Origin of the sequence: Streptomyces sp., from assembly GCF_019510245.1 — a bacterium.
In the GTDB taxonomy this organism is placed as follows: domain Bacteria; phylum Actinomycetota; class Actinomycetes; order Streptomycetales; family Streptomycetaceae; genus Streptomyces.
Genome location: NZ_JAEKKT010000208.1, coordinates 1 through 56,657 on the forward strand (window position 1 = coordinate 1; position 56,657 = coordinate 56,657).

The 56,657-nt window shown below is 71.4% G+C and carries 53 protein-coding genes, 2 pseudogenes and 2 riboswitches; of the genes and pseudogenes, 35 read left to right on the forward strand and 20 right to left on the reverse strand.

The annotated features are described in order from the left end of the window. The 3 genes from JF597_RS41805 to JF597_RS41815 all read left to right on the forward strand — a co-directional run. Positions 1-800 (forward strand): cbb3-type cytochrome c oxidase subunit I (locus JF597_RS41805; RefSeq protein WP_294009071.1); only part of this gene is annotated, 800 nt, incomplete at its 5' end. Then, positions 797-1,195, forward strand: coding sequence for a cytochrome c oxidase subunit 4 (locus JF597_RS41810; RefSeq protein ID WP_093503960.1), 399 nt, complete (start codon positions 797-799; stop codon positions 1,193-1,195). The genes JF597_RS41805 and JF597_RS41810, both read left to right, overlap by 4 nt. A 152-nt stretch (positions 1,196-1,347) precedes the next feature. After that, positions 1,348-2,610, forward strand: coding sequence for an Ig-like domain-containing protein (locus JF597_RS41815; RefSeq protein ID WP_294009074.1), 1,263 nt, complete (start codon positions 1,348-1,350; stop codon positions 2,608-2,610). Between the two features lie 98 nt (positions 2,611-2,708). On the opposite strand, the gene JF597_RS41820 is transcribed toward JF597_RS41815, so the two are convergent. Further along, a complete protein-coding gene (locus JF597_RS41820; RefSeq protein WP_294009076.1) occupies positions 2,709-3,110 on the reverse strand; it encodes a hypothetical protein in 402 nt (133 codons plus the stop codon). A gap of 178 nt (positions 3,111-3,288) precedes the next feature. Between JF597_RS41820 and JF597_RS41825 the strand changes: the two genes are divergently transcribed. The 6 genes from JF597_RS41825 to JF597_RS41850 all read left to right on the forward strand — a co-directional run bounded on the left by JF597_RS41825 (position 3,289) and on the right by JF597_RS41850 (position 10,489). Next, entirely contained in the window at positions 3,289-3,909 is a 621-nt protein-coding gene (locus tag JF597_RS41825; RefSeq protein WP_294009078.1) for a heme-copper oxidase subunit III, read from the forward strand. 77 nt (positions 3,910-3,986) lie between these two features. Beyond that, positions 3,987-4,799, forward strand: coding sequence for a c-type cytochrome (locus JF597_RS41830; protein ID WP_294009080.1), 813 nt, complete (start codon positions 3,987-3,989; stop codon positions 4,797-4,799). Then, positions 4,796-5,854 (forward strand): Rieske 2Fe-2S domain-containing protein, encoded by a 1,059-nt coding sequence (locus tag JF597_RS41835; protein ID WP_294009082.1) that lies wholly within the window; start codon positions 4,796-4,798, stop codon positions 5,852-5,854. The genes JF597_RS41830 and JF597_RS41835 overlap by 4 nt, the downstream gene beginning before the upstream one ends. Beyond that, the gene (locus JF597_RS41840) at positions 5,851-7,488 is read left to right on the forward strand and encodes a cytochrome bc complex cytochrome b subunit (protein ID WP_294009084.1); all 1,638 of its coding nucleotides are present in this window, start codon (positions 5,851-5,853) and stop codon (positions 7,486-7,488) included. Before JF597_RS41835 ends, JF597_RS41840 begins: the two co-directional genes overlap by 4 nt. Positions 7,489-7,621: 133 nt before the next feature. Continuing rightward, positions 7,622-8,686 (forward strand): anthranilate phosphoribosyltransferase, encoded by a 1,065-nt coding sequence (gene trpD, locus JF597_RS41845; protein WP_294009086.1) that lies wholly within the window; start codon positions 7,622-7,624, stop codon positions 8,684-8,686. A gap of 163 nt (positions 8,687-8,849) precedes the next feature. Continuing rightward, a riboswitch (SAM riboswitch) is annotated at positions 8,850-8,966 on the forward strand. 161 nt (positions 8,967-9,127) lie between these two features. Continuing rightward, positions 9,128-10,489: an aminotransferase class V-fold PLP-dependent enzyme gene (locus tag JF597_RS41850; protein ID WP_294009088.1), complete on the forward strand. Its 1,362-nt coding sequence runs from the start codon at positions 9,128-9,130 to the stop codon at positions 10,487-10,489. A gap of 161 nt (positions 10,490-10,650) precedes the next feature. Here JF597_RS41850 and JF597_RS41855 read toward each other — a convergent pair whose 3' ends face one another. Next, complete coding sequence (locus JF597_RS41855; RefSeq protein ID WP_020137395.1) at positions 10,651-10,932, reverse strand: Lrp/AsnC ligand binding domain-containing protein; 282 nt, start codon at positions 10,930-10,932, stop codon at positions 10,651-10,653. After that, complete coding sequence (locus JF597_RS41860; protein WP_294009209.1) at positions 10,929-11,723, reverse strand: rhomboid family intramembrane serine protease; 795 nt, start codon at positions 11,721-11,723, stop codon at positions 10,929-10,931. Before JF597_RS41860 ends, JF597_RS41855 begins: the two co-directional genes overlap by 4 nt. A 153-nt stretch (positions 11,724-11,876) precedes the next feature. Here JF597_RS41860 and JF597_RS41865 point away from each other — a divergent pair, with 153 nt between their 5' ends. The 5 genes and pseudogenes from JF597_RS41865 (at position 11,877) to JF597_RS41885 (ending at position 17,203) form a co-directional block, all read left to right on the forward strand. Further along, positions 11,877-12,116 carry a hypothetical protein gene (locus JF597_RS41865; RefSeq protein ID WP_009309707.1) on the forward strand — a complete coding sequence of 80 codons (240 nt, stop codon included), beginning with the start codon at positions 11,877-11,879 and terminating at the stop codon, positions 12,114-12,116. A 40-nt stretch (positions 12,117-12,156) separates the two neighbouring features. Further along, the gene (locus JF597_RS41870; RefSeq protein ID WP_294009098.1) at positions 12,157-13,500 is read left to right on the forward strand and encodes an NYN domain-containing protein; all 1,344 of its coding nucleotides are present in this window, start codon (positions 12,157-12,159) and stop codon (positions 13,498-13,500) included. 210 nt (positions 13,501-13,710) lie between these two features. Beyond that, a pseudogene (locus JF597_RS41875) lies at positions 13,711-14,671 on the forward strand (NlpC/P60 family protein). Between the two features lie 285 nt (positions 14,672-14,956). After that, positions 14,957-15,976 carry a C40 family peptidase gene (locus tag JF597_RS41880; RefSeq protein ID WP_294009100.1) on the forward strand — a complete coding sequence of 340 codons (1,020 nt, stop codon included), beginning with the start codon at positions 14,957-14,959 and terminating at the stop codon, positions 15,974-15,976. 66 nt (positions 15,977-16,042) lie between these two features. After that, positions 16,043-17,203, forward strand: coding sequence for a hypothetical protein (locus tag JF597_RS41885; RefSeq protein WP_294009102.1), 1,161 nt, complete (start codon positions 16,043-16,045; stop codon positions 17,201-17,203). 17 nt (positions 17,204-17,220) lie between these two features. Here the strand turns inward: JF597_RS41885 and JF597_RS41890 are convergent, their stop codons facing one another. After that, the gene (locus JF597_RS41890) at positions 17,221-18,456 is read right to left on the reverse strand and encodes a glycosyltransferase family 87 protein (protein ID WP_294009104.1); all 1,236 of its coding nucleotides are present in this window, start codon (positions 18,454-18,456) and stop codon (positions 17,221-17,223) included. Positions 18,457-18,570: 114 nt separating this feature from the next. Here JF597_RS41890 and JF597_RS41895 point away from each other — a divergent pair, with 114 nt between their 5' ends. Together JF597_RS41895 and JF597_RS41900 are read left to right on the forward strand one after the other, a co-directional pair. After that, positions 18,571-19,713, forward strand: a complete 1,143-nt coding sequence (locus JF597_RS41895; protein WP_294009106.1) for a glycosyltransferase family 4 protein — start codon at positions 18,571-18,573, stop codon at positions 19,711-19,713. 128 nt (positions 19,714-19,841) lie between these two features. Further along, complete coding sequence (locus JF597_RS41900) at positions 19,842-21,476, forward strand: GMC oxidoreductase (protein WP_294009108.1); 1,635 nt, start codon at positions 19,842-19,844, stop codon at positions 21,474-21,476. A 28-nt stretch (positions 21,477-21,504) separates the two neighbouring features. On the opposite strand, the gene JF597_RS41905 is transcribed toward JF597_RS41900, so the two are convergent. Continuing rightward, entirely contained in the window at positions 21,505-23,301 is a 1,797-nt protein-coding gene (locus JF597_RS41905; protein WP_294009110.1) for a long-chain fatty acid--CoA ligase, read from the reverse strand. Positions 23,302-23,617: 316 nt separating this feature from the next. Here JF597_RS41905 and JF597_RS41910 point away from each other — a divergent pair, with 316 nt between their 5' ends. The 6 genes and pseudogenes from JF597_RS41910 to JF597_RS41935 all read left to right on the forward strand — a co-directional run bounded on the left by JF597_RS41910 (position 23,618) and on the right by JF597_RS41935 (position 28,671). Next, positions 23,618-24,415, forward strand: coding sequence for a metallophosphoesterase (locus JF597_RS41910; protein ID WP_294009112.1), 798 nt, complete (start codon positions 23,618-23,620; stop codon positions 24,413-24,415). A 140-nt stretch (positions 24,416-24,555) separates the two neighbouring features. Then, positions 24,556-24,999: an SRPBCC family protein gene (locus JF597_RS41915; RefSeq protein WP_093503999.1), complete on the forward strand. Its 444-nt coding sequence runs from the start codon at positions 24,556-24,558 to the stop codon at positions 24,997-24,999. Positions 25,000-25,202: 203 nt separating this feature from the next. Beyond that, complete coding sequence (locus tag JF597_RS41920) at positions 25,203-26,357, forward strand: ArsA-related P-loop ATPase (protein ID WP_294009115.1); 1,155 nt, start codon at positions 25,203-25,205, stop codon at positions 26,355-26,357. Between the two features lie 63 nt (positions 26,358-26,420). After that, a complete protein-coding gene (locus tag JF597_RS41925; protein ID WP_294009118.1) occupies positions 26,421-26,882 on the forward strand; it encodes a DUF5304 domain-containing protein in 462 nt (153 codons plus the stop codon). A 55-nt stretch (positions 26,883-26,937) separates the two neighbouring features. Beyond that, positions 26,938-27,746, forward strand: a pseudogene (locus tag JF597_RS41930) (ROK family glucokinase). 175 nt (positions 27,747-27,921) lie between these two features. Continuing rightward, positions 27,922-28,671 carry an endonuclease/exonuclease/phosphatase family protein gene (locus tag JF597_RS41935; RefSeq protein ID WP_294009120.1) on the forward strand — a complete coding sequence of 250 codons (750 nt, stop codon included), beginning with the start codon at positions 27,922-27,924 and terminating at the stop codon, positions 28,669-28,671. 176 nt (positions 28,672-28,847) lie between these two features. On the opposite strand, the gene JF597_RS41940 is transcribed toward JF597_RS41935, so the two are convergent. After that, a complete protein-coding gene (locus tag JF597_RS41940) occupies positions 28,848-29,438 on the reverse strand; it encodes a hypothetical protein (protein ID WP_294009122.1) in 591 nt (196 codons plus the stop codon). Beyond that, a complete protein-coding gene (locus tag JF597_RS41945; RefSeq protein ID WP_294009124.1) occupies positions 29,431-30,210 on the reverse strand; it encodes an alpha/beta fold hydrolase in 780 nt (259 codons plus the stop codon). Before JF597_RS41945 ends, JF597_RS41940 begins: the two co-directional genes overlap by 8 nt. A 173-nt stretch (positions 30,211-30,383) precedes the next feature. On the opposite strand from JF597_RS41945, the gene JF597_RS41950 reads away from it, so the two are divergent. From JF597_RS41950 to JF597_RS41965, 4 genes are all read left to right on the forward strand, one after another. After that, positions 30,384-31,121 carry a lysophospholipid acyltransferase family protein gene (locus JF597_RS41950; RefSeq protein ID WP_294009126.1) on the forward strand — a complete coding sequence of 246 codons (738 nt, stop codon included), beginning with the start codon at positions 30,384-30,386 and terminating at the stop codon, positions 31,119-31,121. A 63-nt stretch (positions 31,122-31,184) separates the two neighbouring features. Next, the gene (locus JF597_RS41955) at positions 31,185-32,399 is read left to right on the forward strand and encodes a DUF5931 domain-containing protein (RefSeq protein WP_294009128.1); all 1,215 of its coding nucleotides are present in this window, start codon (positions 31,185-31,187) and stop codon (positions 32,397-32,399) included. Beyond that, entirely contained in the window at positions 32,396-33,058 is a 663-nt protein-coding gene (locus tag JF597_RS41960) for a response regulator transcription factor (protein ID WP_294009130.1), read from the forward strand. The genes JF597_RS41955 and JF597_RS41960 overlap by 4 nt, the downstream gene beginning before the upstream one ends. Before the next feature lie 144 nt (positions 33,059-33,202). Further along, positions 33,203-34,231 (forward strand): 6-phosphofructokinase, encoded by a 1,029-nt coding sequence (locus JF597_RS41965; RefSeq protein ID WP_294009132.1) that lies wholly within the window; start codon positions 33,203-33,205, stop codon positions 34,229-34,231. A 186-nt stretch (positions 34,232-34,417) separates the two neighbouring features. Here the strand turns inward: JF597_RS41965 and JF597_RS41970 are convergent, their stop codons facing one another. After that, positions 34,418-36,283 (reverse strand): anthranilate synthase family protein, encoded by a 1,866-nt coding sequence (locus tag JF597_RS41970; RefSeq protein ID WP_294009134.1) that lies wholly within the window; start codon positions 36,281-36,283, stop codon positions 34,418-34,420. A gap of 110 nt (positions 36,284-36,393) precedes the next feature. After that, positions 36,394-36,450, reverse strand: a complete 57-nt coding sequence (locus tag JF597_RS55790; protein WP_071659820.1) for a trp operon leader peptide — start codon at positions 36,448-36,450, stop codon at positions 36,394-36,396. A gap of 106 nt (positions 36,451-36,556) precedes the next feature. Here JF597_RS55790 and JF597_RS41975 point away from each other — a divergent pair, with 106 nt between their 5' ends. Both JF597_RS41975 and JF597_RS41980 read left to right on the forward strand, forming a co-directional pair. Next, positions 36,557-37,909, forward strand: coding sequence for a class II 3-deoxy-7-phosphoheptulonate synthase (locus tag JF597_RS41975; protein WP_294009136.1), 1,353 nt, complete (start codon positions 36,557-36,559; stop codon positions 37,907-37,909). Between the two features lie 148 nt (positions 37,910-38,057). Next, positions 38,058-38,282, forward strand: a complete 225-nt coding sequence (locus JF597_RS41980) for a bacterioferritin-associated ferredoxin (RefSeq protein ID WP_294009138.1) — start codon at positions 38,058-38,060, stop codon at positions 38,280-38,282. 2 nt (positions 38,283-38,284) lie between these two features. Here JF597_RS41980 and bfr read toward each other — a convergent pair whose 3' ends face one another. Further along, positions 38,285-38,767, reverse strand: coding sequence for a bacterioferritin (bfr, locus tag JF597_RS41985; RefSeq protein WP_294009140.1), 483 nt, complete (start codon positions 38,765-38,767; stop codon positions 38,285-38,287). Between the two features lie 182 nt (positions 38,768-38,949). Here bfr and JF597_RS41990 point away from each other — a divergent pair, with 182 nt between their 5' ends. Next, positions 38,950-39,582 (forward strand): sulfite oxidase-like oxidoreductase, encoded by a 633-nt coding sequence (locus tag JF597_RS41990; protein WP_294009142.1) that lies wholly within the window; start codon positions 38,950-38,952, stop codon positions 39,580-39,582. 20 nt (positions 39,583-39,602) lie between these two features. Here JF597_RS41990 and JF597_RS41995 read toward each other — a convergent pair whose 3' ends face one another. The 5 genes from JF597_RS41995 to thiO form a co-directional block, all read right to left on the reverse strand. Further along, positions 39,603-40,481, reverse strand: a complete 879-nt coding sequence (locus tag JF597_RS41995; protein WP_294009144.1) for a deoxyribonuclease IV — start codon at positions 40,479-40,481, stop codon at positions 39,603-39,605. 34 nt (positions 40,482-40,515) lie between these two features. Beyond that, a complete protein-coding gene (pknB, locus tag JF597_RS42000; RefSeq protein ID WP_294009146.1) occupies positions 40,516-42,474 on the reverse strand; it encodes a Stk1 family PASTA domain-containing Ser/Thr kinase in 1,959 nt (652 codons plus the stop codon). 275 nt (positions 42,475-42,749) lie between these two features. Then, positions 42,750-43,544, reverse strand: coding sequence for a thiazole synthase (locus tag JF597_RS42005; RefSeq protein WP_294009148.1), 795 nt, complete (start codon positions 43,542-43,544; stop codon positions 42,750-42,752). 5 nt (positions 43,545-43,549) lie between these two features. After that, the gene (thiS, locus tag JF597_RS42010; protein WP_294009150.1) at positions 43,550-43,762 is read right to left on the reverse strand and encodes a sulfur carrier protein ThiS; all 213 of its coding nucleotides are present in this window, start codon (positions 43,760-43,762) and stop codon (positions 43,550-43,552) included. Then, positions 43,759-44,928, reverse strand: coding sequence for a glycine oxidase ThiO (gene thiO, locus JF597_RS42015; protein ID WP_294009152.1), 1,170 nt, complete (start codon positions 44,926-44,928; stop codon positions 43,759-43,761). The genes thiS and thiO overlap by 4 nt, the downstream gene beginning before the upstream one ends. Continuing rightward, positions 44,926-45,037, reverse strand: a riboswitch (TPP riboswitch). It overlaps the preceding gene by 3 nt. A gap of 176 nt (positions 45,038-45,213) precedes the next feature. Here thiO and JF597_RS42020 point away from each other — a divergent pair. The 5 genes from JF597_RS42020 to JF597_RS42040 all read left to right on the forward strand — a co-directional run bounded on the left by JF597_RS42020 (position 45,214) and on the right by JF597_RS42040 (position 49,750). Next, positions 45,214-46,446 (forward strand): NAD(P)/FAD-dependent oxidoreductase, encoded by a 1,233-nt coding sequence (locus JF597_RS42020; protein WP_294009154.1) that lies wholly within the window; start codon positions 45,214-45,216, stop codon positions 46,444-46,446. 122 nt (positions 46,447-46,568) lie between these two features. Beyond that, entirely contained in the window at positions 46,569-46,934 is a 366-nt protein-coding gene (locus JF597_RS42025; RefSeq protein ID WP_294009156.1) for an Rv2175c family DNA-binding protein, read from the forward strand. Positions 46,935-46,967: 33 nt separating this feature from the next. Beyond that, positions 46,968-47,615: a thiamine phosphate synthase gene (thiE, locus tag JF597_RS42030; protein ID WP_294009158.1), complete on the forward strand. Its 648-nt coding sequence runs from the start codon at positions 46,968-46,970 to the stop codon at positions 47,613-47,615. A gap of 141 nt (positions 47,616-47,756) precedes the next feature. Continuing rightward, positions 47,757-48,680 (forward strand): methylenetetrahydrofolate reductase [NAD(P)H], encoded by a 924-nt coding sequence (metF, locus tag JF597_RS42035; protein WP_294009160.1) that lies wholly within the window; start codon positions 47,757-47,759, stop codon positions 48,678-48,680. A 56-nt stretch (positions 48,681-48,736) separates the two neighbouring features. Continuing rightward, a complete protein-coding gene (locus JF597_RS42040; RefSeq protein WP_294009162.1) occupies positions 48,737-49,750 on the forward strand; it encodes a hypothetical protein in 1,014 nt (337 codons plus the stop codon). A gap of 21 nt (positions 49,751-49,771) precedes the next feature. Here the strand turns inward: JF597_RS42040 and JF597_RS42045 are convergent, their stop codons facing one another. The 5 genes from JF597_RS42045 to JF597_RS42065 form a co-directional block, all read right to left on the reverse strand. Then, entirely contained in the window at positions 49,772-51,280 is a 1,509-nt protein-coding gene (locus tag JF597_RS42045; protein WP_294009164.1) for an NAD(P)/FAD-dependent oxidoreductase, read from the reverse strand. 47 nt (positions 51,281-51,327) lie between these two features. Then, positions 51,328-51,942 (reverse strand): DUF4126 domain-containing protein, encoded by a 615-nt coding sequence (locus JF597_RS42050; RefSeq protein WP_294009166.1) that lies wholly within the window; start codon positions 51,940-51,942, stop codon positions 51,328-51,330. A gap of 384 nt (positions 51,943-52,326) precedes the next feature. Next, complete coding sequence (locus JF597_RS42055; RefSeq protein ID WP_294009168.1) at positions 52,327-52,953, reverse strand: TetR/AcrR family transcriptional regulator; 627 nt, start codon at positions 52,951-52,953, stop codon at positions 52,327-52,329. 61 nt (positions 52,954-53,014) lie between these two features. Continuing rightward, a complete protein-coding gene (locus tag JF597_RS42060; RefSeq protein ID WP_294009170.1) occupies positions 53,015-55,099 on the reverse strand; it encodes a YhgE/Pip domain-containing protein in 2,085 nt (694 codons plus the stop codon). Then, positions 55,071-55,868 carry an ATP-binding cassette domain-containing protein gene (locus tag JF597_RS42065; RefSeq protein ID WP_294009171.1) on the reverse strand — a complete coding sequence of 266 codons (798 nt, stop codon included), beginning with the start codon at positions 55,866-55,868 and terminating at the stop codon, positions 55,071-55,073. The genes JF597_RS42060 and JF597_RS42065 overlap by 29 nt, the downstream gene beginning before the upstream one ends. Before the next feature lie 147 nt (positions 55,869-56,015). Between JF597_RS42065 and JF597_RS42070 the strand changes: the two genes are divergently transcribed. Further along, positions 56,016-56,570: an SAV_6107 family HEPN domain-containing protein gene (locus JF597_RS42070; RefSeq protein WP_294009173.1), complete on the forward strand. Its 555-nt coding sequence runs from the start codon at positions 56,016-56,018 to the stop codon at positions 56,568-56,570. Positions 56,571-56,657: the final 87 nt, after the last annotated feature.

A 56,657-nucleotide genomic window follows, 5' to 3' on the forward strand; every position in this document is an offset into this window, starting at 1 on the left:
TGACGGTGTGGGCCCACCACATGTACGTCACCGGTGGTGTGCTGCTGCCGTTCTTCTCCTTCATGACCTTCCTGATCGCGGTCCCGACCGGTGTGAAGTTCTTCAACTGGATCGGCACCATGTGGAAGGGCTCGCTGTCCTTCGAGACACCGATGCTCTGGGCCACCGGCTTCCTGATCACCTTCACCTTCGGTGGTCTGACCGGTGTCATCCTGGCCTCGCCGCCGATGGACTTCCACGTCTCCGACTCGTACTTCGTCGTCGCCCACTTCCACTACGTGGTCTTCGGTACGGTCGTCTTCGCGATGTTCTCCGGCTTCCACTTCTGGTGGCCGAAGATGACCGGCAAGATGCTGGACGAGCGGCTCGGCAAGATCACCTTCTGGACGCTGTTCATCGGCTTCCACGGCACCTTCCTGGTCCAGCACTGGCTGGGCGCCGAGGGCATGCCGCGCCGGTACGCCGACTACCTGGCGGCCGACGGCTTCACCACCCTGAACACGATCTCGACGATCAGCTCCTTCCTGCTCGGCCTGTCGATCCTGCCGTTCCTCTACAACGTGTGGAAGACGGCCAAGTACGGCAAGCCGGTCGGCGTCGACGACCCGTGGGGCTACGGCCGTTCGCTGGAGTGGGCGACCTCCTGCCCGCCGCCGCGGCACAACTTCGTCACCCTGCCGCGGATCCGCAGCGAATCGCCGGCGTTCGACCTGCACCACCCTGAGATCGCCGCCCTGGAGCAGCTGGAGCACGGCCACGCCGCCGCCGCTGTCGCGGGCAGCAAGGAGGCCGGCAAGTGAAGATCCAGGGCCGCATGTTCGTGTGGCTGAGTGTCTTCGTCCTCGTCATCGCGATCGTCTATGGCGTGTGGTCGAAGGAACCGGCCGGCACCACGGCACTCTTCCTGGCCTTCGGCCTGTGCATCATGATCGGCTTCTACCTGGGCTTCACCGCCTCGCGCGTCGACGCGGGTGCCCAGGACAACAAGGAGGCCGACGTCGCGGACGAGGCCGGCGAGATCGGCTTCTTCAGCCCGCACAGCTGGCAGCCGCTCGCCCTGGGCGTCGGCGGCGCGCTGGCCTTCCTCGGTGTCGCCGTCGGCTGGTGGCTGCTGTACTTCTCGGCACCCATCATCATGATCGGCCTCTTCGGCTGGGTGTTCGAGTACTACCGCGGTGAGAACCGCACCCAGTAGGCGCGTGCAGAGCACGGCAGGAGCCCGGACTTTCCGTCAGGAGGGTCCGGGCTCCTGCCGTTCCCGGCCCGTTCGCGCCTTCGGCGCAGCGGCCGTCCCCCGTCCGGACCAGCCGCATCGCCGGTCCGGAAAACATCTCATAGCGTGACAATATGAGTCACTCTCCGTGCGTCCGTACCGTCGTCAGCTGCACCCTGCTGGTGATCGCCCTCGGCGCGGGCGTCACCGCCTGCGGTTCGGACGGCAATCCCCTCGCGGACAAGCCGTACGACGCGGCGGACCAGATCTCCTTCAACACGCCCACCGGCGCGGGGAAGCGGGCCGACCCCGACAAGCCCCTGGAGGTCGTCGCCAAGAGCGACGAGGACCGCATCACGGACGTCACGGCCCAGGACGCCACAGGTCGCTTCGTGGCGGGCGAACTCGACGCCGACGGCCGCCGCTGGCACAGCACCTCCCCGCTGGCCGCCAACGCCCACTACACGGTCCAGGTGAGCACCGAGGACGAGAATGGCGCGCCCGGCCGCAAGACCCTCACCTTCGACACCAACACGCCCGCCACCCGGCAGCGGCTGAAGGTCACCTTCGGCCCCAAGGCCGGCGAGTACGGCGTGGGCCAGCCGGTCACCGCCCAACTCGACCAGGCAATCAAGGACAAGGCCCAGCGCGCCATCGTCGAGCGCGCCCTCAGGGTCGACTCCGTCCCGGCCGTGGAGGGCTCCTGGTACTGGGTGAGCGACAAGGAACTCCACTACCGGCCCAAGGACTACTGGCCCGCCCACGCCACCATTCAGGCGCACAGCAACCTGGACGGCATCCGGATCAGCGACCGCCTGTGGGGCGGCCCGGCCGCTCCGCTCAAGATCACCACGGGCGCCAAGCTCCTCGCCGTCACGGACGCGGCAGCCCACCAGCTGACGGTCTACAAGGACGACAAGGAGATCAACCAGATCCCCGTCACCACCGGCAAACCGGGCTTCGAGACCCGCAACGGCGTCAAGGTCGTCCTGGAGAAGCAGTACTTCGTACGGATGCGCGGCAGCACGGTCGGCATCGCGGAGGGCACGTCGGACTCCTACGACCTGCCGGTCTACTACGCCACCCGGGTCACCTGGTCGGGCGAGTACGTGCACGCCGCACCCTGGTCGGTGGGCTCACAGGGTTACGAGAACGTCAGCCACGGCTGCACCGGCATGAGCACCTCGAACGCCGAGTGGTTCTTCGACACCTTCCACCCCGGTGACCTGGTGAAGGTCGTCAACTCCAACGGCAAGGAGATGGAGAACTTCGGCAACGGCTTCGGCGACTGGAACCTCGCCTGGAAGGACTGGCGCAAGGGCAGCGCCCTCACCAACGGCACCCCGGACGGCCCCAAGCCACAGGACGCGGCGAGAGTGCAGCCGGCAGCCCTTTGAAACGCCCCCAGCGGCAAGAGACCCGTCAGGGGCGCGGGGAACTGCGCGACAAGCCACACACGGCCTGCACGCGCGCACTCGGCCCGCGCCCCGCCCTCCTAGGCGCTCTGCAGCCTCTTCTGCCGCAACAGCGAAGCCAGCGCGCCCGCGAACTCCACCGGCTCCACCGGCAGCGTCACGGCCGCGTCCGCCCGGCTCCACGTGGCCAGCCACGCATCCTGCGGCCGCCCGATGAGCAGCAGCACCGGCGGGCAGTTGAACACCTCGTCCTTGATCTGCCGGCACATCCCCATGCCCCCCATCGGCACGGCCTCGCCGTCCAGGACGCACACGTCGATCCCGCCCTTGTCCAGCTCGGCGAGGACCGCCGCAGGCGTGGCGCACTCCACGAACTCGACGAACGGCACATCGGGAGCCGGCCGCCGGCCGGCGGCGAGCCGCACCTGCTCGCGGGTGTTGGAGTCGTCGCTGTAGACCAGCACCGTGGCGGTCGGCTGCATTGTTCCTCCGAGACGTCGGCGTCGTACGGACAGGACCGATGCGCCGGATGCTACTCCCCTGAACACCTCGTCAACACCTGTTGGAACACCGCTTCGATGGGCCATCCGGGCACTACACAGGGGGCGAACACTCCGAACGGCACCCCCCGGAGTGAGCGCGAGATAAGCGACCGACATAATGTCGGTCGTGGCGACAGCAACGACAGTAGATACCGGGCACGCGCACCCGTCGGTCAACCGGCCGAACCTCACCAGCGTCGGAACCATCATCTGGCTGAGTTCCGAGCTGATGTTCTTCGCGGCCCTCTTCGCGATGTACTTCACCCTGCGATCGGTGACAGGTCCGGATCACTGGAAGGAGATGGCGAGCCATCTCAACATTCCGTTCTCCGCGACCAACACCACGATCCTGGTGCTTTCCTCCCTCACCTGCCAGCTCGGCGTGTTCGCCGCCGAGCGCGGGGACGTGAAGAAGCTCCGGGGCTGGTTCATCCTCACCTTCATCATGGGTGCGATCTTCATCGGCGGTCAGATCTACGAGTACACGGAGCTGGTGAAGAAGGACGGGATCTCGCTGTCCTCCGACCCGTACGGCTCGGTGTTCTACCTGACCACCGGCTTCCACGGCATGCACGTGACGGGCGGCCTCATCGCCTTCCTGTTCGTCCTGGGGCGCACCTACGCGGCGAAGAGGTTCACGCACGAGCAGGCGACCGCGGCCATCGTCGTGTCCTACTACTGGCACTTCGTCGACGTCGTCTGGATCGGCCTGTTCGCCACGATCTACCTGATCAAGTAGCCGGGCCGGCACCACGCGCCGTAGAAGCGCACTTTCCAGAAGCATCGACGCAGAAGATCCTGACACCGGGGTAATCCGTGAAAAAGCTCTCCGCACGACGACGCCATCCGCTGGCGGCAGTCGTCGTCCTACTCCTCGCGCTGGCATGCACAGGGGGGCTGTACGCCGCGTTCGCACCCGCGGGCAAGGCGCAGGCCGATGAAACATCCCAGTCCCTGACCATCGAGGAGGGCAAGAAGCTCTACTCGGTCGGTTGCGCCAGCTGCCACGGCACCGGCGGTCAGGGTTCGTCCGACGGCCCCAGCCTGGTGGGCGTGGGCGCCGCGGCCGTCGACTTCCAGGTCGGCACCGGCCGTATGCCGGCCGCCACCTCGCAGGGCCCGCAGGTCGTCAAGAAGAAGAACATCTACACCCAGGCCCAGATCGACCAGCTCGCGGCGTACATCGCCTCGCTGGGCGCCGGTCCCGAGGTTCCGACCAAGGAGCAGTACGGCCCGGACGGTGCCGACATCGCCAAGGGTGGCGAGCTCTTCCGCACCAACTGCGCGCAGTGCCACAACTTCGTGGGCGCGGGAGGTGCGCTGACCAAGGGCAAGTTCGCCCCGAGCCTTGAGGGCGTCGACCCGAAGCACATCTACGAGGCCATGCAGACGGGCCCGCAGAACATGCCGTCCTTCCCCGACACCACGCTGACGGAGAAGAACAAGAAGGACATCATCGCGTACCTGAACGCGGTCAACAGCAGCAACACGGAGAACCCCGGCGGTCTCAACCTGGGCGGCCTCGGGCCGGTCAGCGAGGGTCTGTTCGCCTGGATCTTCGGTCTCGGTGCACTGATCGCGGTCGCCGTCTGGGTCGCCGCTCGGACCGCAAAGGCCAAGAAGTCATGAGTAGCCAAGACATTCCAGAAGAGAACCTGCCCGCTGAGCAGGACCACGCGCACACCGCCGTGAGTGTGGCGGACGAGAAGGACCCGTTCTCGGACCCGGGTCTGCCGCCGCACGAGCACCGGATCCAGGACATCGACGAGCGGGCCGCCAAGCGGTCCGAGCGCGTCGTGGCCATGCTGTTCACGGTGTCGATGCTGGCCACCGTCGGCTTCATCGCCTCCTATGTGACGATCCCCAAAGACAAGTCGATCTTCGTCTTCCCGATCGGTCACATCAGCGCCCTGAACTTCGCCCTGGGCCTGACCCTCGGCGCGGCGCTGTTCTGCATCGGCGCGGGCGCGGTCCACTGGGCCCGCACCCTGATGTCCGACGTGGAGGTCGCCGACGAGCGGCACGCCATCTCGGCCCCGCCGGAGGTCAAGGCCAAGGTTCTGGCCGACTTCCAGCAGGGCGCCAAGGAATCGGCGCTCGGCCGGCGCAAGCTGATCCGCAACACGATGTTCGGCGCGCTGACCCTGGTCCCGCTCTCCGGCGTCGTGCTGCTGCGCGACCTCGGCCCGCTGCCCGGCACCTCGCTGCGCCACACGGCGTGGTCGAAGGGCAAGCTGCTCGTCAACATGAACACCAACGAGCCGCTGCGTCCCTCCGACGTCGCCGTCGGCTCGCTGACCTTCGCCAAGCCCGAGGGCGTGGAGGAGTCCCAGGAGGACTTCCAGAACGTGATGGCGAAGGCGGCCCTGATGATCATCCGGCTGCAGCCGGACAACATCAAGGACAAGCGCGAGCTCGAGTGGTCGCACGAAGGCATCGTCGCCTTCTCGAAGATCTGCACCCACGTGGGCTGCCCGATCTCCCTGTACGAGCAGCAGACCCACCACGTGCTCTGCCCGTGCCACCAGTCCACCTTCGACCTCTCCGACGGTGCCCGAGTGATCTTCGGCCCGGCCGGTCACGCCCTGCCGCAGCTGCGCATCGGCGTGAGCGAAGAGGGTTACCTCCAAGCGCTCGGCGACTTCGAGGAGCCCGTCGGTCCTGCCTTCTGGGAGCGCGGATGAGCACTACAGAGAACAACGAGTCCCGCGAACGCGGGAAGGCACCGGCCGGCGAGCGCGTCGCCGACTGGGCCGACGGACGGCTCGGGATCTACTCCCTGGCCAAGTCCAACATGCGCAAGATCTTCCCCGACCACTGGTCGTTCATGTTGGGCGAAGTGTGCTTGTACAGCTTCATCATCATCATCCTGACGGGTGTGTACCTGACGCTGTTCTTCCACCCGTCGATGAACGAGGTGGTGTACCACGGCAGCTACGTCCCGCTCCAGGGACAGATGATGTCCGAGGCGTTCAGCTCGACCCTGCACATCTCCTTCGACGTGCGCGGTGGTCTGCTCATCCGGCAGATCCACCACTGGGCCGCGCTGATCTTCCTCGCCGGCATGTTCGTGCACATGATGCGTGTGTTCTTCACCGGCGCGTTCCGCAAGCCGCGTGAGATCAACTGGCTGTTCGGCTTCCTGCTGTTCGTCCTCGGCATGTTCACCGGTTTCACCGGTTACTCGCTCCCGGACGACCTGCTCTCCGGCACCGGTGTCCGCTTCACCGAGGGCGCCATCCTGTCCATGCCGATCGTCGGCACGTACATCTCGTTCTTCCTCTTCGGCGGGCAGTTCCCCGGCCACGACTTCGTCGCCCGGTTCTACTCGATCCACATCCTGCTGCTGCCGGGCATCATGCTCGGCCTGGTGGTGGGCCACCTGATCCTGGTCTTCTACCACAAGCACACGCAGTTCGCGGGTCCCGGGAAGACCGAGAAGAACGTCGTCGGCATGCCGCTGCTGCCGGTCTACATGGCCAAGGCCGGAGGCTTCTTCTTCCTGGTCTTCGGTGTCATCGCGGCCATCGCGGCGATCGCCTCGATCAACCCGATCTGGGCCATGGGCCCCTACCGTCCGGACCAGGTGTCCACCGGCGCCCAGCCCGACTGGTACATGGGCTTCGCCGAGGGTCTGATCCGCTACATGCCCGGCTGGGAGATCAACTTCTGGGGCCACACCCTGGTCCTGGGCGTCTTCATCCCGCTGATCCTGTTCGGTGTGGTCCTCGCGGCGATCGCGGTCTACCCGTTCATCGAGTCCTGGGTCACCGGTGACAAGAGCGAGCACCACATCCTGGACCGCCCGCGCAACGCCCCGACCCGTACCGCCTTCGGTGTGGCCTGGGTGACGGTGTACATGGTGGGCCTGGTCGGTGGTGGCAACGACCTCTTCGCCACCCACTTCCACCTGTCGATCAACGACGTGACCTGGTTCGTCCGGATCTTCTTCTTCGCCGGACCGGTGATCGCGTTCATCGTCACCAAGCGGATCTGCCTCGGCCTGCAGCGCCGGGACCGCGACAAGGTGCTGCACGGCCGTGAGACCGGCATCATCAAGCGGCTGCCGCACGGTGAGTTCATCGAGGTCCACGAGCCGCTCTCGCAGGAGCAGCTGCACACCCTCACGGCGCACCACCAGTACGAGCCGGCCCAGGTCGGCCCGGCGGTCGACGAGAACGGTGTCGAGCGCAAGATCAAGGGCTCCGAGAAGCTCCGCGCCAAGCTGAGCAACGCCTACTACGGCGAGGACAACCAGATCCCGAAGCCGACCGTCGAGGAGTACAAGGAGATCACGAGCGGCCACGGCCACCACTGATCGACCGCGTCGCCACGCCACGGTCGAAGGGCCCCCGTCCGTACCTCGGACGGGGGCCCTTCGCCGTGCCCGGAGCTGGATAGGGTGGGCCCTGAAACCGGTTATTCCGCGTACGACGATCAGGAGCGGCCTCATGAGCGCTGTGACCCCCGCTGGAGGCGACACCGCGGCGGGCCGTTCCTGGCCCGAGGTACTGAACGCGCTGCTGTACGGCCAGGACCAGAGCGCCGACGCCACGGCCTGGGCGATGGACCAGATCATGCGCGGCCAGGCCACCGACGCCCAGATCGCGGGCTTCGTCGTCGCCCTGCGGGCCAAGGGCGAGACCGTCGAGGAGATCAACGGGCTCGTCCGCACGATGTACGAGCACGCCAACGTCATCGACGTGCCGGGCCGCACCGTCGACATCGTCGGCACCGGCGGCGACGGCGCGAAGACGGTGAACATCTCCACGATGTCGGCGCTCGTGGTGGCCGGCACCGGCGCGAAGGTCGTCAAGCACGGCAACCGCGCGGCCTCCTCCGCGTCCGGGGCCTCCGACGTCCTGGAGAAGCTCGGCGTCAACCTCGACCTGACCCCGCAGCGGGTCGCCGAGGTCGCCGAGGAGGCCGGCATCACCTTCTGCTTCGCCATCAAGTTCCACCCTGCGCTGCGCCACGCGGGCGCCGCACGCGGTCAGCTGGGCATCCGCACGGTCTTCAACATCCTCGGCCCGCTGACCAACCCCGCCAGAGTGCGGGCCCAGGCGGTCGGCGTCGCGGACCCCCGCATGGCCCCCGTCGTCGCGGGCGTCTTCGCCGAACGCGGCCACTCCTCCCTCGTCTTCCGCGGCGACGACGGCCTCGACGAACTGACGACGACCGCCACGTCCCGCGTCTGGACGGTCCGCGACGGCAAGGTCACCGAGGAGACCTTCGACCCCCGGGACGTCGGCATCGACCTGGTCCCCGTGGAGGCGTTGCGGGGCGGCGACCCGTCGTACAACGCGGAGGTCGCCCGCCGCCTCCTGGACGGCGAGCAGGGCCCGGTACGGGACGCGGTGCTGCTGAACTCGGCGGCGGCGCTGGTGGCCCTGGACCCGGGCACGGGGTCGCTGGCGGAGCAGCTCCGCGCCGGCATGGACAGGGCGGCGCAGTCGATCGACTCGGGTGCGGCCAAGCGGGTCCTGGAGCGCTGGGCGGCGGCGACGCACAAGTAGGGGCGGCGCCGTCAGGGGCCGAGGCGCGGAACGGCGCCGCCGCACTGCGCCGTCGGGGCTGGTCGCGTTGCGGCGGAAACAATCCTGAGCGTCGGCTCCCCCCCCGTTCCGTCATCCGGACACGAGTTGCGCGTCCGCGATCACTTCACCTACGTTTTTCCCAGGTCATGAGTGACAGTCATGAGGCCCCGGCCGACTGTCCGGCAACCCTCCGTCCGTGGCGGGGTGCCCCGGGTGAAGACCAGGCCGCGGGCAGCGAGGTCCACGGCAAGCGCGGACCCCTCGAAGCACCAGGGGTCCTGGTCGTCGAGGAGCCTTCCGTGAGCAAGCGAATGCGATAGGGCCGCAGAGCCCCGCCTCCGCATCCCCCTTTTCCCCCGCCGCTGCTTGAGCGCGTCCGCTCGCACGGCGGATCTCACCTGCTCACACGGGAGTTCACCCATGTCCGTCTCCACCGCTGCCTCCGCCCAGTCCGTTTGTGCCCCCCTGCCCGTTCTGGGCCGGGATGTCACCGTCCCGCTCGTCACCGGCGGCGAGGTCACCTACGCCGCCCTCGACTACGCGGCCAGCGCCCCCGCCCTCCAGCGGGTCTGGGACGACGTGGCGGCGTACGCGCCCTACTACGGCAGCGTCCACCGCGGCGCCGGCTACCTCTCCCAGCTCTCCACGGACCTCTTCGAGAACGCCCGCCGGACCGTCGCCGAGTTCCTCGACTGCCGCCCCGACGACCAGCTGGTCTTCACCCGCTCGACCACGGACTCCCTGAACCTCCTGGCCCGTGCCCTCCCCGCCGACTGCCAGGTCTTCGTCTTCGAGACCGAGCACCACGCCTCCCTGCTGCCGTGGCAGGACGCCCGCGTCACCTACCTCGACGCGCCCCGCACCCCGCGCCAGGCCGTCGCGACCCTGGAACGCGCGCTCGCCGGCCGCGACCCCCACGGCCCGGCCCTGGTCTGCGTCACCGGCGCCTCCAACGTCACCGGCGAGCTGTGGCCCGTACGGGAGCTCGCGGCCGCCGCGCACGCGCACGGCGCCCGGATCGTCCTGGACGCCGCGCAGCTGGCCCCGCACCACCCCGTCTCCGTCCGGGACCTGGACGTCGACTGGGTCGCCTTCTCCGGCCACAAGCTGTACGCCCCCTTCGGCTCCGGCGTCCTGGCCGGCCGCGCCGACTGGCTGCGGGCCGCCGAGCCGTACCTCGCGGGCGGCGGCGCCAGCCGCAAGGTCACCCGGCGCGAGGACGGGGGAGTGACCGTGGAGTGGCACGAGAGCGCCGCGCGGCACGAGGCCGGGTCGCCCAACGTCATCGGCGCCTACTCCATCGCCGCCGCCTGCAAGGCGCTCACCGAGGCCGGCTTCGACACGCTGGTCGCCCGTGAGCGGCACCTGATCGAGAAGGTGCGGGCAGGGCTGGCCGGGGTGCCCGAGGTCCGGGTCCTCTCCCTCTTCGGCGACGACGCCCCCCGCGTCGGCGTGATCAGCTTCGTGGTGGACGGCTGGAACAGCTCCCACTTCGCCGCCGCCCTCTCCGCCGAGTACGGCATCGGCGTCCGCGACGGCCTCTTCTGCGCCCACCCGCTGGTCAGGACCCTGCTGGGCTCCGACCCCCAGACCCAGGGCGAGTGCGGGGCGCCGGAGGCGGCACCGGGCGAGAAGTCCCTCAACGCGATCCGGGTGAGCTTCGGGGCGGGGACGCCGGACGAGCACGTGGAGCGCTTCGTGAACGCCGTGCGGGAACTGGTCGCCGACGGCGCGAAGTGGTCCTACCGCACGGAGGACGGCCGCTGCGTCCCGGCGGTGTGATCCGACCGACCTCAGAGGCCGCGCCCCAAAGGGGCGCGGGGAACCGCGCGACAAGCCACGACGCACCCGCAGGGGACCACACTGCCGGCCGGTGGGGGCTGGTCGCGCAGTTCCTCCCGCAGCCTTCGGCCGGGGGCACCCCCGGCGCCCCTTACGGGGCGCTAGCTGTCCAGGCCGATCGCGAACGCCGCCTCCAGGTCGTGCTGGGAGTACGTGCGGAACGCGACGTGCGTGTCCGTGGCCTCCACACCGGGGATCTTGCTGATGGAGCCGGGGATGACCTCGGCCAGGTCCTCGTGCTGCTTCACCCGGACCATGGCGATGAGGTCGTACGTACCGGTGACGGAGAAGACCTCGCTGACGCTCTCCAGCGCGGCGATCCGTTCCGCGATCTCGGGGATCCGGTCCACGCTGGTCTTGATGAGGACGATCGCGGTGATCACGGCTGGTTCTCTCCCTCGGGTGCCGGAGCTGGGGCGACCTTCACTTTAGTCGCCCGCCCGTCGCCCGCCACCGCCCTTCCGAGGCCGCGCGAAGCGCCCTTCTTTTTTCTGTACCGCACCCACGCGTAGCCGAACCCGAGTCCGAAGCCGACCAGGTGGGCGAGGTAGGCCACGCCGGGGCCGGAGGGAGCCTGGTTCAGGGCCAGCCACTGGAGGGCCGCCCAGAAGGGGAGGACCACCCAGGCCGGGAACCGGAGCGGGAGGAAGAAGAGGAAGGGGAGGAGACTGGTGACGCGGGCGCTGGGGAACAGGTACAGGAACGCTCCGAGGACCGCCGAGATCGCCCCGGACGCGCCCACCAGCGACTGCTGGGACGTGGCGTTGGCGGCCGCGTAGCCGAGCAGCGCGAGATAGCCGCAGCCGACGTAGAAGAGAGTGAACTCCACGCGGCCCATCCGTTCCTCGGTCATCGCCCCGAAGACGAAGAGGAAGAGCATGTTGCCGAGCAGGTGCACCCAGCTGCCGTGGATGAACAGCGCCGTGGCCGGGGTGAGCGCCTTCCGCGCCGGACCGTCGAACAGGTCGGCGGGGACCACCCCCCAGTGCCGGAAATACGCCCGCTGGGCCGTCGCGAGGGCCTCTCCGGTGCCGTAGGACGGGGTGAAGCCGGAGGCGGGGCCGAGCACGAAGATCAGGCAGCACACGGCGATCAGGGTGTACGTCATGGGCGCGGACGTGCCCCGCAGGCTCCGCAGGGTCCGGGCCGCCGTCGTGTTCCAGTTGCCGATCATGGACATAGAGCATGGCGTAACGGGACGCAGTGGTGCAGATCGCCTCGCCGCCGTGGACGGGGCGGCGTCGACTACCCGCCAGGCCGTAGGGTTACGAGCCACACGCGTCGGGACGGCGCGTCACGGACACTAGAAGGAAGCGAACAAGCCACGATGACGGTTCCCCTGCCGACCGCCACGACGCGGTGGCGCTGCACCCTCTGCGGCAACCTCACGCGCTTCGACGTGACCCGCTCGTCGAAGGTGGTCGAGTACGTCCACCTCGACCTGGCCGGTGAGCCGAAGGTCGAGGAGCGCGAGGTGGTCAGTGAGACCATCGAGTCGGTGCGCTGCCGCTGGTGCAACGCGGTGGACCAGGTGGAACTCGTGGACAGGCCGGGCGCCGACTCCTGAGAGCGGGAGCCGGCCCCGTACAGGTGATGGGGTGTGACGGATGGTGGAGACCACAGGCGGGGGGCCGGGCGACGGCACCGCCGAGGTGCTTGACCGTCCGTTGCCCGACGGCGTGCGACGGCGGGTCGTGCAGATCGTGTCGGACGGGTTCGGCGGGCTGACCCTCGCCGAACTGCCCGCCCAGCTGCGCCAGTACGCCCGCTTCGCCCCGAATCGCCGGGCCAAGTTCGCCGGGAACGCCATGGCCGCCGCGCTGGAGACGGACACCCTCTTCCGGCAGCGGATCGGGGAGAAGCTGAGAGAGGCCCAGCCGGAACTGGCCGGCGCCCTGGACTCCGGCTCCCCGCCCCCGGCCGCGGACCCGCTCGATGTGGCGGCCGCGGCCTATGTACTGCGCCCCGCGGGCTGGGTGAAGCTCGTGGCGGCGGCCGGCGAGGAGGCCCAGCGGGCCGACGCCGAGCGGGCCGACGAGGAGAGCCGGGCCGAACTGGAGCGGCTGCGCGAGGAGCTGGACCGGGCCCGGGAGCAGACCCGGTCCGAGACGGAGCGGCTGCGCACCGAGCTGGACACGGCGAAGAAGGAAGCGGAATCGCTTCACCGCAAGCTGCGGGCCGCGCTGAGCGACGTCAAGCGCGGTGAGGCTGCGCTGCGCAAGCTGCAGGCCGAGATGGAGGCGGGGCGGGCCGAGGGGCAGTCCCTGGTGTCCGCCGCCGAGAGCGAGAGCCGGCGGCTCAAGGCCCGGCTCGGCGAGGTCGAGGCGGCCCTGGAGGCCAGCCGCCGGGCCGCCCGCGAGGGGCGCAGCGTCGAGGACATGCGGCTGCGGCTGCTGCTCGACACCGTCCTCGACGCGGCCCAGGGGCTGCGCCGGGAGCTGGCCCTGCCGCCGGTGTCGGTGCGGCCCGCCGAGACCGTGGACGCGGTCGAACCGGGACGAATGACCCCGAAGGACATCGCGGCGCGAGCGCTGTCCGAGCACGACCCGGCCATCCTCGACCAGTTGCTCGCCCTGCCCCAGGCCCACTTGGTCGTCGACGGCTACAACGTGACCAAGACCGGCTATCCGCAGATGCCGCTGGAGAAGCAGCGGCTTCGGCTGCTCGGCCAGCTCTCCCAGCTCGCCGCGCAGACCGGCGCCGAGGTCACCTGCGTCTTCGACGGCGCCGAGCTGGCCGCGCCGGTGCTGCTCGCCCCGCCGCGCGGGGTCCGCGTCCTCTTCTCCAAGCCCGGCGTCACCGCGGACGAGTTGATCCGTCAGCTGGTGCGCGCCGAGCCGCCGGGCCGCCCGGTGATCGTCGCCTCGACCGACCGCGAGGTCGCCGACGGGGTCGCGAAGGCGGGTGCCCGGCCGGTCGCTTCTGCGATGCTTCTGAAGCGACTGTCCTGAACGTGCAACCCGCATATGCAATGCCCGAATTGACCGAACCGTCACGCAACGTAGCGTCAATCGCGCATTACTGCTCGTGAGTTATGTGCAAAGAGTGCGTTGCGTGACCACTTTTTTGGCTGCTGGGTTTGAACTGATCACAGGTAGGTCACTAGGGTCTGGCCTCGAACCTCCACACGGGTGATCACTCAAACGAAGGAGCCCGTCTCCGTGGCGTCCCATCGTCGACCCAAGCAGCCGAGCCGTGCGCGCGTGACCGTGCTCACCACCGCAGCGGCCGCCGCCGTAGTCCTCAGCGCCAACGCCGCCAACGCGGCGCCCGGCGAGAAGCTGACCAAGGACGAGGTCAAGGCGAAGGTCGACAAGCTCTACGAGGAGGCCGAGCAGGCCACCGAGAAGCTGGACGGCGCCAAGGACAAGCAGCAGAAGCTGCAGAAGGAGATCTCCACGATCCAGGACAACGTGGCTCGTGGGCAGGAGGACCTCAACAAGCTGCGGGACAGCCTCGGTTCGCTGGCCACCGCGCAGTACCGCTCGGGCGGCATCGACCCGTCGGTCCAGCTCTTCCTCTCGTCCGACCCGGACGACTACCTCGACAAGGCCTCCACGCTCGACCAGTTGAGCAGCCAGCAGGTCGAGGCCCTGAAGAAGATTCAGGACAAACAGCGCGAACTGGCCCGCCGTCCAGTCCAAGCTCGCCGACGCGCAGAAGCTGCTCAACACGCTGACCGCCAAGGAGAAGGCCGCCCTCGACGCCGAGCAGGCCCAGGCCGCCAGCCGCGCCTCCTCCCGCGTCGACCTCGGCAACACGGGCTCCGCCTCCAGCCGGGCCGCCGCCGCCTTCGCCGCCGCCCAGTCCGTGATCGGCTCCCCGTACGTCTACGGCGCCTCCGGCCCGTCCTCCTTCGACTGCTCGGGCCTGACCTCCTGGGCCTACGCCCAGGCCGGCGTGACCATACCCCGCACCTCCGAGGCGCAGGCCAACGCCGGTACCCGCATCTACAGCGCGAGCGACCTCAAGGTCGGCGACCTCGTCATCTTCTACGGCGACTACCACCACGTCGGCCTCTACGCCGGCAACGGTCAGGTGCTGCACGCCCCGCACACCGGCGCCGTGGTCCGCTACGAGGCGATGAGCGACATGACCTTCGAGTTCGGCGTCCGTATCTGACCGCACCGGGTTCCGCATCCGACCCCACCGGGTTACCCCGACACCCGTACGGCCGAAGATCAACTCACGGTGGCGCCCGAACGGGCGAATCCCGGCAACCGAGACTGACTCCGCGCCCCGCCGGTGACCTGCGTCAGCGGCGGGGCGTCACGTTGCGTGGCCGCCGAGGTCTTTGGCCGGGGTGCGGTCGCGCGGCTATGGTCTGGCGCGTTTCCTCCGGCGCCGGGGCATCTCCGTGCCCCGCGCCGTGGGAAGCGGTTCCCGTCCGCCAGCAGAAGGACCGCCGTGGGGTCTCATCGCCGTCTCACACCGTCGTCCGGGTTCAACCGGGGCGCCGGTGCCGCTCTCTGCGCGCTCTCGGCCGCGGCCGCCGCGCTCGGCGCCGGGCAGGCCAGTGCCGCCCCGCACGCCGACGCCCGTGCCGAGGTGGACCGGCTGTACCAGCAGGCCGAGGAGGCGACCCAGGCCTACGACAAGGCCGACGAGCGGGCCGGCACGCTGCGCCGCGAGGTGAACGAGTCCCAGGACCGCATCGCCCGCCAGCAGCAGCGCATCAACACCATGCGGGAGGCGCTCGGTTCGCTCGCCGGCGCGCAGTACCGCTCCGGCGGCATCGACCCCACCGTGGCCCTGCTGTTCTCCGACGACCCCCAGGACTATCTCGACCGGGCCTCCCTCCTCGACCGCGTCGACGCCCGCCAGGCCGGACAGCTCAGGCGGCTCCGGACGGCGATGCGCGAACTCGCCCAGGAGCGCGCCGAGGCCGCCGGGAAACTCGCCGAGCTGGAGAAGAGCCGCAAGGCGGTCGCCTCCCACAAGGCCACCGTGGAGCGGAAGCTCGCCAGGGCCCGGCAACTGCTCAGCGCGATGCCCGCAGCCGACCGCGTCGCCTTCGAGCACGCCTCCCGCGGCGCCGACCGCGCCGACCTGCCCGACCTCTCCGGCGCCGCCGTCCCCGACGGCCGTGCCGCCGCCGCCATCGCCGCCGCCCGCTCCGCCCTCGGCAGGCCGTACGTCTGGGGCGCCAGCGGCCCCTCCGGCTTCGACTGCTCGGGCCTGATGCAGTGGGCGTACGCGCACGCCGGAATCCACCTGCCACGCACCTCGCAGGAGCAGCGCCACGCCGGCCACCAGGTCCCGCTCTCCCAGGCGCAACCCGGTGACCTGGTCGTCTACCGCTCCGACGCCAGCCATGTGGCCATGTACGTCGGCAACGGCCAGGTCATCCACGCCCCCTACCCCGGCGCCCCGGTCCGCTACGACCCCATCGGAATGATGCCGGTCTCCTCCGTCACCCGGCCCTGACTTCCGGGCTGCTGCCCGTACGATCGGAAAGTGGCTGGTCGTGGACGGGCGTGGCGCTCAGGAGCGGTGGGGCTGTGTCTGCTGCTCCTGCCGCTGGCCGGATGCGGCGGCGGACAGGCGCCGACCGGCACGGCGATGGCCGAGGTGCAGCGGGTCCTGGACCGCCGCTCGGCCGCGGTCCTCGGCCACGACGAGCAGGCGTACGCCGAGACCGGCACCCGGAGCTCGTACGCGAACCTGCGCGCCGTACCGCTCGCGGCCTGGAGCTACCGGCTGACCTCCCTCCACCCCGACGGCGCCCGGGCCACCGCCGGCGCGCAGCTCAGCTACCGGATACAGGGCTACGACAAGGCGCCGGTGACGACGGACCGGGCGCTGACCCTCAGCCGCACCGCCGACGGACAGTGGTATGTCACCTATGACAGGCCCGCCGAAAAGTCCGGGCAGCAGCTCTGGGACCAGGGCAAGGTGACCGCCGTCAGGAGCACCCGCACCCTCGTCCTCGGCGTCGGCCAGTCCCGCACCACCCTGCGCGGCTACGCCCGCCTCGCCGACACCGCCGTCCCCGAGGTCTCCAAGGCCTGGGGCACGGACTGGACGCAGCGGGTGGTGCTGCTCGTCCCCGGTTCGCTGAACGGCATGGCCGGCCTGCTGGGCGCCCCCGCCTCCAACTACAAGGGCATCGCCGCCGTCACCACCGGCGAGGCGGGAGGCTCCGGCCAGGCCCCGGCGGACCGGGTCATCCTCAACCCGGAGGCCTACGCCGTCCTCGGCGCGGTCGGCAGACAGGTCGTCCTCACCCACGAGACGACGCACGTGGCCACCCGCGCCCACACCACCGTCGCCACCCCGCTCTGGCTCTCCGAGGGCTACGCCGACTGGATCGGCTACCTCGGCACCGGCCGCACACCCACCGAGGCGGCCCCCGAACTCGCCCGCGCCGTCGAGGCCGGAGACGCCCCCGAAGACCTTCCCGCCGACCAGGACTTCGGCTTCACCGACGACCCCACCAGACTGGCCCAGGCCTACGAGGGCGGCTGGCTGGCCTGCCGGATGATCGCCGCGCACTGGGGCGAGGAGAAGCTCGGCGCCTTCTACCGGGCCGTCGGCGCGCACAAGGAACGCGCGGGCGCGGTGGAGGACGCCCTGAGGACGGAACTGGGCACGACCCTGCCGGACTTCACCGCCCGCTGGCGGGGCTACCTGAAGGCGCAGCTGGGCGACTGAGCCGTTCGCCGCCGGGCTCAGGAGGAGACCGGCGTCTCCTCCGCGCCGGCCGCCCGAGCGGGGACGGGGGCGGCGGCGTCCTCGGTCACCGTGGAGCGCCACAGTGCGCGGGCCGCCGTGACCGTGGCCGCGAGCAGCAGGCCGTTGCGCAGGAGCAGCAGGGTGATGCCGTACCAGTCGCTGACCACGACGTGCGAGAAGCCGGCCGGGAACTCCAGGACGGTCACGAAGGCCGCCAGAAGGACCAGGACGGCCGGGAGGGTCATGCGGCCGGCACGGAAGCAGAGGCAGACGGCGGCCAGACCCACCAGCCACACCATGTACTGCGGACTGATCACCCGGCTGGTGATCGTGAACATCAGGACTGCGGTGAAGGCCGCGTCCGCGAGCGTGTGGGAGCGGAAGCGGGCCGCCGACAGCCGCCACAGCAGCAGCCAGCCGAACGCGAGCGCGGTGAGCAGCAGGGCCGCCGTGCTCACCGCCTGCACGTGCGGGCCGAGGAATTCGATCGAGCCGTAGTTGAGCAGCACCTCGCCGTGCCAGCCGAAGTGCCGGGCGACGTGGAAGACCAGCGCGCCGAGGGACTCCACCTCGGTGCCCCGGTCCCGCTGGAAGGTCAGGAAGGCGAACGCGCCGGGCATGGCCACCGCGAACAGCGCGCCGACCGCGCCCGCCGTGACCGCCGCGGCTCCCCAGACCCGCCGCCTCACAGCACCCACCAGGAGCAGCGCCGGCCACACCTTCACCATCGCCCCGAAGCCGACGAGGGCGCCCGCGATCCGGGGGTGCCGGGCTCCGGCGAGCAGGGCGGCGACGGCGACGGCGGTGACCATCAGGTCGTAGCGGGAGTAGACGGTCGGGCCGAGGAGCGGGACGCCCAGCACCCAGACCCAGGCGCCGCGCAGGGTGCGGCCGGGTCGCGGGCCGGTGTGGAGCAGGAGGGAGAGGACCACCAGGTCGGACAGGCAGGCCAGGACGAAGAAGGCGGTCGGGTAGTCCAGGAAGGGGAGGAGGCCGGGGGAGAGGATCGCGAGGGCGGCCGCGGGCGGGTACTGCCAGGTGACGTCGTCCAGCGGAAACGTCCCGTGCCGCAGGACCTCGTACCAGCCCTGGTAGATGACGGAGACGTCGCTGGTGACGTCCGCGCCCGGGAACACGAACACCTTCAGGACGAACAACAGCAGCACCAGCCGCGTGGCACCCCAGGTGACCAGCGGCAACACCAGGGCACGCCGCCCGCCCGTCCTGTCCACCTGAGCCCCTGTCCGTCGGCATCGCCGTGTCGAGTGGGCCACATGATCTCCCGACGTCCTGTGCGGGGGCCATGAAGCGTGGCCGAACACACTGTGCGGGTAGGGTCGGCGCCGATGAACAAGACCCTGGTCGTGACCAACGACTTCCCGCCCCGGCCGGGCGGTATCCAGGCCTTCCTGCACAACATGGCGCTGCGCCTGGACCCCGAGCGGCTCGTCGTCTACGCGTCCACCTGGAAGCGGGGGCGGGAGGGCGCCGAGGCCACCGCCGCGTTCGACGCGGAGCAGCCCTTCGCCGTCGTACGCGACCGTACGACGATGCTGCTGCCGACGCCCGGGGCGACCCGGACGGCGGTCGGGCTGCTGCGGGAGCACGGGTGCACGTCGGTGTGGTTCGGGGCGGCGGCTCCGCTGGGCCTGATGGCGCCGGCGCTGCGGAAGGCGGGGGCGGAGCGGCTGGTCGCCACGACCCACGGGCACGAGGCGGGCTGGGCGCAGTTGCCCGCGGCGCGGCAGTTGCTCGGGCGGATCGGGGACGCGACCGACACGATCACCTATCTCGGCGAGTACACGCGGTCCCGGATCGCGACCGCGCTCAGTGCCGAGGCGGCGGGGCGGATGGTGCAGCTGCCGCCGGGGGTGGACGAGAAGACCTTCCATCCGGGGTCGGGCGGGGACGCGGTGCGGGCGCGGCTGGGGCTGACCGACCGGCCGGTGGTCGTGTGCGTGTCGCGGCTGGTGCCGCGCAAGGGGCAGGACACGCTGATCCTCGCGATGCCGCTGATCCTGGCCGCCGAGCCGGACGCGGTGCTGCTGATCGTGGGCGGCGGGCCGTACGAGAAGGAGCTGCGGCGGCTGGTCCGGGAGACCGGGGTCGAGGCGTCGGTGCGGTTCACGGGGGCGGTGCCGTGGGCCGAGCTGCCCGCGCACTTCGGTGCGGGTGACGTGTTCGCCATGCCGTGCCGGACCCGGCGGGGCGGGCTGGACGTGGAGGGGCTCGGGATCGTGTACCTGGAGGCCTCGGCGACCGGGCTGCCGGTGGTGGCGGGGGATTCGGGGGGTGCGCCGGACGCGGTCCTCGACGGGGAGACCGGGTGGGTGGTGCGAGGCGGGTCCCCCGAGGAGGCCGCCGAGCGCATCGTGGTGCTGCTGGGTGATGCCGAGCTGCGTCAGCGGATGGGCTCGCGCGGGCGGCGGTGGGTCGAGGAACGGTGGCGGTGGGATCTCCTTGCGGAGAGGCTGAAGGAGTTGCTGTAGGGCGCTTTGAGGCCGTTGTTCGCCTGCGGGGCGGTGGGGGCCGGTCGCGCAGTTCCCCGCGCCCCTGACGGGGCGCTGTTGTTGCCGTAGCTCTAGGCGGAAGCCGAAAATCCGCACATGCTGCGCGCATGACAGCAAAACTGATGCAGCGTCAGCTGACTAGGCGTCACATCCTGGGCGTGATCGCCCTCCAGACCGCCGCAGCGGCCGGTCTCACCCGTGTCGGGCTCCAGTCGGCGCAGGCCGCCGAGGAAGCGGCCGACGTCGACAACGCGCCCGCGATCGTGGTCGGTTCGGGGTACGGCGGGGCCGTGGCCGCGCTGCGCCTCGGACAGGCCGGGGTGCGCACCCTCATGCTCGAGATGGGCCAGCTGTGGAACACCGCCGGCTCCGACGGCAAGATCTTCTGTTCCACCGCCGCCCCGGACAAGCGGTCCATGTGGTTCAAGACCCGCACGGAGGCCCCGCTCGCCACCTTCCTCTGGCTGGACGTCGTCAACAAGGACATCACCGCCTATCCGGGAGTGCTCGACCGCGTGCACTACGACAACATGTCCGTGTACGTCGGGCGGGGTGTCGGCGGCGGGTCGCTGGTCAACGGGGGGATGGCCGTGACCCCGCTCCAGTCGTACTTCACCGAGCAGTTCCCCACCGTGGACGCGACCGCGATGTACAACACGTACTTCCCGCGCGCCCGCACCATGCTCGGCGTCAACAGCGTCGACCCCACCTGGTTCGAGTCGACCGAGTGGTACCAGTTCACCCGGACCTCCCGGAAGGCCGCCGCCAACACCGGGCTCAAGACCACCTTCGTACCCAACGTCTACGACTTCGGGTACATGCAGCAGGAGGCCGCCGGCACCGCCACCAAGTCCGCGCTCGCCCAGGAGGTCATCTACGGCAACAACCACGGCAAGAAGAGTCTCGACAAGACCTACCTCGCCGCCGCCCTCGGCACCGGCAACCTCACGATCCACACCCTGGAGAAGGTGAAGGCCGTCACGCGGGCGAGCGACGGGTCGTACGTCCTGAGCGTCGACCGGATCGACACCACCGGAGCCGTCGTCGAGAGCAAGCAGTACAGCTGCACCTACCTGTTCCTCGGCGGCGGGAGCCTCGGGACCACCGAGCTGCTCGTCCGGGCCCGGGACACCGGGGCGCTGCCCGCGCTCAACTCCCGTGTGGGGGCGGGCTGGAGCACCAACGGCAACACCATGCTGGGGCGCGCCAACCACATCTGGGACACCACCGGCGCCAACCAGGCGACCATGCCGGTCATGGGCATCGACGACTGGGCCAACACCGACAACCCGGTCTTCGCGGAGATCGCCCCGCTGCCCATCGGCTTCGAGACCTGGGTCAGCCTGTACCTGGCGATCACCAAGAACCCGCAACGGGCGTCCTTCACCTACGACTCCGCGAGCGACGCGGTGAAGCTGGGCTGGACCGCTGCCCAGAGCGCGGTCTCGGTCGCCATGGCCAAGAAGCTCTTCGACCGGATCAACTCGGCCAACGCGACGATCTACCGGTACGACCTGTTCGGGTCCGGCAGCAAGGTGTTCGCGGACGACTTCTGCTACCACCCGCTCGGCGGCTGCGTCCTGGGGCAGGCGACCGACGACTACGGCCGGGTGAAGGGGTACTCGAAGCTGTACGTCACGGACGGCTCGCTCGTGCCGGGGAACATCGGCGTGAACCCGTTCGTCACCATCACCGCGCTCGCCGAGCGGGCGATGGAACGGGTTCTCGCCGAGGACTTCTGAGCACCGGGAGGATGCCCCGAGCGCCGCTCTACTTCTGGTAGATGGCCTCGATCTCGTCCGCGTAGTCCTTCGCCACCACGTTACGCTTGAGCTTCAGGGACGGCGTCAGGTGGCCCGACTCCTCCGAGAACTGGGAGGACAGAATGCGGAACTTCCGCACCGATTCCGCCTTCGACACCGCGGCGTTGCCGTCGTCGACCGCGTCCTGGATCGCCGCGATCAGATCCGGGTCGTCACGCAGCGACGCCGCGGTGGAACCCGCCGGCTTGCCGTGGTCGGCCGCCCAGCGGCCCACGAACTCCTCGTCGATGGTGACCAGCGCGCCCACGAACGGCCGCCCGTCGCCCACCACCATGCACTCCGCGACCAGCGCGTGCGCGCGGATCCGGTCCTCGATCACGGCCGGGGCGACGTTCTTGCCGCCCGCGGTGACGATGATCTCCTTCTTGCGGCCGGTGATCCTGAGGTAGCCGTCCTCGTCCAGGGTGCCGATGTCCCCGGTGTGGAACCAGCCGTCGGCCAGCGCCTCGGCGGTTGCGGCCGGGTTGTTCCAGTACCCCTTGAACAGGTGCTCGCCGTGCAGCAGCACCTCACCGTCGTCCGCGATGCGGATCACCGAGCCGGGCAGCGGCTGCCCGACCGTGCCGATCTTCTGCCGGTCCCAGGGGTTGAACGCGGTCGCCGCACACGATTCGGTCAGGCCGTAGCCCTCCAGGACCGAGAAGCCGATGCCGCGGAAGAAGTGGCCCAGGCGCTCGCCAAGCGGGGCGCCGCCGGAGATGGCGTACTCGCCCCTGCCGCCGAGCACCGCGCGCAGCTTGCTGTAGACGAGCTTGTCGAAGGTCCTGTGCTTGATCTTCAGGCCGAGCGTCGGGCCCGACGGGGTGTCCAGCGCCTTGCTGTACGCGATCGCGGTGTCCGCGGCCTTGTCGAAGATCTTGCCCTTGCCGTCCGCCTGCGCCTTGGCGCGCGCCGAGTTGTAGACCTTCTCGAAGACGCGCGGGACGCCGAGGATCAGCGTCGGCCGGAAGGCGGCCAGTTCGTCGGTGAGGTTCTTGATGTCCGGGACGCAGCCCAGCTTGATCGGCGCCATCATCGGGGCGATCTGGACCAGGCGGCCGAAGACGTGCGCGAGCGGGAGGAAGAGCAGGACCGAACACTCGCCGGTGCGGAACAGGGGGCGCAGCCGCTCCACGATGTTGCCGCACTCCGCGAAGAAGGCGCGGTGGGTGAGGACACAGCCCTTGGGGCGGCCGGTCGTACCGCTCGTGTAGACGATGGTCGCCGGGTCGTCCGCCTTCGCCTGCGAGCTGCGCTCGTCGACCGTGGCGTCGGTGACGCCCTGGCCGAGTCTGCCGAGTTCCTCCAGCGCGCCGGCCTCGATCTGCCAGACGTGCTTGAGGGCGGGCAGCGTCTCGCGCACCGACTCGACGGCGGCCGTGTGGCCGTCGACTTCGACGATGCAGGCGGTCGCGCCGGAGTCGCTGAGGATCCACTGCACCTGCTCCGGCGAGCTGGTCTCGTACACCGGCACGGTGACCGCGCCGGCGCTCCAGATCGCGAAGTCGAGGAGCGTCCACTCGTAGCGGGTGCGGGACATCAGGCCCACCCGGTCACCCGGCTGGATGCCGGAGGCGATGAGGCCCTTCGCCGCCGCGTGCACCTCCGCCAGGAAGGCGGTGGCGGTCACGTCCTGCCAGACACCGGCGACCTTGCGGGCCATGACGGCTACGTTCGGATGCTGCGCGGCGTTTCTGCGGACGATGTCGGTCAGATTGCCGTCCGCGGGGACCTCGTACAAAGCCGGAAGGCTGAACTCGCGCAAGACTGCTGCTCCTCATAGGGCGCCGACGCCACGACGTTGTGCGATGCGACGGTGCGGTCCAAGGCTCGGGCAGGTGCTCAGGGCTTCGCCACGGGCTGGGAGATCCGTTGGTTGAATTCCTGAGCACGACTGGACTGCCCGGACGTTACCCGCCGGTATGGCTTCTTCGACAGGGGGGTCCGGCGAGATGTTCGGTGCGTCACACAGGTTGGTGTTCCTTCGCGTACGGTAGTCCACGGCTTTAGTGACTGACCAGTAACCGCGGGCGCGGCCATCGCCTGTTCACGTTTGCCGCACAGGCCTACGCTTGATCACCATGGCAGCCACACCCTCCGGCATCCCAAGGACCCGCGTCCACGTGGTCAGCGACGTGCACGGCAACGCCCGTGACCTGGCCAGAGCCGGCGACGGCGCCGACGCCCTGATCTGTCTCGGCGACCTGGTCCTCTTCCTCGACTACGCCGACCACTCCCGCGGCATCTTCCCCGACCTGTTCGGCGTCGAGAACGCCGACCGCCTCGTCGAACTCCGCACCGCCCGGCGCTTCGAGGAGGCCCGGGAACTCGGCGCCCGGCTGTGGGGCGGGATCGGCATGGACCGGGCGACGGCGATCGAGAAGGCGGTGCGCAAGCAGTACGCCGAGATGTTCGCGGCGTTCCCGACACCGACGTACGCGACCTACGGCAACGTCGACATGCCGCCGCTGTGGCGGGAGTACGCGGGCCCGGGCACCACCGTCCTGGACGGCGAGCGGGTCGAGATCGGCGGGTGGGTCTTCGGCTTCGTCGGCGGCGGCCTGCGCACCCCCATGCGCACCCCCTACGAGATCTCCGACGAGGAGTACGCGGCGAAGATCGAGGCGCTCGGCGAGGTCGACGTGCTGTGCACGCACATCCCGCCGGAGGTGCCGGAGCTGGTCTACGACACGGTCGCGCGCCGTTTCGAACGGGGCAGCCGGGCGCTGCTGGACGCCATCCGCCGCACCCGCCCCCGGTATTCGCTCTTCGGACACGTCCACCAGCCGCTGGTGAAGCGGATGCGGATCGGGGCCACCGAGTGCGTGAACGTCGGGCACTTCGCCGGTACCGGCCGGCCCTGGGCGCTGGAATGGTGACGGCCGCGGACAGGGGGTGAAGTCGGCTGGTCGGACGCGCGGTAGCCTTCACGCGGCACGCGTGTGCGCACGCCCGCGCACGCCGACCCCCTTACTCGTCCCACCGGTCCCACCGGCCCGCATCTGGAGGAGCCACGGCGATGGCGGAACACACCAGCTCGAACATCACGATCGAGGCGGCCCCGGCCGACGTCATGGCGGTGATCGCCGACTTCGGGCGGTACCCGGACTGGACCGGCGAAGTGAAGGAGGCGGAGGTCCTGAAGACCGACGCCCAGGGCCGTGCCGAGCAGGTCCGCCTGGTCATGGACGCCGGTGCGATCAAGGACGACCAGGTCCTCGGGTACACGTGGACCGGTGACAACGAGGTCTCCTGGACGCTGGTGAAGTCCCAGATGCTCCGCTCCCTGGACGGCTCGTACCTCCTGAAGCCGGCGGGCGCGGGTTCGACCGAGGTCACGTACTCGCTGACGGTCGACGTGAAGATCCCGATGCTCGGGATGATCAAGCGCAAGGCGGAGAAGGTCATCATCGACCGGGCGCTGGCGGGGCTGAAGAAGAGGGTCGAGTCGGGGGAGAAGTGAGGTAGGGGCGCGTCGCGGGGGGTACGCGTAGCACCCCGGGTGCGGGCCGGTGGGGGCTGGTCGCGCAGTTCCTCCCCCAGCCTTTCGGCCGGGGGTACCCCCAGCGCCCCTTGCGGGGCGCTTCACAGCCCCACTGCCGGCGCCGGCAAGTGACACCTGCGCCCGCTGAGGGCTCACCTGGACGTCCGTTACGGTTCACCCTCATGCGCACCATCCTGATCACCGGCCCCGGCGGCAGCGGCCGTACGACCGTCGCCGCGGCCACCGCCCTGCGCGCCGCGGCCGACGGCACCCCCACCCTCGTCCTGAGCGCCGACCGCACGGACACCCTCGGCGCCGCCCTGGGCGCGGCGACAGGACCGGAGCCCACCCGCCTCACCCCCACCCTCACCGCCTGGCGCCCCGACGCCGCCGCCCGCTTCCGCGAGGACCTCACCGCCTTCCAGACCCGCGCCGCGAACGTCCTCGACCTCCTCGGCGCATCCCGCCTGGACGCCGAGGAACTCACCCCCCTCCCCGGCGCCGAGGAACTCTCCTTCCTTCGCGCCCTGCGCGACGCGGCCCTCTCCGAGCGCTACGAACTGCTCGTCGTGGACCTCCCGCCCGCCCCCCGCGCGCTCGCCCTCCTCTCGCTCCCCGAGGAGCTCCGCCGCTACCTGCGCCGCCTGCTCCCGCCGGAGCGGCAGGCGGCCCGCGCCCTGCGCCCGGTCCTCGGCCGTCTCGCCGGCGTCCCGATGCCCGCCGACTGGCTCTACGAGACCGCCGCCCGCTGGGACACCGAGCTGGCCGCCGTGGAGGCCGTCCTCGCCGACCGCCGCACCGCCGTACGCCTGGTCGCCGAACCCGGCCCGGCCGGCGCCGACGCCGTCCGCACCGCCCGCCTCGGCCTCGCCCTGCGCGGCCTGCCCGCCGCGACCCTGGTCGCCAACCGCGTGCTGCCCGAGGCCACCCCCCTGCACGCCCTCGTCGCCCAGCAGCGCAAGGCCCTCGCGGAGTGGGGGGAGGCGTACGACGTCACCGCGGTCGCCCACCTCGGGCACGACCCGCGCGGCGCCGACGACCTCGCCGCGCTCGCCGTGCCCGGCGTCAACACCGCGCCCGCCCCGGTCGAGTGGCCCGTCGCCGACCGGATCGAGGAGGACGGCGTCCTCGTCTGGCACGTCCCGCTGCCCGGCGCGATACGGGACGACCTCGACCTCGTCCGGCGCGGCGACGAGGTCGTCATCACCGTGGGCGGCTTCCGCCGGATCGTCGCCCTGCCGTCGGCCCTGCGCCGCTGCACCGTCGCCGGGGCGGCCCTGCGCGGCGGCGAGCTGCGGCTGCGGTTCGCGCCGGACCCGGAGCTCTGGCCGCGCTGACGGTGAAACCGGTACGCCCGTTCGGGTAACGTCGTAGAGACGAACCGTAGTCAGGAGTCCGTCATGAGCGAAGAGCGCCCCACAGCTGACGCCTCCGAGGCCGCGGACGAGGTACGGGCGACGGACGACGACGCCTGGGCCACGGCCTGCGCCGAGGACCTGGAGGCGGAGAAGGCCCGCCGCCGTGCCCAGTACGGCCCGCCCCCCGGGTCGGCCGCCGAGGAACTGCGCCGACTCGTCGACGCCGTCGCCGACAAGCTCTCCGGCATCCAGACCCCGCTGCTCGGCGCCGTCGCCGGACCCGCCGCCCAGCAGGTGGTCCGGCAGGTCGTCCAGCAGGCGAGGAACGCCGTGGAGCCCGTCATAGAGCGCAACCCGGACGTCTTCGACCACCTGGCCGCGGCCGGCAGCGAACTCCTCGCCGCCTACCGCTCCGCGGTCCAGGCCCAGGAGTCCCGCTGGACCTCCGGCGCCTCCGACAAGGGCGAGGACGACGGCCCGAGCGAGCGCATCGATCTCGACTGAAAGCCCTCTCGGGTACGGTTGGCCGTAGCGGGGCTCGACCGAAACTGAGGGATTCATGGGACTCACCATCGGCGTCGACATCGGCGGCACGAAGATCGCGGCCGGCGTGGTCGATGAGGAAGGCAACATCCTCTCGACCCACAAGGCAACATCGACTGGCGCCAGGAGCCGTTGAAGGACGAGGTCGAGGCCCGCGTCGGCCTCCCCGTGGTGGTGGAGAACGACGCCAACGCCGCCGCCTGGGGCGAGTACAAGTTCGGTGCCGGCAAGGGCCACCGCAACGTCATCTGCATCACCCTCGGCACCGGCCTCGGCGGCGGCATCATCATCGGCAACAAGCTGCGCCGCGGGCACTTCGGAGTGGCCGCCGAGTTCGGGCACATCCGGATGGTCCCGGACGGGCTGCTGTGCGGCTGCGGCTCGCAGGGCTGCTGGGAGCAGTACGCCTCCGGCCGCGCCCTGGTCAGGTACGCCAAGCAGCGCGCCAACGCCACCCCCGAGCACGCCGAGATCCTGCTCGGCCTCGGTGACGGCACCCCCGACGGCATCGAGGGCAAGCACATCTCCATGGCCGCCCGCCAGGGCGACCCGGTCGCCGTCGACTCCTATCGCGAGCTCGCCCGCTGGGCCGGCGCCGGCCTCGCCGACCTGGCCTCCCTCTTCGACCCGTCCGCGTTCATCGTCGGCGGCGGCCTCTCGGACGAGGGCGAACTGGTCCTCGACCCGATCCGCAAGTCCTACAAGCGCTGGCTGGTAGGCGGCAACTGGCGCCCGGTGGCCGACGTCATCGCGGCCCAGCTCGGCAACGAGGCGGGCCTGGTGGGCGCCGCCGACCTGGCGAGAGAGCCGGACCCGATCATGTAACGCCCTGGGCTTTCGGGATGCGGCAACCGCAACCCCCTAGGGGCGCGGGGCTGTGTCTGATGTGCGGCTGCCGCCGCGTGGGCGCGACAAGCCACCATGCACCGGCAGTCGCACACCCGCCTCGCGCCCCACCCCAGTAGGCGCACAGCCCCTCTCCGGGCGTACATTGATCAATATGGCGTCGCTCCCCAACTCCCACACGGAACCCGACGGTTCGGCCGTCATCCGGGTGCTCAGTTACAACATCCGCTCCATGCGGGACGACACCGACGCCCTCGCCCGCGTCATCAAGGCCTGCGCCCCCGACCTGGTCCTGGTCCAGGAAGCCCCCCGCTTCTTCCGCTGGCGCAAGAAGCTCGCCCGCCTGGCCTCCGCCTCCGACCTGGTGATCCTCACCGGGGGCGGCACGGCGGCCGGCCCGGCGATCCTCTGCGACCTCCGCGCCACCGTCGAGCGCACCGAGGACGTCCTCCTCCCCCTCACCCCCGGCCTGCACCGCCGCGGCCTCGCGACCGCCGTCGTCCGCTTCGGCGGCGCCCGCCTCGGCGTCACCAGCTTCCACCTCAGCCTCCAGCAGGACGAGCGCTACGAGCAGGGCGGCATGCTCCTCGACCGGGTCGCAGGCCTGGGCGTGGCACACGCCATCGCCGGCGGCGACCTCAACGACCGCCCCGAGGGCCGCACCTTCCGCCGCCTGGCCGAGGCCTACCAGGACTGCCGTACCGCGGCGCCCTGGGGCGGCGAGTTCACCTCCTGGTCCACCGACCCGCACCAGCGCATCGACGCGATCTTCGCGACGAAGGGCATCGAGGTGCTCGGCTGCGGCGTGCCGACCGGCCTCCCCGGCGTCACCGACGCGGACCTGCGGGCGGCCACCGACCATCTCCCGGTCCTGGCCGCCCTGAGGGTCCCCGCCACCTCCTAGCGGCTACGGCCGCTGCCGCACCCCGTCCACGAGCCGCCCGGCTGCCCAGGCGGCCGCCGGAGCCCACCGGGCCCTCGGGACGGCCCTCTCCCGGTCCGCCGACCACGACCGCCGCCCAGCACCCGAGGGCCCGTCCGGAGCGGTTCCGGACGGGCCCTCGGGACGCGGCGGACCGGTCAGACGACGGCTCCCCGACCGGGGTCGCCGTCCTCGTCGTCGGTCTTCATACGGGTCACCAGCGTGACGAACCCGCCCAGGAAGCCGCCGATGCCCAGCGTCGCCAGCCACCAGGTCATGTCCCAGCCCAGCACCACCGCGAGCAGCAGCAGGATCGGGCCGCCCACCACGCCCAGCCAGGCGAACTTGGCCGTCGCGTCGGCGTCCGGCAGCGGCGGCGGCTCGGGCGGCACGAAGTGCCCCTCGTCGTCCTCGTCGAAATCGTCCTCGGACGGCTCCGGCGCCGTGTAGTCGCGCGGGCCGCCCACCCCGGGCGCGAAGGAGACCGAACTGCCCAGCGGCTGCGCGGGCCGCTGCTCCTCGGCCGCCGTGGCCCCCGTCCCGGCGGCCTCGGCGGCCGCCTCCGTCTCGTTCTCGTCCATCGCCGGCAGCGCGAGGTCCTTCACCGGCTTGAAGGGCGTCGTGCCCGGCGGGTCCGGCGGCTCGTCGCCGTACCCCGCGACGATCGCCGCCCAGGCGGCCTCCTCGTCGAAGGGCACCCCCGTCTCGTCCGGCTCGCGGTCCTCGCGGTCGGAGTCGTGCTCAGCCAACTGCGGCCGTCCCTTCCTTGCCGACACTGGGTGCGAGCCGGCCGATGAAGGCGAGGCTCTCCTCGAAGATCCGGTCCGCATCATGGTCCAACGTCGCGACGTGGTAGCTCTGTTCCAGCACGACCTCCGTTACGTCCGTGGACGACACCCGGCTCAGGATGCGGGCGGAGTCCACCGCGGGAACCACGTGGTCCTCGGTGCTGCGCAGGAGCAGCAGCGGCTGGGTCACCTGCGGCAGCTCCTTGTCCACCTGGCGGAAGAAGTTCCGCAGCGAGTGTGCGCTGTGCAGCGGCACCCGGTCGTACCCCACCTCGGCGGCGCCCGGCTTGGCGATGTCGCTGGCGATGCCCTTCGTCGTGCGCACGAGATGCCGGGCCACCGGAAGGGCGTACGCCGACAGGCCGTGCACCTTGTTCGCCGGGTTGACGATCACCACGCCGTCCACACCCGTACCGTTCCGCGCGGCCAGCCGCAGGGCCAGCGCGCCGCCCATGGACAGGCCCGCCAGGAACACCTGTGAGCAGCGCTCGCGCAGCAGCCGCAGCTCGCGGTCCACCTCCGCGTACCAGTCCTGCCAGCCGGTGACCGCCATGTCCTCCCAGCGGGTGCCGTGCCCGGGCAGCAGGGGCAGGGACACGGTCAGGCCGTGTGCCGCATGGTGTTCCGCCCAGGGGCGCAGCGACTGGGGCGAGCCCGTGAAACCGTGGCAGAAGAGGACGCCGACCTCCCCGCCGTCATGGCGGTACGGCTCGGCTCCGGGGAGAACCGGCACCTTCGGTCTCCAATTCGTTCGAGTCTGTTCGAGGGGCGGAACTGCGAGAGCCATGGACGACGACTCCGGTTGTGCTTCACCGTACGCGACGGCACTGACACCGACCAGGGTCGTCGGGCCCATTCCCGGCGCTCCGGGTTAAGGTCTGATCGACGGAAACAGGAGGCACTCGGTTGTTGTACGGCGCGATGAAGGTCGCCATCGGGGGACCGCTGAAGGTCACCTTCAGGCCCTGGGTGGAGGGTCTGGAGAACGTCCCGGCCGAGGGCCCGGCGATCCTGGCCAGTAACCACCTGTCCTTCTCGGACTCGTTCTTCCTGCCCGCGGTGCTGGACCGCAAGGTCACCTTCATCGCGAAGGCCGAGTACTTCACGACTCCCGGGCTGAAGGGCCGCCTCACGGCCGCCTTCTTCAAGGGCGTGGGCCAGCTCCCCGTCGACCGCTCGGGCGCGCGCGGCGCCGGCGAGGCCGCGGTGCAGAGCGGCATAGACGTGCTGGAGCGCGGCGAGCTGTTCGGCATCTACCCGGAGGGCACCCGCTCGCCCGACGGCCGCCTCTACCGGGGCAAGCCCGGCGGCCTCGCGCGCGTGGCGCTCGCCACCGGCGCCCCGGTGATCCCGGTCGCCATGATCGACACGGAGAAGATCCAGCCGCCGGGGCAGGTGATGCCCAAGCTGATGCGGCCGGGCATCCGGATCGGCAGGCCGCTGGACTTCAGCCGTTACCAGGGCATGGAGCACGACCGGTTCGTGCTGCGCGCGGTGACCGACGAGGTCATGTACGAGATCATGAAGCTTTCCGGCCAGGAGTACGTGGACATCTACGCGACCGCGGCCAAGCGGCAGATCGCGGAGGCCGCCAAGGCCGAGAAGGACGCGGCGAAGGCCGAGAAGAAGGCTGCCGAGTCCTAGACGGCGGCGGGGGCCGGCGGCCGGGGGGACCGGGGCCGGGGACAAGCAGGGGGACCGGGGGACATGAGCAGGCGGGAACGCGTCATACGGATGTCGGTCGAGCAGCCGCTGTGGCGTGCCCTCACGGGCTACCGCGTGCTGACCCTGCTGTACGCGATCGGCCTGTTCGCCTCGGCCTACGAGGACTACGACCGCGCGGGCGTCGCCATCGCCTACTACGCCGTCCTGACCGTTTGGACCCTGGCGACCCTGCCCCGCGTGCAGAACGCGGCGGCCTGCACCAAGCGCTTCCTCGCCGTGGACCTCGCCATCGCGCTCACCGGCATCGTGCTGACCCCCTGGGTGGTCACCCAGGGCCACATCGACCGCGGCGGCTCGACCCTGCCGTCGATCTGGACCGCCGGCTCGGTCCTCGCCTACGCCCTCAAGGGCGGCTGGCGCTGGGCCGCGTTCGCCTCCACGCCGGTCGCCGCAGCCAACCTGGTCGAGCGCGGCCACCCGGCCCGCGACACCGTCCACAACGTGATCCTGGTCTGGGTCGCCTCCATCGCCATCGGGTACGTCGTCGAGGTCGCCCGCGCCTCCGAGCGCACCCTCGCCCGCGCCCTGGAGATCGAGGCGGCGACCCGGGAACGGGAGCGGCTCGCCCGGGACATCCACGACGGCGTGCTCCAGGTGCTCGCCATGGTGCAGCGACGCGGCGCGGTCCTCGGCGGCGAGGCGGCCGAACTCGGGCGCATGGCGGGGGAGCAGGAGGTGGCCCTGCGGACGCTGGTCTCCGGCGGCCTGGTGCCGCCCTCGCGGGTCTCCGAGGACGAGGCCGAGGGCGCCGTCGTACGCCTGGTCGAGGAGCCGGACGACGGCGGTCCCGTGGACCTGCGCACGCTGCTCTCGCGGTACGCCGGATCCCGGGTCAGCCTGGCCGAGCCCGGCGCGCCGGTGGAGCTGCCGCCGGGCGCCGCCCGCGAGCTGGCCGCCGCCGTCGGTGCCGCCCTGGACAATGTGCGCAGGCACGCCGGTGCGGAGGCACGGGCCTGGATCCTGGTCGAGGACGAGCCCGGCGAGGTCGTGGTGACCGTACGGGACGACGGCCCCGGCATCCCGGAGGGCAGGCTCGCGCAGGCCGAGGGGGAGGGGCGGCTCGGGGTGGCCCAGTCGATCCGGGGGCGGCTGCGCGACCTCGGCGGCGGCGCCGAGCTGTTCTCGACTCCGGGACAGGGCACGGAAGTAGAGCTGAAGGTACCGAAGGTCTCCCCGGGGAAGGCGGAGCGGCGATGAGCATCAAGGTCATGGTGGTCGACGACCACCCGATGTGGCGGGACGCGGTCGCCCGGGACCTGACCGAGTCCGGTTTCGAGGTGGTCGCCACCGCCGGGGACGGTGACCAGGCGGTGCGCCGTGCCAAGGCCGCCGCGCCCGACGTCCTCGTCCTGGACCTCAACCTGCCGGCCAAGCCGGGCGTCCAGGTCTGCAAGGAACTCGTCGGCCACAACCCGGCGTTGCGGGTCCTGGTCCTCTCCGCGAGCGGGGAGCACGCCGACGTCCTGGAGGCGGTGAAGTCCGGCGCGACGGGTTATCTGCTGAAGTCGGCTTCCACGGAGGAACTCCTTGACGCGGTCCGCCGTACGGCGGTGGGCGACCCGGTGTTCACGCCCGGCCTCGCCGGTCTCGTCCTCGGCGAGTACCGCCGGCTGGCCTCCGAGCCCGCCCCGGAAGCGGACACCGACCGGCCCGACGCGCCCCGGCTCACCGACCGCGAGACCGAGGTGCTGCGGCTGGTCGCCAAGGGCCTGAGCTACAAGCAGATCGCCGAGCGCCTGGTCATCTCCCACCGCACGGTCCAGAACCACGTCCAGAACACCCTCGGCAAGCTCCAGTTGCACAACAGGGTGGAGCTGGTGCGGTACGCGATAGAGGCGGGCCTCGACGACGACTGAGCCGGCGACTGATCTGATCTTCGGGCGGCGCGTAAACCAACCGCCCGACAATTCACCGGAATTGCCCTTCCGCGCCCATCCCTGTGTGAGCTGGATCACCATTAGCGTGAGTCCCACAGGCAACCGCGGCGAAGGGACATTTCCATGCGGGTCGGAGTACTGACCGGAGGCGGCGACTGCCCCGGGCTCAACGCCGTCATCCGGGGCGTCGTCCGCAAGGGCGTGCAGGAGTACGGCTACGACTTCGTCGGCTTCCGGGACGGCTGGCGCGGCCCCCTCGAAGGCGACACCGTCCGCCTCGACATCCCCGCCGTACGCGGCATCCTGCCCCGCGGCGGCACCATCCTCGGCTCCTCGCGGACCAATCCGCTCAAGCAGGAGAACGGCATCCGCCGGATCAAGGACAACCTCGCCAAGCTGGAGGTCGACGCGCTGATCGCGATCGGCGGCGAGGACACCCTCGGCGTCGCCGCCCGCCTCACCGACGAGTACGGCGTACCCGTCGTCGGCGTGCCGAAGACCATCGACAACGACCTGTCCGCCACCGACTACACCTTCGGCTTCGACACCGCGGTCGGCATCGCCACCGAGGCCATCGACCGGCTGCACACCACCGCCGAGTCCCACATGCGGGTCCTGGTCTGCGAGGTGATGGGCCGGCACGCCGGCTGGATCGCCATCCACTCCGGCCTCGCCGGCGGCGCCAACGTCATCCTCATCCCCGAACAGCGCTTCGACGTCGACCAGGTGTGCGCCTGGGTCACGTCCCGTTTCAAGGCGTCGTACGCCCCGATCGTGGTCGTCGCCGAGGGCGCCATGCCGAAGGACGGCGAGATGGTCCTCAAGGACGGGTCGCTGGACTCCTTCGGGCACGTCCGGCTCTCCGGGGTCGGCGAGTGGCTGGCCAAGGAGATCGAGAAGCGCACCGGCAAGGAGGCCCGGACCACCGTCCTCGGCCACATCCAGCGCGGCGGCACGCCCAGCGCCTTCGACCGCTGGCTCGCCACCCGATTCGGCCTGCACGCCGTCGACGCCGTCCGGGACGGCGACTTCGGCACGATGGTCGCGCTGCGCGGCACCGACATCGTCCGGGTACCGATCGCAGAGGCCACGGCCAAGCTGAAGACCGTCGACCTGAAGCTGTACGAGGAGGTGGGGGTGTTCTTCGGCTGACGGCCGACGACCACCTCTCCCCGCCCCGCGCGCCGTCACGGTCACCGTGACGGCGCGTAGAGGGGCTACGGCAGGACATTCAAGGGGCGCTGGGGGTAACCCGGCCGAAGGCTGGGGGAGGAACTGCGCGACCAGCCCCCACGCACCCGCACCCGAAACCAGCCCCCACGCACCCGCACCCGAAACTCAAGCCCGAACCGTTCCGGTGCCGCGCAGCTGTCCAACCAACTCCCGCACCACGGCGGCCCCGTTCAGCGTGAGGACCGACTCCGGGTGGAACTGCACCCCCGCAAAACCGGGCCCCCGCACAGCGTGCACCTCCCCGTTCGCCGCCCGGCTCACCTCCACCCCGTGCGCCGCGAGCTCCCGCGCCGCCTCGTCGTCGCAGCGGGCCACGAAGCTGTTGTAGAAGCCGACCGTCTCCGGCCGCCCGAACAGGTCCACGGTCGTCTGCGCCCCCTGGTAGGGCACCTCCTTGCGGACGATGTCCAGTCCCAGCTCCGCCGCGATCAGCTCGTGCCCGAGGCAGACGCCCAGCACCCCGTGCCGGTGCTCCCGGATCACGGTCGCCGCGAGCTCCCGCAGGAACCGCATCTTCGGATCGTCCAGGTCGGACGGGTCACCGGGCCCCGGGCCGAGCACCACCGGACCCCCGTGCGCGAGCACCGCCTCCCGCAGTCCCGGCTCGTCGTACCGGCGGACGGTGACGTCGAGCCCGCCGGCCCGCAGCACGTGCGCGAGCATCGCCGTGAACGTGTCCTCGCCGTCCACCACGAGCGCGTGCCCGGCCAGTTCGCCGGTCCGCTCCTGCATCCGCAGCCAGAACGGCGCCAGGGAGGCCCGCCGCCCGTCCAGCGCGGCCCGCACCCGGGGATCGTCGGCCAGCCGCGGCCCGGTCCGCTCGGCGCGCGGCCGGCCCGGCCGTACCCCGAGGGCCGCCAGCACGCCCGCCGCCTTGGCGTGCGTCTCGGCGACCTCGCCCGCCGGATCCGAGCCGCGCACCAGGGTGGCGCCGACGGGAACCCGCAGCCGGCCGTCCCCGTCGATGTCCGCGGTGCGGATCAGGATGGGGGAGTCCAGGGTCTGGGCACCGCCGGAGTCACGGCCCAGCAGGGCCAGCGCCCCGGCGTAGTAGCCCCGCCCCCCGGCCTCGTGCCGTTCGATCACCCGGCAGGCGTTCTGCACCGGTGACCCGGTGACGGTCGCCGCGAACATGGTCTCCTTCAGGACCTCCCGCACGTCCAGCGAGGACCGGCCCCGCAGCTCGTACTCGGTGTGCGCGAGGTGCGCCATCTCCTTCAGCCGCGGCCCGACGACCACACCGCCCATGTCGCCCACCGTGCACATCATCTTGAGCTCCTCGTCGACGACCATCGACAGCTCCTCGATCTCCTTGCCGTCGGCGAGGAAGCCGAGCAGGTGCTCGGGGGTGGGGCCCTCGGCGGGATAGCGGTACGTGCCGCTGATCGGGTTCATGACCACCGTGCCGCCGGACATCCGCACGTGCACCTCGGGGCTGGCGCCGACCAGCGTCCGGTCCCCGGTGTGCACCACGAACGTCCAGTACGCGCCCCGCTCGCCCTCGAGGAGGCGCCGGAACAGGGCCAGCGCGTCGGCGCGCCCGAAGCCCGGGATCTCGCCCTCGTACGTCCGGCGGATCACGAAGTTCGCGCCCTCGCCCCGGCCGATCTCCTCGTCCAGCACCCGGCCGACGGTCTCCGCGTACGCGTCGTCGTCGACGTCGAAGGCGCCGGACTCGACGCGGACGTCGTGGGCGGGGAGGGCGGCGAGGGCCTCCTCGAGTGGAATGTGACCTACCACCGCCGGGGTCAGGACCAGCAGCGGTGTCCCGTCGTCCCGGACGTCGAACCCCCGCTCCCGGATCTGCCGGTACGGGATCAGGGCCAGCCCTTCCTCGGGCAGGTCGGCGAGCCGGTCACGGGCGGTGACCGGGCCGACCAGGACCTCCACCGTGTTCTCGTCGTGGCCGGGGGTGCGACGGCGCAGCAGGGCGAAAGGGCGGTCGTCCTGGAGCAGCTGGGTCAGGTTCATGGTTCCTCTGCGGTCCTGTGTCGGGTGGGACAGGCGGGAGAGGAACGGCCCCGGGAAACGCCGAAGGCCGCCCCTCCGGGCGGCCTTCGCGAAGTCTTGCGTACGCGCAGTCAGTGGGCCGCCGGAGAAGCGGTCCACCACCAGTTCTGGGTCGAATGCGCGAACATGCGGAAAAGCCTACCCCACCGCGCCCCCTGTCCACAGGACAATCGCAGCGTCTCACCAGTCGAGCCGGAGGAAAATATGGCGACACGACCCCGTAATGTTTACGAGGTGACCGTGAACGCTAAGACCAGCCTCGGCGCTGGCAACACCTGGCGAAACCTGCCCGCGGCGCAGCAGCCCGAGTACCCCGACCCCGAGGCTCTGCGCACAGTGGTCGCGGAGCTGGAGTCGTATCCGCCGCTCGTCTTCGCGGGCGAGTGCGACCAGCTGCGCGCCCGGATGGCGGCCGTCGCCAAGGGCGAGGCGTTCCTGCTCCAGGGCGGCGACTGCGCCGAGGCCTTCGACGCGGTGTCCGCCGACCACATCCGCAACAAGCTCAAGACCCTCCTCCAGATGGGTGCCGTGCTGACGTACGCCGCGTCGGTGCCCGTGGTGAAGGTGGGGCGGATCGCCGGCCAGTACAGCAAGCCGCGCTCCAAGCCGACCGAGACCCGCGACGGCGTGACGCTGCCGACCTACCGCGGCGACTCCGTCAACGGCTTCGACTTCAACGAGGCGGCCCGGATCCCGGACCCCGAGCGGCTGAAGCGGATGTACAACGCGTCGGCCTCCACGCTCAACCTCGTGCGCGCCTTCACCACCGGCGGTTACGCGGACCTGCGCCAGGTGCACGCCTGGAACCAGGACTTCGTGAAGTCCTCCCCGTCCGGCCAGCGCTACGAGCAGCTCGCCCGCGAGATCGACAACGCGCTGAACTTCATGCGGGCCTGCGGCGCGGAGCCGGAGGAGTTCAAGACGGTCGAGTTCTTCTCCTCGCACGAGGCGCTGCTGCTGGACTACGAGTCCGCCCTGACCAGGGTCGACTCGCGCACCGGCAAGCTGTACGACGTCTCCGCGCACATGGTGTGGATCGGTGAGCGCACCCGGCAGCTGGACGGGGCGCACATCGAGTTCGCCTCGAGGATCCGCAACCCGATCGGTCTCAAGCTCGGCCCGACGACGACCGCCGAGGACGCGCTCAGGTACATCGACCGCCTCGACCCGGACCGCGAGCCGGGCCGGCTGACCTTCGTCGTCCGGATGGGCGCGGACAAGGTCCGCGACAAGCTCCCCGAGCTGGTCGAGAAGGTCACCGCCTCGGGCGCCACCGTGGCCTGGGTGACCGACCCGATGCACGGCAACACCTTCGAGGCGGCCTCCGGTCACAAGACCCGGCGCTTCGACGACGTGCTCGACGAGGTCAAGGGCTTCTTCGAGGTCCACAAGACCCTCGGCACCCACCCCGGCGGCATCCACGTCGAGCTCACCGGTGACGACGTCACCGAGTGCGTGGGCGGCGGCGACGAGATCTTCGTCGACGACCTGCACCAGCGCTACGAGACGGCCTGCGACCCGCGGCTGAACCGCAGCCAGTCCCTGGACCTGGCGTTCCTCGTCGCGGAGATGTACCGGGACCAGTAGGGTTCCCGGCAGTGCTCTGGGGCGCGGATCACACGGGATCCGCGCCCCTCGCACTTTTGCACTCCCCGAGGGATGGGTAAGGTTAGGTTTGCCTCACCGGAAACGGGATGGCAGTGAAGAGACCCCATTCCGGCGGGAGGTGATCCGTGTGTACGTCTGCAGTTGTTTCGGGGTGACCGAGGCGCAGGTCAAGCGGCACGCGGAGGACGGTGCCTGCACCCCCCGCCAGATAGCGTCGGCCTGCAAGGCGGGCACGGACTGCGGTTCGTGCGTCCGCCGCATCCAGGCGATCCTCGGCCGCGGCGCCTGCCCGCGCCGCGAGCTGGCGGAACGGGGCAGGCCGGTGCTCTCCGAACTGGATGAGGCGGCCTAGCCTCAGCTGCTCTCCGGCTGCTCGATGATCTGCGAGAGGTAGAGCGCCTCGCCGAGCTTCTCCAGCAGTTCCAGCTGGGTGTCGAGGTAGTCGATGTGGTGCTCCTCGTCCGCCAGGATGTCCTCGAAGATGTTCGCGGACGTGACGTCGCCCTTCTCCCGCATCATCTTGATCCCGCGCTTGAGGCGGTCGATCGCCTCCACCTCGATCCGCCGGTCGGCCTCGAACATCTCCTTGACGGTCTGCCCCACGCGGACGTGGAAAAGCCGCTGGTAGTTGGGCAGCCCCTCCAGGAACAGGATCCGGTCGGTGAGCACCTCGGCGTGCTTCATCTCGTCGAACGACTCGTGCCGGGTGTACTTCGCGAGCTTGTACCAGCCGAAGTTCTCCTGCATCTTCGCGTGCAGGAAGTACTGGTTGATCGCGGTGAGCTCACCGGTGAGCTGCTCGTTGAGGAATTCGATGACCTCGGGGTCGCCCTGCATCGCAGAGGCTCCTTCCACGGGCTGGGGTGTTTGCGGCGCATGATTGCACCGGCACAGAAGATCGTCCAGTAAGTGCGCACTTAGCACGTAAGTGCATGACTGGCGTAAGTTGACCGATTTGTCGATCTCCGGAGGGTCTGCCTGGTCAGATGCACTGCCCGTGGTCTGTCAGGATGGAAGGCATGGGTCATCCGGTGGAGCGCGCGTCTCGGGAAACCGCGGGAGCCGCGCTTCCGCCGGGACAGCGACTGCAGCGCGGCTGGCCGGTCACGCACTACGGCCCGGTGCCCAGGTTCCGGCCCGAGCGCTGGGAGTTCCGGGTCTTCGGCGCCACCGCCGACGCGGGCACGCATGTCTGGAACCACGAGCAGTTCACGGCCCTGCCGTACACCACCGTGGTCGCCGACCTGCACTGCGTGACGAAGTTCAGCATGCTCGGCGCGGAGTGGGGCGGGATCCCGGCGCGGACCGTCCTGGAGATCGCGCCGCCCGCTCCCGAGGTCACCCATGTGATGGTCTGGGCGGAGTACGGCTTCAGCTCCAACCTGCGCCTCGCGGACTTCGCCGCCGAGGGCACCCTCTTCGCCACCCACAAGGACGGTGAACTCCTCACCGCCGAACACGGCTTCCCGGTCCGCCTGGTCGTCCCCCACCTGTACGCCTGGAAGGGCCCCAAGTGGGTCCGCGGCGTCGAGTACATGACCGCCGACCGCCGCGGCTTCTGGGAGGAGCGCGGCTACCACAATATCGGCGACCCCTGGAAGGAACAGCGCTACTCCTACCAGGAGGCACCGGGGGACGGCCCGGAACTCTGAGCCGCCGGTGACGGGCCGGCTCAGTCCTCCCGGAGCCGCTTGAGGCGCTCGACGTCGGCCGCGTGCCCCTCCTTGCCCCCTGGCGTCTCGATGACCAGCGGTACGCCCGCGGTCGCAGGGTGGGTCATCAGCGCGCGGAACGCGTCCTCGCCGATGTGGCCGGCACCGATGTTCTCGTGCCGGTCCTTGTGCGCGCCCACCACGTCCTTGGAGTCGTTGGCGTGGATCAGCTTCAGCCGCCCCTCGCCGACGGCCGACACGAGCAGGTCCAGCGTCCGGTGCATCCCGCCCGGCCCGGTCAGGTCGTGCCCGGCGGCGAAGATGTGACAGGTGTCCAGGCAGACACCCAGCTTCGGATGGGCGTCCAGCGCCTCGAAGTACGGTCCGAAGTCCCAGGTCCGCGAGCAGAGCGAGGCACCCTGACCGGCGGTGGACTCCAGGAGCAGGAACGGGTCGTCGTCGTGGGTCAGCTCGTCGAGCAGCGGCAGCAGACGCGCCCGTACCTGCTTCAGCGCGACGTCCCGGGCCCGGCCTCCGGTCGCGCTCCCGGTGTGCACGACCACTCCGAGCGCCCCGATCTCCCGGCCGCGCCGCAGCGAGTGCCGCAGCGACTCCACCGACCGCTCCACGGTCGCCTCGGTGTGCGAGCCGAAGTTGATCAGGTACGGGGCGTGCACGTACGCCGGGATCGACTCCTCCGCGCAGGCCGCGCGGAACGCCTCGTCCTGCTTCGGGCTGCCCGCCGGGGTGGCCCAGCCGCGCGGGTTGGCGACGAAGACCTGCACGGTCTCGGCCTTCAGCTCACGGGCGTACGACAGCCCCACGGAATGCAGGCCGCCGGCCACCGGGACGTGGCCGCCGACGGGGTTGCGGGCGGGACCTGACTGCTGACTCTTCACCCGTCAAGGGTGTCACGGCGCGCGTCGCACCCGGTCAGCGGATGGTGATGGTGATCGTGGACCCCTTGGGCGCCTGCTCGCCGGCGTCCACCGACTGCTTCCTCACGGTGTCGCCGAACAGCCCGAGCAGCCCGCGGTCCTCCTTGACCTGGAAGCCGGACTGTTCCAGCAGCTTGGTCGCGGCGTCGACATCGGCCCCGACCACGTTCGGCACCTCGACCAGCTCCGGGCCCTTGGACAGCGTCAGCGTCACGGTGTCGCCCTCGGCGGCCTGGGCGTCGCCCGCCGGGGTCTGCCGGGCGACCTGGCCCTGGTCGTACTCGGAGTTGACCTCGGTGGCGGACACCGTCACCTTCAGCCCGGCCTCCTGGAGCTGCTGCCGGGCGTCGTCCAGGTCGTCGCCGGTGACGTCCGGGACGTCGACCGCGGCGCCCTTGCTGACGACGAGCGCGATCGCGGTCCCCGCGTGCCGCTTGCTCCCGGCCCCCGGATCGGTCGAGATGACCGAATTCTTGGGCACGTCCTCACTGAACTCCCGGGTCACCATGCCCGGTTCGAGCCCGTCGGCGGTCAGCAGCAGCTTGGCCCTGGCCAGCGTCCGTCCCTGCACGTCCGGCACGTTCACCGTCTCGGGGCCGTCCGAGATGGTGAGCTTCACCGAGTCGTTGCTGCGGATGCGCTTGCCGGCCGCGGGGTCGGTGCTGATCACCGTGCCGCGCTTCACCGTGTCGCTGTAGGCGTGCTCGACCGACCCGACGTCTAGCCCGGCCTCCTTCAGCCGCGCGGTGGCCTCGGCCTCGGTCTTCGACAGCAGCGGCGGGACCTTGGTGAACTGCCCGGAGTTGATGTACCAGACGCCGGCGCCGGCACCGAGGACGATCAGTACCGCGACGACGAGCGACACCAGTCCGCGCCGGGACCGACGGCCCCCGCGCCGCCGGTCGGATGGGGGTGCCCCCGCGCGAGCGAAGCCGAGCGTGGGGGAGGGCGTCGCCTCGAACCTGCTGGTGAGCAGCACCCCCTCGTCCTCCTCGTTGACGGGCAGCGGCCGGGGAACGGTCAGCGACCGGGGTATGACGCTCGTCCGGTCCTCGCCGATGTCGTGCGCCTGGGCCAGCGCCTGCGGCGGTACGGCGTCCAGCTGCTCGGCACGGAGCGCGCTCCGCGTCTCCCGCAGCAGGGCGAGCAGCGCGACGGCGTCGTGCGGCCGGACCCCGGGATCCCGGGCGGTGCCACGGGCGACCAGCTCGTCCAGCTCGTGGGCCAGACCCGGCACCACGGCGGACGGCGCCGGCACGTCCTCGTGCAGGTGCTTGTAGAGGATCACCGCGGGTGAGTCCGAGTCGTGCGGCTTCCGCCCGGTGAGCATCTCGTACAGCACGACCCCGCACGCGTACACGTCGACGCGCGGATCGGCGGCCCCGCTCTCCACCTGCTCGGGCGCGAGGTACGACACGGTGCCGAGCACGGCGCCGGTCGTACTGGTGACCGAGTCCACGGAGCGCACGAGACCGAAGTCCGCGACCTTGACCCGGCCGTCGTCCCCTATCAACACGTTCTCGGGCTTCATGTCCCGGTGCACGAACCCGGCCCGGTGCGCGGCGCCCAGCGCGGCCAGCACCGGCTCCAGGATGTCCAGCGCGGCCCGCGGCTGCAGCGCGCCGCGCTGGACCAGCACGTCCCGCAGGGTGCAGCCGGCGACGTACTCCATGGCGAGATACACGTACGACCGGTCGGCGCCCTGGTCGAAGACCTGGACGACATTGGGGTGGGCCAGCCGGGCGACCGACTTGGCCTCCCGGATGAACCTGTCGACGAAGGACGCGTCGGCGGCGAGCGCCGGGTGCATCACCTTCAGCGCGAGGATCCGGTCCAGCCGGATGTCCAGGGCCCGGTAGACCGTGGCCATCCCGCCGACGGCGATCCGCGCGTCGACGCGATACCGGCCGTCGAGCACCTGCCCGACAAGGGGGTCCTGAAGGGTCGTATCCACCCGGCGAGTGTACGAGCACCGGCTGACACCCCCACAGGTGAGACCGCTTTCCCCTGGGGACTGCAGCGCACCTGTGACGCTTCACACCCGCCCGAAACACCCCATTGCCTTCTCCCCCCTCCCCGCAGCCGCCGACGGCGCTCGGCCCTGGGCATGCTTTCTGCCCCCTCCCCGCAGCCGCCGACGGCGCTCGGCCCCCACGGGAGAGTCCCGCTTCTCAGCAGACGGATTCGGGCGGTGCGTGGGTGGGAGAGCAGATGGGAGCGGACCGGCGCTCAGAACGCAGGGCGCTCGGGGTCCAGCACGGCCAGGCCCTCCGCGGGAGACGACGCCTCCGCGAGGTACCGGCGGGGAATCCGCCCCGCCAGCCGGGCCAGCCGCCCCGCCTCCACCCCGGCCCGCATGGCGTGAGCCATCCGCTCGGGATCCTGCGCCCGCGTCACCGCCGACGCCAGCATCACCCCCGCGCACCCCAGCTCCATCGCCAGCGCCACGTCCGACGCCGTACCGGCCCCCGCGTCCAGGATCACCGGCACGCGCGCGTGCTCGACGATCAGCTGGAAGTTGTGCGGGTTGCGGATCCCGAGCCCGGACCCGATCGGCGACCCGAGCGGCATCACCGCGGCGCACCCCACCTCCTCCAGCCTCCGAGCCAGCACCGGATCGTCGTTCGTGTACGGCAGCACCGTGAACCCGTCGTCCACCAGCGTCTCCGCCGCGTCAAGGAGCTCGACCGGATCGGGGAACAAGGTCCGCTCGTCGGCGATGACCTCCAGCTTGACCAGCGAGGTCCCCAGCGCCTCCCGCGCCAGCCGGGCGGTCAGCACGGCCTCCCCGGCGGTGTGGCACCCCGCCGTGTTCGGCAGCACCCGGATCCCGAGCCGGTCGAGCACCGACAGCACGGACCCCCGTACCCCCGGATCCACCCGCCGCATCGCGACCGTGGTCAGCTCGGTCCCGGACGCGACGAGCGCCCGTTCCAGCACCTCCAGGCTGGGCGCACCCCCGGTACCCATGATCAGCCGGGACGAGAACGTCGTACCCCCGAGGACGAAGGGATCGTCGGCCACGGTGCTCAGCCTCCCTGCACGGCGGTCAGGACTTCCACCCGGTCACCGTCGGCGAGCCCGGTCGTCGCCCACTGCCCGCGCGGTACCACGGTCTCGTTGACGGCCGCGGCCACCCCGGAGGGCGCCGCCGTGAGGGACCGTACGAGCGAGTCGAGAGCGGTGCCCGGGGCGATCTCCCGGCGCTCCCCGTTGACGGAGATGGTGACGGAGATGTTCATGCGGTCTGCTCCACAAGTACGTCGGGAACGGGGCCGAATCGCCTCGGCGTGAACGGACGGGCCTCCACCGGCACCTCGCCGCCGGCCAGCAGCTCCGCCATCACGTCTCCGGTGACGGGCGTGAGCAGCACCCCGTTGCGGTAGTGCCCGGTGGCCAGCAGCAGCCCGTCGAGGCGGGTCGGCCCGAGCAGCGGCGCGTTGTCGGGGGAGCCGGGGCGCAGTCCGGCCCGGGTCTCGGTCAGGGGCAGCTCGGTGATCCCGGGCACCAGCTCGTGCGCGTCGCGCAGCAGCTCGTACACCCCGCCCGCCGTGACGGTCGTGTCCCAGCCCAGCTCCTCGCTGGTCGCGCCGACGACCAGCTCGCCGTTCTCCCGGGGCACCAGGTAGACGTTCCCGCCGCGCACCACGGCCCGTACGGTCCGGCTGAGGAACGGCGCGTACCGGGCGGGCACGGTCAGCCGCAGCACCTGCCCCTTCACCGGCCGTACCGGCGGCAGCACGTCCTCGGGCACGCCCGCCAGCCGCCCGCTCAGGCTGCCGCCCGCGAGCACCACCTGGCCGGCGCCCAGCGCCTCACCCGCACGGGTGAGGACACCGACGGCCCGTTCCCGCACCACGTCCAGGCGCTCGGCCCAGTCGCGGTGGAACACCACCCCGGCCCGCTCGCACGCGGCCACCAGGGCGGCCGCCAGCCGGCGCGGGTCGATCTGGTGGTCGCCGTCGGCCCGTAGCCCGCCGCGCACACCCGGTGCGAGCATCGGCTCCAGGCGCCGGCACTCCCGCCCGGACAGCCATTCGGACTCCAGGCCCGACTGCTGCTGGAGCGCGTGCAGCTCGCGCAGATGGGCGCGGTCGTCGGCGTCCAGCGCGACCGCCAGGGTGCCGCAGCGCCGGTAGCCGAGGTCGTGGCCGGTGAGCTCGGTCAGCTCGGCGGCGAAGTCGGGATAGCGGCGCGCGGAGGCCAGGTTGAGCCCCAGCAGGGTCTGCTCGCCGTAGTGCAGCTCGGTGACGGCGGCCAGCATCCCCGCCGCGACCTGCGCGGCACCGCCGCCGGGCCCGGGGTCGGCCACGGTGACGGCGAGCCCGCGCTGGGCCGCCCGCCAGGCCGTGACCAGGCCGATGATCCCGCCCCCGATGACGAGGACGTCGGACGTACGTGAGGACATGGGCGTCCAGCCCCTCCCTTCGCCGGCATGACCCGGATCAGGTTCGTACGGTCGGAGGCCGCCAGCCTCCCTCTCAGCCCGGTGCGTCCGGGCTCCCGCGTGTGCTTCCCCGCCACCCTAGCCCGCGGTGCTGTGCCCCGGTAAGACGGCCTCGGACGGCGCTGGTGACGGCGCCGGTGACGGCGCCAGGGACAGTGCTTGGACAGTGCTGTGGAACAGGTCACTCGCCACGACCCCTGACTGACTCTTTGTCAGTTGTCTATCGTTCTTGTCTATGGTGATCAGGTGAGCGAGCAGACGCAGCGACGGAGCACGTCACAGACGCGGCGCGTGGTCGTGGTGGGCGCGGGGATGGCCGGGGTGCAGACCGCCGTCGCCCTGCGCGAGCAGGGGTTCACCGGGACCGTCACGCTGATCGGCGCCGAGCCGCACCAGCCGTACGACCGGCCGCCGCTCTCCAAGGCCGTGCTGCTCGGCAAGTCGGAGGGCTCCGCCTTCGAGGTGGACTTCGGGGCGCTCGGCATCGAGCTGGCGCTCGGCCGCGAGGCCCTCGGCGTGCGCACCGCCGACCACGAGCTGGACACAGAGGCCGGACCGGTGCCGTACGACGTCCTGGTCCTCGCCACCGGCGCCGAACCGATCACGCTGCCCGGCACCCAGGGCGTGCCCGGCGTCCATCTGCTGCGCACCCTGGACGACGCCGAGCGGCTGCGGCCCGTGCTCGCCCGGCAGCACGACATCGTGGTGGTCGGCGCGGGCTGGATCGGCGCGGAGTTCGCCACCGCCGCCCGCGAGGCCGGCTGCGCGGTCACCGTGGTCGAGGCCGCCGACCGCCCCCTCGCGGGAGCGCTCCCCGCCGAGGTCGCCGCGCCGATGGCCGCCTGGTACGCGGACAGCGGCACCGACCTGCGTACCCACGCGCGCGTGGCAGGCGTCGAGCCCGGCGCGGTGGTGCTCGACGACGGCTCGCGGCTGCCCGCGGGCGCCGTCGTGGTCGGCATCGGCGCCCGCCCCGCCACCGGCTGGCTGGCCGGCTCGGGCATCGAGCTGGGCCCGCACCGCGAGGTGCTCGCCGACGACCGCCTGCGCACCACCGCCCCCGACGTCTACGCGGTCGGCGACTGCGCGTCCTTCCCGTCCGGCCGCTACGGCGAGCGCCTCCTCGTCCACCACTGGGACAACGCCCTCCAGGGCCCGCGCACGGTCGCCGCCAACATCCTCGGCGAGACCGACGCCGTCTACGACCCGGTCCCGTATTTCTGGTCCGAACAGTTCGGCCGCTTCGTCCAGTACGCCGGCCACCACGCCGCCGCCGACCGGCTGGTCTGGCGTGGCGACCCGACCGGCCCGTCCTGGAGCGTCTGCTGGCTCCGCGAGACCCGCCTGGTCGCCCTGTTGGCGGTAGGCCGCCCCCGCGACCTGGCCCAGGGCCGCCGCCTGATCGAGGCAGGCCGTCAGATGGACCCGGAGGCCTTGTCCGACCCGGGGAAACCGCTCAAGAACGCCACGACCACGTGAAAGCGCACTGAGAGGAACGCGCCCCAAAGGGGCGCGGGGAACTGCGCGACCAGCCCCCACCGCGCCGCACCCGAACAACGACCCATCGCGGCCCACCCAGCGGAGCGCCTACCCTTGACCCCGTGACCGAGATTGACGCAAAGATCGATGCTCTCGTCCCCGCCTGGCTCACCCTCCCCGACATCGCAGAGATGATGGACGTCGAGGTGACGCGCGTGCGGCAGCTGGTCAAGGAGGGCCAGCTCATCGCCGTCCGCCGCGGTGAGAACAGGGCACTGCACGTCCCCGCCGCCTTCATCGACGGGGACAAGGTCGTCAAGGGCCTGTCTGGGACCCTGACGCTCCTGCGGGACGACGGCTTCACGGACGAAGAGATGCTGGAGTGGCTCTTCACTCCGGACGCGACCCTGCCCGGCACTCCCGCGCAGGCGCTCAGCGAGAATCGCGGCACGGAGGTGAAGCGCCGCGCCCAGGCGCTCGCCGTCTGAGGCAGCCAGTACCGACACCACGGGGGATCACCGATGACCGACACCGCCCGCGCCCGGCTGGCCGACGCCCGGCTCTACCTGTGCACGGACGCCCGTAAGGAGCAGGGCGACCTAGCCGGGTTCCTGGACGCGGTCCTGGCGGGCGGTGTCGACATCGTGCAGCTGCGCGACAAGGGCATGGAAGCCGCCGAGGAGCTGGAGCACCTCGCCGTGTTCGCCGACGCCTGCGCCCGGCACGGCAAGCTGCTCGCGGTCAACGACCGCGCGGACGTGGCCCACGCGGCCGGCGCCGACGTGCTCCACCTCGGCCAGGGTGACCTGCCGGTCCCGGCCGCGCGGGCGATCCTCGGCCCGGACGTCCTGATCGGCCGTTCCACGCACGCCGAGTCCGAGGCCGCCGCGGCCGCCGTGCAGGACGGCGTGGACTACTTCTGCACCGGCCCCTGCTGGCCCACCCCCACCAAGCCCGGCCGCCCCGCCCCCGGCCTCGACCTGGTGCGGTACACCGCCGCCCTGGGCACCGACCGCCCCTGGTTCGCCATCGGCGGCATCGACCTCGGCAACCTCGACCAGGTGCTGGACGCGGGCGCCCGCAGAGTGGTCGTGGTCCGCGCGCTCACCGCGGCCGACGACCCCGGCGCGGCGGCGGCCGAGTTCGCGAAGCGGCTGCGGTCGCTGTAGCTGCGGCAGCTGGGCGTCCGACTGTCCGGCTGTCCGGAAACTTGTCCAGCATCCGGACATGGGGTCCGCAAGAGCTCGACAATTCCGGCAAATGTCCCGAGTGCGGTTGGGTGACGGGCCGCCCCTGACTAACCTGCGGGTATGGCCCTCGGAACCGCATCCACCAGGACTGACCGCGCACGCACCGTGCGCGACATGCTCGCCGGCGGCAAGACCACGTACTCCTTCGAGTTCTCGGCGCCGAAGACCCCGAAGGGCGAGCGGAACCTGTGGAGCGCGCTCCGGCGGGTCGAGGCGGTCGCCCCCGACTTCGTCTCGGTGACCTACGGCGCCGGCGGTTCCACCCGCGCGGGCACGGTCAAGGAGACCCAGCAGATCGTCGCGGACACCACGCTCACCCCGGTCGCGCACCTCACCGCGGTCGACCACTCCCTGGCCGAGCTGCGCAACATCATCGGCCAGTACGCGGACGCCGGGATCCGCAACATGCTCGCCGTGCGCGGCGACCCGCCCGGCGACCCGATGGGGGAGTGGGTGGCGCACCCGCAGGGGCTGACCTACGCGGCCGAACTCGTCCGTCTCATCAAGGAGTCGGGCGACTTCTGCGTGGGCGTCGCCGCCTTCCCGGAGATGCACCCGCGCTCCAGCGACTGGGACACCGACGTACGGCATTTCGTCGACAAGTGCCGCGCGGGCGCCGACTACGCCATCACGCAGATGTTCTTCCAGCCCGAGTCGTACCTTCGCCTTCGCGACCGGGTCGCCGCGGCCGGCTGCGAAACCCCGGTGATTCCGGAAATCCTGCCCGTCACCAGTGTGAAGATGCTGGAACGGCTGCCCAAACTCAGCAACGCGACCTTCCCGGACGCCCTGAAAGAGCGGATCCTCACAGCGAAAGACGATCCGGCGGCGGTACGCTCCATTGGCATCGAACATGCCACGGAGTTCTGCGCGCGGCTGCTGGCCGAAGGAGTGCCAGGACTGCACTTCATCACGCTCAACAGCTCCACGGCGACGCTGGAAATCTACGAGAACCTGGGCCTGCACCATCCCCCGCAGGCCTAGACCGGCCGCACCGGAGTACGACACACTGCGTAGCGGGCACAGGGAGAGGGGCGTACATGGGCTGGACGGTCCTCTACGTGGCGTTCGGCATCGTCGCTTTGTGGTTGCTCGGCGAGGTGCTGCTGCAGTACAAGGCGCGGCTGCGCTGGCGGCTGCTCGCCTTCGTCGGCTTCCTCGGGGTCGTCTTCGGTGTCCTGATCCCCTCGGTCATCGTGATCGGCGTGGGTGCGATCGCCTTCGCGGTCGGCCAGACCTACGTCACGCTGTCGTTCCGCCGCGGCTTCGAGTCCGGCTGGGCGGTCAAGCGGCCGGGTACGGACGGTGACGGCGCCGGCCTGCCCAAGCGCCGCCGCGGCGAACCGGACCAGGACCCGAGTTCGGAGGCCACCGACCCGGACGCGGCCGACGCCGCCTACGCCGAGCAGCAGGGCTCCTACGCCGCGGCCGGCGGCGCCGCGTCCTACGGCGGTGACGACTACGACCGCGACGACGTCTTCACCCCGGCGGCCCGCACCATGGAGCCCGGCGCGACCGATTCCACCGCGGTGTACGAGCCGCAGCCGATGCCCGACGACACCGGCTCCTACGGCGTCTACCGCGACTCCGGCTACGCCGCCGGCGCCGACCAGCAGGCCGCCTACGCGACCGCCGGCCAGGACCAGGCGTACGCCGCCCAGGGCACCGACCAGAACTACGCCTACGACTACTCCGGCTACGGCCAGCAGCAGTACGGCTACGACACGAGCGGCGGCCAGCAGCAGTACGCCAACTACTCGGACCCGTACATCGGCAACCAGACCTACGGCGGCGCCGGGTACGACCAGTCGTCGTACGGCACCCAGCAGTACGACCAGCAGGGTTACGCCCAGGGCCAGTACGGCAACGGCACCGGCGGCTACGGCGAGACCCCGGCGGGCGGTGTCTGGGTCCCGCAGCAGCGCGCCGACGAGACCTACGGCGGCGAACTCCCGCAGGAGCAGCAGTACCCCTACCAGGGCGACGGCCAGGGTCACCAGGGTCAGCAGCAGGGCCACCAGGGCAACGGGTACGACGAGCAGTACCGTTTCTGAAGTCTTCTGGCAGCGCCCGGCTCACTGCGAGCCGCGGAACTCCGGCCCCTCCACGATCAGCCCGGCCACCAATGCCCCCGACATGCCCGCGTGCGGGAGCCCGCCACCGGGGTGTGACCAGCCGCCGACGGTGAACAGGCCCGGCAGCGCTGTGGTGTTGGACGGGTGCAGTACGCCTTCCGCCGCGGCCAGCGCCGGTGGTGGCACCGCACCGCCGGTGGCGCCGGTCTCCCGCTCGGTGTCCAGGGGTGTGCGGACCTCGCGCCACAGCAGCCGCTCGCGCAGTCCCGGCACCGCACGCTCGGCCGCGGCCGCCATCCGGTCCGCGAACGCGTCGGCGGCCCCCGGCGCCGCCCAGTCGTACTCCGCCACCGACGGCACCGTCGCCGTAACCACCACGGACTCGTGTTCCGCGTCGGGACGCTGGGCCGGGTCGCCCGGCCGGTCCACGACGACCGTCGGCAGATCCGGCAGCTCTCCGTGCGCGAACTCGGCCAGGTCGCCCTCGGCGTCGGGCGAGTGCACCACCGTGCGGTGCACGGCGCCCGGCTCCTGCGCACCGCGCAGCGCCAGACACACCACCACCCGGCCCGGGTAGCGGCCCTCGGGCTGCGGGCGCACGTCCTGCGCGCGGTACAGCTCCCTGCTCCCGACCAGGCCGCCCAGCCGCCAAGGACCCGTGCCGACGACGAAGTCCGCCTCCGCCACCGTGCCCCCGGCCAACTCCACGCCCGCCGCCCGGCCGTCCTTCTCCAGGACCCGCGCGACCTCGGCGCCGAAGACGAACTCGACCCGCCGCCGCAGGCACCGCTCGTACACCGCGCGCGCCAACTCCCGTATGCCACCGCGGACGTACCAGGTGCCGAAGGCGTGCTCCAGGTAGGGCAGCACGGCCGCGCTCGCCGGGGCGGTCCCGGGATCGAGGCCGTACGCGAGCGCGTAGCCGTCCAGCAGCTGTGACAGCCGTGGGTCACGCAGCTCCCAGGCGCCGATCTCGTAGAGCGTGCTCGCCCTGCGCGTGCGCAGCAGCTTCTTGTGCGGGACCGACGGGTACGGCTCGCGCTCGGCGAGCACCTGCCAGTCAGGCCACAGCGGCTCCTCCAGGAGCGGGCGCCGGGTGCGGTCCCAGGCCTCCCGGGCCCGCACCAGGAAGTCGCCCCAGCGCTGCCCGGCACCGGTGCCGAGGGCCTCGTCCAGGGCGGCCACCACGCCCGCGCGGGACGCGTTCGGCAGCGACACCTCCGTGCCGTCCGCGAAGACGTGCCGGGCCGACGGGTCCACCTGGACCAGCTCGACGCAGTCCTCCAGCGGCTCCTTGCCGGTCTTGACGAACAGGTCGCGGTACACGGCGGGCAGCGGCAGCAGCCCCGGGCCGGTGTCGAAGGCGAACCCGTCGCGCTCGAACCGGCGCACCCCGCCGCCGTACGTCTCCGTACGCTCGTACACCGTCACCCGGTGGCCCGCGACGGCCAGCCGGGCGGCCGCCGCCATGGCGCCCATCCCGGCGCCGATCACCGCAATCCGTCCCATGCCCGCGACTTTATCGACCGCCACCGACAGTGCGATCCGGCGGGCCGTCAGCCGGGCGGCGGTCCCGCCTGCGCCGCGAGCCGGCGCTCCTCGCGGCGCTGGGCCCGGCGGCGCCAGAAGCGCCGGATCCGGGAGACCAGGAACACCAGCACGGTCAGGCCGGTCGCCAGCAGCACCGCCGCGATGATCGCCGCCGCCAGCGGATGGAACATCGCGAACGACACGATCCCGGCGACCCCGAGATCCTCGGCGAAGCTCAGCACGATGTTGCTGAACGGCTCCGGCGAGGTGTTGACCGCCATCCGGGTCCCGGCCTTCACGGTGTGGCTGGCCAGGGCCGTGGAACCGCCGACCAGCCCGGCCACCACGTCGTTGACCGAGCCGCTGTGCCCGGCGAGCAGCGCACCGACCCAGGCGCCCGCGACCGGCCGGATCACCGTGTGCACGGAGTCCCACACCGAGTCGACGTACGGGATCTTGTCGGCGACCGCCTCGCACAGGAACAGCACGCCCGCGGCGATCAGCACCTCGGGGCGCTGCAGCGTCTCGGGGACGTCGTCGCTCAGGCCCGTCGCGCCGAAGAGGCCGAGCAGCAGGACCACCGCGTAGGCGTTGATTCCGCTGGCCCAACCGCTGGTGAAGACCAAGGGGAGTACGGACACGGACGCGATCGTAGCCAGTCGCCGGCCGCGCGTCCTGGGCCTCGGTGCGCAGACCTGAGTACAGGTACCTAGGAAGCGAGTTGAGTACGCGCGCGGATGGGCCGCGACCTGCGTGGACGAGAGAGTGGAGGCACGGAAGGGGGCGCGGGGTCCGGCACCGCCGACACGGGGCGGCGGAACGGCACCTTCGCCCTTGACCGCTCCTTCCGCCGATGCGCGTCGGCGGAAGCGAGACACGGGGGAGAGGGGACCCGGGGAACGACGGGAAACCGGGGGAGCACGGGGGCGCGGAAGGCGCCGGTCCGACGGCGGCCCGCGGGGGACGCGGCCGCCGGCGGCCGGCGCTTTCGCACTCCCACGCGCGCGTGCCGGTCCCGGAAGGGCTCAGCCCTTCCCGCTCACCCGCCCCTGGAGGAGCCGGGACAGCGCCGCGTGGACATCGTCCAGGGAGCGCTCCGGCTGGAAGGACTTCCAGTCCAGCGCGGCCACCAGCACCATCCCGACCAGGGCGGCCGCCGTCAGCTGGACGTCGATCTCGTCGCTGAACTCGCCGTTCGCCACGCCCTCGCGCAGCACCCCCTCGACCACCGCGACGGCCTGTTGCCGGACCACCATCAGCGTCGACTGCCAGGCCCGGTTGGTGCGCCACAGCTCCGCCACGTAGAGCTGCGTGAAGGCCGGGTAGCGGTCGATGAAGACGAGGCCCGCGCGGACCATCGCGTCCAGGGCGTCGACCCGGCTGCCGCCCTCCCGTTCGGTCTGCTCGGCGGCGTCTCTCAGGGACGCCGTCAGGAGGCCCACGCCGTGCCGCAGCAGCTCCTCGAAGAGGACCGACTTGCTCGCGAAGTTGTAGTAGACCGTGCCCTTCGCGACGCCTGCCCGTTCGGCGATCTCGTCCACCGTGGTGGCCGAGAAGCCCTGCTCGGCGATGAGCGTGACGGCGGCCTCGTAGAGCTTCTGCCGGGTGGCCTCACGGCGTGTGCTGCCGCCCGTGGTGCTGCTGCTTTCCATGGTCCCGATTCTCACAGGAACGGCGGCCCCCGCGGGCACGGAAGAAGAGGTCATCGACGCCTCACAGGCTCAGCTCGGGATGCAGGCGGTCCAGCGTCCACACCTGGCGGCGCCGGGCCGACAGCGCGGTGAGCGCCAGTGCACCCGCCGTGAACGCCACCAGGACGGCACAGGCCTGCCACACCGGACCCAGACCGCCGCCCGTGATCAGCCGCCGCAGCGCCGACACGACATAGCTCATCGGCAGGAACGGGTGGATCGCGTTGAAGAACCCCGGGCTGGTCTGCACCGGATACGTGCCGCCCGCCGACGTCAGCTGGAGCATCAGCAGGGCGAGGACGAGGATCCGGCCCGCCGCCCCGAAGCGTGCGTTCAGCCACTGCACGATCGCCGCGAAGCAGGCCGCCACCAGGAACAGGAACCCGACCGTACCGGCCGCGCGGACCATCTGGAGCCCGATCGCCCAGTGCAGGACGGCCATCAGGGCGGCCGTCTGCAGCACCCCGACCGCGACCACCGGCAGCCAGCCCGCCAGCGCGATCCGCCAGGCCGCCGAACCGGCCGCCAGGGCACGCCGGTTGAGCGGCTGGATCAGCATGTAGGCCACCATCGCGCCGACCCACAGGGAGAGCGGGATGAAGTACGGGGCGAACCCGGTGCCGTAGTTGGGTGCCTTGTGCAGGTCGTGCGAGGCGAGCCGGACCGGGTCGGCCATGACCCCGGTCCGCTCGTCGCGGTCCTGCTTGTCGTAGTCGGGGATCTTCGCCGCACCGTCGTGCAGGCCGCCGGCGAGCGTGTTGGAGCCGTCGGCGAGCTTGTACATCCCGCCGTTGAGGTCGTAGGCGCCGGACTCGAGCCTGCCGAGGCCGCTGTCGAGGCCGGTGGCGCCGGTGACGGCCGTGCCGAGTCCGGTGTGCAGCCTGGCGGCGCCCGCGGCCACCTGAGCCGCGCCGTCGTTCAGCTTGTCGATCTTCTTGACGGCGTCGGCGACGTCCTCGGAGAGGTGCGGGGCGCGGTCGGCGAGGGCCTGCGCCTGGGTCTGGAGCGTGCCGAGGTTCCGGTCGAGCGTCTTCAGGTCGCCGTTCTGGTCGGCGATCAGCGTGTTCAGGTCGTCGGCGACCGACGCCACGTCGCCGGCCGCGTCCCTGGCCTTCTTCAGGTCGGGGCAGACCGGGTCGGTCAGCAGGTCCGCCGAGCAGCGCGCCGCGTAGACCTGGTCCAGGGTGTCCGCGGCCGCGTGCGCGGTCCTCGCGGCCGCCGGGGCGGTCTTCACCAGGACGCCCAGGTTGCCGCGGACGGTCCGTACCGAGTCGGCGACCAGCCGGGCGGTGTCACCGATGGTCTTCTCGTTCTTCGCCAGGTACGGGCCGACCCTGCCGTAGACGCCGTCGACCTGGTCCGCCAGCACCTGGGTGCCGTCCGCGACCTGCCGCGAGCCGTCCGCCAGCGTCCCCGCGCCCGCGTCCAGTTTCCTGATCCCCTTGGCGAGCTTCCCGCTTCCGGTCTTGGCGTCCGACAGGCCGTCGGCGAGGTCCTTCGACCCCTGCTCGGCCTTCCCGATGCCCCCGGCGAGCGTGTCGGCGCCCTCGGCGGCCTTCACGGTCTGTCCGTGGATGTCGGCGAACGAGACGAAGATGCGGTCCAGGAAGGACCGGGACGCCTTGGTGGACGCGGCCGAGCGCACCTCGTTGAAGACCGTGCGGGAGATCTGCCCGACGATGTAGTTGTTCGCGTCGTTCGTGCGCACCTGGAGCGCACCGGTCTCCGGGGAGTCGCCGGCGCTGGAGGCGATGCGCGCGCTGAAGTCGGCGGGCACGGTCAGCGACAGGTAGTACGTGCCGTTCTCGACGCCCCGGCGGGCCTCGGCGGCGCTCACCTGGTGCCAGTCGAAGCTCTTGCTGTCCTTCAGCCCGGCCACGATGTCGTCGCCCGCGGTGACCCGCTTTCCGCTCGCGGTCGCCCCCTTGTCGTCGTTGACGAGTGCCACGGGGACGCGGTCGAGGCGGCCGTAGGGATCCCAGAACGACCACAGGTACAGCGCGCCGTACAGCAGCGGCAGCACCAGCAGGGCCACCAGGGCCGCGCGCGGCAGCCTGCCCCGTCCGAAGCGCCTGAGCTCAAGCGCGGCCAGTCGCGGCGAGCGCATCGCCGGCCTCCTCGTCTTCCGACTCTTCCAACTCTTCCGACCCTTCCGGCTTTTCTGACTCTTCCGAGGCCTCCGTCGCCCCGGTGCTTCCGGTGCGTACGACGACGGCCCCCGCCATCGCCTGTCCGCACACCGCCACCACCGTCGTCCCGGCCTCGGCGATCGACGTCAACAGCGTCCGCACCTCGGCCCGTTCGGACTCCGACAGCTTCAGGTCGGCGTCGTCCACGGCCAGCAGCCGCGGCGTGCCGACCAGCGCCAGCGCCACGGACAGCCGCAGCGCCTCGATCCGCTCCAGATCCCGTACGGCGGTCCGGGCGCCCTTGGGCAGCGACTCCAGGTCGAGCCCGGCGGCGGCCAGGGCGCCGTCTATCCGCTCCTGTGCCTGCGCCCTGCGCTCCGCGCGGGGCCGCAGCAACGCGCGCAGGGAGTCGCCGAACCGGCGCTGCAGCAGGGCCCGTTCGCGCAGGTGCTCGCCGACGGTCAGGGCGGGTTCGAGGTCGGTGACCCCGGCCACGTTGGCCACCGCGCTGATCCGCCGTGCCGCCGCGAGCTGCTTGGGCAGCCGGGCCGCGCCGACGTTCGCGGTGCCTTCGGTGGCCTTCATTCGGCCGGTGAGCGCGAGCAGCAGACAGGTTCGGCCGGAGCCGGACGGCCCCTCCACCGCGATCAGCGCGCCGGGCCCGGCGTCCAGGGAGATCCCCCGGAACGCCCAGCCCCGCGGTCCCTCGAGCCCGAGGCGCTCGGCCGTGACAGGTACGCCGTGCACTGGTTCCCCCCTGCGTTCTTCGAAGCGGGCACTTTTTGAACTGACTGGTCAGTGCAAAACTACTCCGAACCTACGATCGAAGCAAAACCCCAGGTCAGAACGGATTGTCAGTGCCATACCTCACGATGGGCACATACGGCACCCCGTGTGAGGGCGCCGTCACTCAGACGACAGGAGGTTCGTCATGGCCAACTCGTCAGCGTCCGCCGCCCACCGGCGCCGCGCCTCCGGCCCTGCCCCCTCACTGACCGGCCCGGCGAGCGATGTGCACCCCGTGCTCCGCCGGGCCACGGCCCCGCCCGCCGCCCTCGACCTGCTCACCCAGGCCCGCGCCGCCCTGGACGAGGCCGAACTGCTCGACACCCCCAACGAGAGCTGCGCGACCGCCCACCTGGCCGCCCTGCGCACCGCAGCCGCGGTGCTCGCCGCCGTGCCTGGGAGGTGCTCCCCGAGGTCGCGCCCGAGCTCACCGAGTGGAGCGCCCTGTTCGCCTCCGGCGCCGCCCGCCGGGCCCGCGCCGAGGCCGGCATCCAGGGCGCGGCGGGCCGCCGGGACGCCGACGACCTGATACGGGACGTGGCGATGTTCCTCCGTATCGCCGAGCGGATGCTCGTCCTCCAGCCGGTGCTGCCACAGCCGCGCCGGCAGGACGGGGAGCGGCCGGCCGGCGACCCGGGAAGGGAGCTGCCCGACGCGGGATGACCAGGCAAGGCGGCGGAGGCATCGGGCGGCGGAGGCAATAGGGTGGAGAGCGCCTGAAGCCTTCCTTCCTCCCGCATCCCGGGCCGG

Coding starts and splice junctions, on each gene's coding strand:
- JF597_RS41910 (WP_294009112.1), top strand. CDS start 23,618: ATGGCAGCCACACCCTCCGGCATCCCAAGGACCCGCGTCCACGTGGTC.
- JF597_RS41920 (WP_294009115.1), top strand. CDS start 25,203: ATGCGCACCATCCTGATCACCGGCCCCGGCGGCAGCGGCCGTACGACC.
- JF597_RS41925 (WP_294009118.1), top strand. CDS start 26,421: ATGAGCGAAGAGCGCCCCACAGCTGACGCCTCCGAGGCCGCGGACGAG.
- JF597_RS41835 (WP_294009082.1), top strand. CDS start 4,796: ATGAGTAGCCAAGACATTCCAGAAGAGAACCTGCCCGCTGAGCAGGAC.
- metF (WP_294009160.1), top strand. CDS start 47,757: ATGGCCCTCGGAACCGCATCCACCAGGACTGACCGCGCACGCACCGTG.
- JF597_RS41860 (WP_294009209.1), bottom strand. CDS start 11,723: ATGATCGGCAACTGGAACACGACGGCGGCCCGGACCCTGCGGAGCCTG.
- JF597_RS41955 (WP_294009128.1), top strand. CDS start 31,185: ATGAGCAGGCGGGAACGCGTCATACGGATGTCGGTCGAGCAGCCGCTG.
- JF597_RS41820 (WP_294009076.1), bottom strand. CDS start 3,110: ATGCAGCCGACCGCCACGGTGCTGGTCTACAGCGACGACTCCAACACC.
- trpD (WP_294009086.1), top strand. CDS start 7,622: ATGAGCGCTGTGACCCCCGCTGGAGGCGACACCGCGGCGGGCCGTTCC.
- JF597_RS41865 (WP_009309707.1), top strand. CDS start 11,877: ATGACGGTTCCCCTGCCGACCGCCACGACGCGGTGGCGCTGCACCCTC.
- JF597_RS41895 (WP_294009106.1), top strand. CDS start 18,571: ATGAACAAGACCCTGGTCGTGACCAACGACTTCCCGCCCCGGCCGGGC.
- JF597_RS42040 (WP_294009162.1), top strand. CDS start 48,737: ATGGGCTGGACGGTCCTCTACGTGGCGTTCGGCATCGTCGCTTTGTGG.
- JF597_RS41815 (WP_294009074.1), top strand. CDS start 1,348: ATGAGTCACTCTCCGTGCGTCCGTACCGTCGTCAGCTGCACCCTGCTG.
- bfr (WP_294009140.1), bottom strand. CDS start 38,767: ATGCAGGGCGACCCCGAGGTCATCGAATTCCTCAACGAGCAGCTCACC.
- JF597_RS41870 (WP_294009098.1), top strand. CDS start 12,157: ATGGTGGAGACCACAGGCGGGGGGCCGGGCGACGGCACCGCCGAGGTG.
- JF597_RS42060 (WP_294009170.1), bottom strand. CDS start 55,099: ATGCGCTCGCCGCGACTGGCCGCGCTTGAGCTCAGGCGCTTCGGACGG.
- JF597_RS42045 (WP_294009164.1), bottom strand. CDS start 51,280: ATGGGACGGATTGCGGTGATCGGCGCCGGGATGGGCGCCATGGCGGCG.
- thiO (WP_294009152.1), bottom strand. CDS start 44,928: ATGTCCTCACGTACGTCCGACGTCCTCGTCATCGGGGGCGGGATCATC.
- thiE (WP_294009158.1), top strand. CDS start 46,968: ATGACCGACACCGCCCGCGCCCGGCTGGCCGACGCCCGGCTCTACCTG.
- JF597_RS41960 (WP_294009130.1), top strand. CDS start 32,396: ATGAGCATCAAGGTCATGGTGGTCGACGACCACCCGATGTGGCGGGAC.
- JF597_RS41915 (WP_093503999.1), top strand. CDS start 24,556: ATGGCGGAACACACCAGCTCGAACATCACGATCGAGGCGGCCCCGGCC.
- JF597_RS42055 (WP_294009168.1), bottom strand. CDS start 52,953: ATGGAAAGCAGCAGCACCACGGGCGGCAGCACACGCCGTGAGGCCACC.
- JF597_RS41965 (WP_294009132.1), top strand. CDS start 33,203: ATGCGGGTCGGAGTACTGACCGGAGGCGGCGACTGCCCCGGGCTCAAC.
- JF597_RS41840 (WP_294009084.1), top strand. CDS start 5,851: ATGAGCACTACAGAGAACAACGAGTCCCGCGAACGCGGGAAGGCACCG.
- JF597_RS41900 (WP_294009108.1), top strand. CDS start 19,842: ATGACAGCAAAACTGATGCAGCGTCAGCTGACTAGGCGTCACATCCTG.
- JF597_RS41935 (WP_294009120.1), top strand. CDS start 27,922: ATGGCGTCGCTCCCCAACTCCCACACGGAACCCGACGGTTCGGCCGTC.
- JF597_RS41970 (WP_294009134.1), bottom strand. CDS start 36,283: ATGAACCTGACCCAGCTGCTCCAGGACGACCGCCCTTTCGCCCTGCTG.
- JF597_RS41825 (WP_294009078.1), top strand. CDS start 3,289: ATGTCGGTCGTGGCGACAGCAACGACAGTAGATACCGGGCACGCGCAC.
- thiS (WP_294009150.1), bottom strand. CDS start 43,762: ATGAACATCTCCGTCACCATCTCCGTCAACGGGGAGCGCCGGGAGATC.
- JF597_RS41850 (WP_294009088.1), top strand. CDS start 9,128: ATGTCCGTCTCCACCGCTGCCTCCGCCCAGTCCGTTTGTGCCCCCCTG.
- JF597_RS41990 (WP_294009142.1), top strand. CDS start 38,950: ATGGGTCATCCGGTGGAGCGCGCGTCTCGGGAAACCGCGGGAGCCGCG.